This is a genomic window from Nocardia sp. NPDC005978, from assembly GCF_040614455.1.
GTDB lineage: Bacteria > Actinomycetota > Actinomycetes > Mycobacteriales > Mycobacteriaceae > Nocardia.
Map to the genome: position 1 here is coordinate 1 of NZ_JBEXUS010000030.1, position 57,671 is coordinate 57,671.

Below are 57,671 nucleotides of genomic sequence, written 5' to 3' on the forward strand. Positions count from 1 at the left end.
AACCCCCCCACCCTCATCCCCCACCCCCCCCTCTCCCCTTTTTCCCGGGGGGGCTATTCCCCCCGGGGGGCGGCGTGGTCTGGGCCCCCCCCACCCCACGGCCGTTCCGTGCGCGCTCTATGTCTGATGTGTGCGCAACGCGTACCGGCGTTCGGCGTAGACGAGATCGTCGCGCCACAACCGATTCGCCGTGTGGTTCATCATCGGCCGCAGCAACGGCAGTGCCCGTCGCGCGTACTGGAATCCGGGTCGCTCGGAGGTCGCGATGGTCGTTTCCACGACGGCCGTGCGAGCCCGCCCGTCCGGCCCGGAACCCAGTGGGGTGGCGTGGGTTTCGACCACGCTCCCCTGCCCCTCCCCCGCGACGATGCGCATCACGATCGTGCGCGGATCCGGGCAGGTGAACTCCGCCTGCACCGGCACCCCGAGCCGGCGCGTCACCCGGAAAGTCACCGCCAGGACGAACCGATGATTCTCCTCGGTGATCCCGTCGCGGGGTGGCGTCGAGGTGACCTCCAGTCGCGCAAAGGAATAGGGGTGGAACCAGGACCCGTGCCACGGGTCGAGCCGGTTGGCGATGATGTCGCGGGGCTCGCACACCCCGATCAGCCGGGTCACCGCGTGCACCCGGGTGTCGGCGGGGCGCTCGCCCAGGATCGGCGCGTCCGTCGGCTCTTCCCCGCCGACGGAATCCATACGCACCCAAGCCAATACGCCGTCATCGTGAGCCGGGTAGGGACACCATCGCGACGCGTCCTCGCCGGGCCCGACCCGCAGTCCGTGCCACCGGCAGATCAGGGCGTCGTTCTCGACCTCGGCGGTGGCCAGCGCGGCCCCCAGATGCGGGCACGCACCGGGTCCGGCGTGCAGGGCGCCCGCGTCGTCGCGCCACAGCACCACCTCTTTGCCGCCGACCTTCGCCCCGAACGGGCGATCGCGGCCGATCGCGGAGGCCGCGGCGACGGCGTACCAGTTCCCGGACGGGCGCTGCTGGGACCAGCGCAGCGCCGCGGTGATCACCCCGGGATCCGCGTCCTCGTAGGTGGGCTGCTGCCGCGCCCACTTCTCGGGTGCGAACCGTTGCAGCGGCGACCTGTCGGGCCAGTTGACGAGTGCGCTGCGAATGCTCATCGGGCTTGCCTTTCGCGGGTCGCGAGGGTTCGCAGGAACGTCGAACGTCCCTGCGCGGGAACCGAATGCAGGGTGTGCCCGGCCGCGCCCCACTCGCGCAACAGCGCGTTGGCCGCCATCCAGCCGGTGGTCGCGGCCCGTTCCATCAGGGCGACCGGCAGATCGGCGCGAATGCCGTCGCCGGCCAGCATCAGGCGCGGGTGCGGAGTTTGTACCCCGGGGCGGGGTGCGAAATCGCCCGGGGAGAAGCGCGGGCAATCCTGCCGCCACAGCATGGACTCCCCCACGATGGTCGCCGCGGCTGTCTCCGGATACATCGCGTGCAGCCGCGCCAGCAGCCGGTCGCGGATCGCGGCGCGTTCCCGCGGTTCCGGGACCGTCTCGGCCACGGCATAGGCGTGCAGTTCCACGACGCTGCCCCCGGTGGCCGCCGCCCACTGCGCGGCCTGCTTCTCGTAGCGGTCGACCACGCTGATGTTGTCGAGTGGGTCCAGCCCGCCGGTGCCCAGGAAACAGGTGCGGTCCGCACGCACCGGCCGGTCCAGCCAGAGCCGCTGCACCGCGAACGCGGGGGCGACGGCGGTGCCCGCCACCCGCGCGCGCCAATCGGCGTCGCCCAGCTCCGGCGACGATTCGACGAGGCGGCGCAGGCCGGTGTTGTCGGTCGCCAGCACGAGGGCGTCGACGCTCGAGGTCGCACCCGAGTCGTCGGTCAGCCGGAAGCCCGCACCCTCGCACTCGACGCGCTCGACGCCAACACCCCGGGTGAATCGGACCGTGCCCGGCCGCTGCGCACTGGCCGGCCCGATGAGGTACCGCTCGAGCGGCGTCCACAGGCTGACGTCGAAGTTGTCCCGCGCGACGTCGAACACCAGCCCCTCGCTCGAGCCGAGGAAGTAGATGTGGAACATCGCCGCCAGCTCGGCGGCGGACATGCGCCGGGGTTCGATGAAGAAGCTGCGCGAGAACACCTCGAACGCCAGATGCCGGGCAGATTCGGGAAAGTTGATCTCGCGCAGGAACGTGTCGGCGTCGAGGTGATCGATCCATTCGTAGATGCCCGGCACCGAGACCGCGGCCAGCGGTGCGGCCGCGCGCGGGTCCATCCGGATCAGATCACGCACCCGGAAGGTCGGGCTGCGCAGCGCGAACGCCAGTGCGTTCCACGGTGGTGTGCGCGGCAGGCCGCGGAAGGTGTCGCGGCGGCCGTGGGCGTCGACCAGCGGGTAGTCGTCGAGCCTGCGCAGGCGATCGAGGCCGGGATCGCTGCGCCCCAGCAGTTTTCGCAGGTTGTAGTACTGGGCGAAGAACGCGTGGAAGCCGCGGTTCATGGCGACCTCGGTGCCGTCGGGCAGGCGCTCGTTCCACGCGCCGACCCGCCCGCCCAGATACCGCTCGCGTTCGATGACCTCGACGGTGCACCCGCGTTCGGCCAGCCCGGTCGCGGCGGCCAGCCCGGCGATCCCGGCGCCGACGACGGCCACCCGGGGCGCGGGTCCGAGTTCGGTGAGGTCGCGGTGGCCCGGGGCGGCCGGGTAGCGGACGCGACGGCGATCGCGCCCGAGTCCATCGTGCGGCACGGTCATCGCTGCTCGCCGATCCCGCGCTGTCGCGCGCGTTCCCAGCCGAGCAGGCACGAGGTGACCAGGGCGAATCCGAACAAGTAGTCCTCCACCGGGATGTCCCACGGGAATCGAAGTCCGAGAATGTGATCCGGGTTGTACACCACGATCGGGGTCGGTCCCGCGGTGAGCAGGCCGTCGACCAGGATCTGAAAGCTGAAGACGATCACCATGGTGATCCAGTACGCCGGGCGCCGGAACAGACCGGTGTGCAGCAGCTTCGACTCGATCAGGCATACGACCACGACGGCGATGATCGCCGGAAGCGTATATCCCACTCCGGTGAGGTTCATCGCCGCGTCGCCTTGTCGGCGCTGCCGAGCCGGCGACGCGCTACCCCGAGCAGGTGTTCGACCGCGACGAAGGTGAGCAGACCGCACACCGGCACCACCACGAAGAACAGCAGTTCCTCGAGCGGCATCGATCCGGGCAGCCGCACCCCCAGGGTGAATCGGGAGTTGAAACTCCACACCCCCGCGGCGATGGCGATCAGATCCCAGACCACGAACAGCGCCGCGGCGGGCCACAGTGCCGCGAGCAGCAGCCGCGGCCGCCGGTAGACGCCGGGACCGAGGAACTCCAGCGGGGCGGTGATGACCAGGCAGCCCAGCAGGATCAGCAGGTAGTGCCAGTGCTCCACGACCTCACCTCCGCTCCCCCGGCTCGCCCGTCTCGATCGACGGCGCCCGGACGCCCGGCGCCGCGTGGGGGCCGTCCACGCGGCGCGCACGCCACGCGCGTACGAAACCCGCTGTCCCGACCCGTAACCGGCGACCGGTGCCGACCCGCGCGCGGCGGCCGAACACTTCGAAGTCCGCGGCCTCGATGCGATCGAGGATCTCCCCGTACAGCACCGCGGCGGTGTCGACGCAGGGCCGTGAGCGCGGGGCGAGCAGTTCGGTGCCGTGCCGGGCGTGCGCGTAGATGCCGCGGGTGATGGCGAGCTGTTCGGCGAGCGCGGCCCGGACCTTCGGGTCCACCCGGCCCCGGCTCCGGCACCACAGCAGCAGTTCGCGGTCCACGCCGTGCGCGGCGAGTTCGTCGGCGGGCAGGTAGACGCGATCGCGGGCGAGGTCCTCGTCGACATCGCGCAGGAAGTTGGTGAGCTGGAACGCTTTTCCGAGTGCGGCCGCGTACGGTGCGGCCGCCTCGACGGACTCCACGGTTCCCAGTATCGGCAGCAGCTGCATGCCGATGACCTCCGCGGAGCCGTAGACGTAGGTGTCCAGGGCGGCGCGATCCGGGTAGTCGGTAATCGTGAGGTCCATGCGCATCGAGGTCAGGAACGCGTCGAACAGGTCGCCGGGAATCCGGTAGGCCCGCGCGGTGTGCAGGACGGCGGCCAGCACCGGATCACCCCCGGCGTCGGCCGAGCCGAACTGCCCGGCGAGGGTGTCCAGGCGGCTCGCCCGGTCGGCCGCGGTCAGCGCCGGGTCGAATTCATCCAGAATGTCGTCGGCCCGCCGGGCGAAGCCGTACAGGGCGTGCACGGCGGGGCGCTGGTCCGGCGCGAGCAGCCGGGTCGCGAGGAAGAAGGTCTTGCCGTGGGCGGCGTTGAGTTCGCGGCAGCGCGAATACGACTCGCGCAGGCCGGGTTCGGTGATCCCCGCGGCGTCGAGCTCGGCGCGCGTCATTTGCGCAGCCCGACGCCGGCGTCACCCGTGGTGACGGTGCTGCGCTCGCGCTGACCTGTGACCCGGTCGGCGGCCAGCCGCCCGGAGATCAGGACCGGCGGGATTCCCACCCCGGGTACCGTCGACCCGCCCGCGAGCACGACATTCTCGATACCGCGAATCATGTTGGCGGGCCGGAACGGACCGGTCTGGGAGAAGGTGTGCGCCAGCGCGAACGGGCTGCCCGCCAGCATGTCCCGCCGGGCCCAGTCGGCGGGGGTGACCACGTCGAGCACCTCGACCTCGCGCAGGTCGGTGTCGAGTCTCGCGCGGGCCAGGTCGAGGATCTCCGTCGCGTACTCGTCGCGCTCGCGCTCCCAATCGATGTGTCCCCGAGTGAGATTGGGCACCGGGGCCAGCACGTAGAGCAGATCGCGACCGGCGGGAGCCAGGCTCGGATCGCCCGCGGTCGGCCGGGTGACGAGCAGCGAGGGATCGGACATCACCCTGCCCTGCTCGATGATCTCGGCGAACGCGCTGTGCCACGCGTCGCCGAACAGCAGGCTGTGATGGGGAATTCGCGGGTTCCGCTCGCACGCCACGTGCAGCACCAGCGCGGACGGGGCGGGGCGCACGGCGAGGGGGCGGCGCGAGCGATGAGCGAGCAGTTCGTAGGAGCGGTGGCGTTCGGTCGTCAGAACGACCGCGTCGCAGGCGATTCGCTCGCCCTGATCGGTGTGCACGGCGACCACGCGCCCGGCCGTGCGCTCGAGTTCGGTCACGCTGGATCTGAATCGGAACCTCACCCCGGCGGCTTCGGCCGCGGCCGCGAGCGCGTCGGGCACCGCCCGCATGCCGCCCCGCGGGAAGTAGACCCCGGACATGGTGTCCATGTAGGCGATCACCGCATAGGCGGCCAGCGCCCGATCGGGTGCGACCCCGGCGTAGAGCGACTGAAAGGTGAACACGCGCCGCAGGATCGGGTCGGTGATGAACTCGGCGACCTTGCGATCCCAGCGCCGGAATCCGCCCAGGGCCGTCAGTCCCGCCAGCGCCGGCAGCGACATCGACAGTGGTGAATCGAAGTTCGCGGCCACGAATCGATCGAATTCGGTCGCGTACAGCCGGGTCAGCCAGTCCCGCAGTGCGCGGTAACCCGCGGCCTGGCCGGCGCCGGCGAAGTCGGTGATGGCGGCGGCCATCCGTTCCTCGTCACTGTGCACGTCCAGGGTGCGCCCGTCGGCGAAGCGCGCCCGGTAGGCGGGGTCGACCGGCGTGAGAGTCAGGCGATCGGCCATGCTCTCCCCCACCGCGGCGAAGAGTTCCTCGATCAGCCCGGGCATCGTCAGCACGGTCGGGCCGGTGTCGATGCGGTAGCCGTTCAGGTCCAGCCTGCCCATGCGCCCGCCCGGCGCCGGTTCCCGTTCGACCACGGTCACCGTGCGGCCGCGCCCGGCCAGATGGATCGCGGTGGACAGGCCCGCCAGGCCCGCTCCCACCACCACGACATGGTCGCTGCGTCCGGTGACCGTGCGCATCGCGTCCCCTCTCCTCACAACTGCCGTGCGCTGCATTGCAGCGCCATCTGTTCCAGTGCCACATGCTGATCCGGGCCGAGCGCGCAGTCCCGCAGTGCGCGCCCGGCGTCGCGGACGCGCTCGGCGATCATGTCCTCGATCTGTTCGGGCGCACCCGAGGCCGCGATCAAGGTCCGGCAGCGGGCGATGGCGGCGGCGTCGAGTTCGGGGCGGTCCACCAGATCCGCGAGTTCGCGGTGGGCGCTACCCCGGGCCAGCTCGAGCGCCGCGACCACGACGCTGGTGGCCTTGTGCTGGCCCAGGTCACTGTCCTGCGGTTTGCCGGTGACCGAGTCGGCGCCGAAGATCCCGAGCAGGTCGTCACGCAGCTGGAAGGCCTCGCCGATCCGGGTTCCGTAGTCGCCGAGGCAGGTGAGCATCGATTCGCTCGCGCCGGCGAGGGCCGCGCCCAGTTCCAGCGGGCGGCGCACCGTGTAGTTGCCGGACTTGGCGCGCGCTATGCCGAGCACGGTGTCCAGGCTCGGGCGTTCGCGCACGTCGTTGGCCAGATCCGCGAACTGTCCCACTGCCAGTTCGATGCGCATGGCGTCGTAGCGCGGCCACAGTCGCGCGAGCGCGTCGGTTCCGACGCCGCTCTCGCGCAACATCTGCTCGGACCAGACCAGGCACATGTCCCCGAGCAGTGTCGCGGCAGAGGTTCCGAAACCCGGTACCGCACCGGCTCGCCCGCCGAATCGGGCGTTGAGCCGGACGTGCGCCGCGTCGGAGCCGCGGCGCAGCACGGCGTCGTCCATGACGTCGTCCTGCAGTAGTGCGAACGCGTGCAGCAGTTCCAGACTGGCCGCGGCGCGCACCGCGGCGGCGTCGGGCGCACCGGCGCAGAGCCAGCCGAGGTACATGAATCCCGAACGCAGGCATTTTCCGCCGATGGCGTACTGGGCGAGCACCTCGTCCACCCCGACGTCCGGCAGTTCTTTCACGCGGGCCTGGCGCAGGAAGTCGGCGAGTTCGGCGAGCACCCGGGTCCGGGTGTCGCTGTGCCAGTTCTCGAAGCCGGCGGCCAGGTCCGGCGCTGCCGGATCGAGCGGGGTCCGCGCGGGGTCGAAGGATACGGCGCTCATCGGGGCAGGCCGTTCCGGGCGGGCGCGGCGGCCGCGGGCGAACCGCGGTGCAGTTCGGCCAGTTCGTTCGAAATCACTTCCAGCGGTGCTGTTTTGCTCATATCGCTCCCTAGTCGTGCTGCCGCGGAACGAAAGTCGGGTGTGCCCAGGATCCGGTCGACCGCGGCTGCGATCGCGGCGGGCGTGGGGCGGGCGGTGCGCAGATCGATTCCAGTGCCGGTGTACGCGACCCGTGCGGCGACCTCCGGTTTGTCGGCGGTCTCCCCCGCCACGATCACGGGCACGCCGCGGCGAAGCGCCTGCTGCACACCGCCGTAACCACCGTTGGTGATCATCACGTCCACCCGGGGCAGCAGGTGGCCGTAGGGCACGAAATCGGCGATGCGGGCGTTGGCCGGGATCGGCAGGTCCGGCAGCGGTGATCCCGCCGTGCTCGCCACGACGAGGAAGTCGGTGCGATCCCGCAGCGCCGTCAGCGTCGGCGCGATCAACTGGCCGAGGTCGCCGTTGTTCCAGGTCCCCTGGGTCACGTGAACGACCGTGCGCGCGGTGGCCAGCTCGCCCCACCACTCCGGCGGGCCGGAGCCAGCGGCGGGCGGTGCCGGGATCGGGCCGGTGAACACCACCGATTCGGGCAGGTCGCCGCGCGGATACTCGAACGCGGGGACGGTGAACTGCAGCAGCCGGTCCGCCAGCAGGGGCCAGTCCAGCAGGTAGCCGGGTGCTGGTCCCAGCCCGAGCGCGGCGAAGGCGGTATCGAGCCGGCGCTGGTTGCCGCGGAACAGGATCCGGTGCACGAATCGGTTCATCGCCGTGTAGTCGCGGCCCGGGCGGGGCTGCCAGCCCATGCCGAACGGCGGCGTATCGGCGCTCGAGAGCATCAGCGGGACCACGCCGCAGGCGACCACCGCCGGGCGCGGCCGCGGCGCGAGCAGCAGCGGGACGACGCCCGTGAACATCACGTCGGCGAGCACCGCGTCGACGGTCGTCCGTGCCAGCTCGGCGCTCAACGCCCGGAACTGTCCGGCGATCGGGTCGAGCATTGCCGTGCGCAGTTCCGCTCTGCCGGTGCGCCATTTGCTTATCAGACCCCGGGTGGGACCTCGCGCCGCGTCCGGCGCGGGCACCGCCGTGCTCTCCGGCAGTTCGGCACAGGAGATCCCCTGTGCCGCAACTGATTCCGCGAACCGCGAACCGGTCAGGAACCGCACCTCGTGTCCGCGGCGGGCCAGGTCCGCGGCCACGGTCAGCATGGGCGCGACGTGTCCCGGGATCGGGCTCGCCGCCACGAGATATCGAGCCATGCCGAGACTCCTCCGCCGGTCAATTCATGCTGTGGCGGTGACCGTCGTCCGGACGGACCACGCCGAGGCAAACGATTGATTCCCGGGACGGGATGACCCCGCCCCCGGCTCGTTCCAGTACGTCGCCGACGATGCTACCGCAGTCGATGCAATTTCGATGCGCACCACTTCCGTCGCAGGTCATCGCATTTCGCGTGGGAAACAGGCGTGCTACTCCGCCGGAGTCCTCCTCGGCGATGCGACTCGAACCACGTTCCGCGGCACCGTGAATGCGGGCCGGCCCATGGGCTCCGAGCCGGCGCGATCAGGACAGTTCGGCGTGCCTCGCCCGGAAAGCCGCGCTCTTGGCGCGGTTGCCGCAGACGGCCATATCGCACCACCGGCGGGCAGCGCCGCGAGAAGTGTCGAGGTACAGGCGGGTGCAACCTTCGCGGCCGCACTCCTTGATCCGGCCCCGCTCGGGATCGCCGAACAGTTCGACGGCCGAGCGCGCGACGGCGGCCAGCGCCCGGGCCGCGTCGCCGGTGCGCTGCACGGTGCCGTCCGGGCGCAACGCGGTGTCCGGAATCGGCCCGCGGGCAACGGTATTGATCCGCCGGCGGTCGGCGTCGACGAGCGCCTCTCCCGACATGACGGCCCGCGCCAGGCGGTAGGCCGCTTCACGCAGCTCCACGGCCGCGCGCACGGTGGCGTCGTCGCACTCCGGCGCGCTGTCCAGCAGGCCGGACGCCCGGATCCAGTCTGCCAGTGCCGCAGGTGTTCTCACCATGTCGCGCCGTTCGTCACGGCGGCCGATCAAGGTGCCGATGAAGTTCAGCGCCAGATTGCCGCTGACGAAGAAGTGCGGATCGTCGAATGAGGACACCTTCACATAGTAACCCCCTTGACAGGTTAGTGAGCGCGGTGCCACGGTAGTAACCGTTCAAGGTGGTTAGCGCGGGAGAGGGGATCCGATGAACAACCGGCTGCTGGAGGTCGCGGGACCGCCCGCGTTGATCTTCATGTGGAGCAGTGCCTTCATCGCGGGTGTCATCGGCGTCGGTGCGGCCCCGCCGATGCTGGTGCTGTTCGGCCGCTTCGCCATCGCCGGCGTCCTGCTGATCGCGCTGGCCCTGGTCACGGGCGCGACCTGGCCGCGGGGGCGCGTGCTCGCGCACACGATGGTCGCCGGTCTGCTGATGCAGATGGTCCAGTTCGGCGGCTTCTACAGCGCGATGGGCGAACACGTCACCGCCGCGGTCATCTCCCTGGTGCAGGGTTTGAGCCCGGTGCTGATCGCGGTCTTCGCGGGCGTGCTCGGCGAGCGGGTGAGCGGGGTGCAGTGGCTGGGCTTCGGAATCGGCGGTCTCGGAGTCGGTTTGGCGGTCCTGGACCAGTCGTCGTTCTCACCGACCGGACTGCTGCTGTGCGTGGTGGGACTGCTCGGCCTCGGCCTGGGCACCGTCTATCAGAAGCACTTCACCCCGAAGATCGACCCCCGGGCAGGGACCGCCGTGCACATGGCCGTGGCCGCGCCGTTCGCGGGCCTGATGGTGCTGGCGGGCGGCGACTTTCACGTCTCGGATCCGGGCCGCTTCACCGGATCGCTGATCTGGATGGTGCTGGTGAACTCGATGGGCGCGTTCCTGCTGCTCAACACCATGCTCCAGCGCTGGGACGCCACCCGGGTCAGCCGGATGTTCTTCGTCATCCCGGCGGTGACGGCGGTGATGGCCTGGCTGGTGATCGATCAGCCGCTGCACCCGCTGACGATCGCCGGTCTCGCGATCGGATTGGCCGGAACGGTGTTGGCCGCGCCGAGGAATCCCGCGCCGCCAGGTGCACCGCGCACGCCGGCAGGGTCTCCCGTGATCGATCTTCATCGTCGCGGCGTTCGCCCCGCGTACTGACTTCGTTGAACCTTCTCCACAGTCCGCTTACCGCGTCAGTGGAGTCATCGAAAAAGTCGCCATGGCAGCGCCAGGTCAGCGACGTCGCACCTGAATTCCCGGGTTGACAGGGTGCAAGGCGCTCTTGTCGAGGTAGACGACGCCGCCAACCAAATCTCGACACCCCAAGCGTCAACGTTCTCGGGTTGCCAACTTTCGGGGCAGCTACCGGCACCTGCGCTCGTCGGAAAGCAGCAGCGCGGCCGAGACTGCGGACTGGCGTCAGCGGTCGGTAGGCGAGCGAATCATGCCGATCACTGCGCTGTTGCGGCCTCCCCACGCCGGGCGGCTACCGTGATCGTGCGGCAGGTAGCAGTCTCCTCAGCAGGATGGGCTCATGACAATCACATTGCCGGTCTCTCAACCCCGATCGTATGCGAGGCGAAGCATCTTGATGTCCAGCTTGGTCATCGCCTGAACTGCCAAGCCGACGGCCAGGGTCTTGGCGGGATCCTCGGCGCTCATGAGGAGGGGCAGGATGGTAGGCGCCACCTGCCAACTCACTCCAAAGCGGTCGGTCAACCATCCGCCAGGACCAGCGGTGCCGCCCTCGGTCAGCGCATCCCAGACGAGATCGATCTCTTCTTGAGTTTCAACCAGCAAACACAACGACACACTGTCGGTCGAAGGGTGGCCAGGGCCGCCATTCACGAACGTGACTGCATGGCCCGCAAGCTCGAGGCTGGTAGTGAACGCGGCTCCGTACGGATAATGGGCAACGTCGACGACTCGCGATCCAGGAATGACCGCGGCGTAGAATTTCGCGGCCTCTTCGGCTGTGTTGTCGAACCAAACGTAGGTGTTGACCGTAGCCATGCTGGGCTCCTGGTTGCCGGGACATCATCGGCTACGGCACGTGACCGCATCTACGTGAGAGACGAAGCTGTGCACGTGTACTCGACATCTCATCGTCGGGTTCAAGACCTGGACTCCGTCGAGATCACCCGCAGCAGTACGGATGCACTACAGTGAAACACGTTGCCGCCCAATTGATTCGAGCGCGTCTATGGCACGACGTCCGCGTCACCTTGTCACACCCGACGCGGCATGTCGAAATAGGGAGTGGCGGGTGGGCTACCGGACAGCCCACCCGCCACTGTGCATATCAGATGCTTACCTACAAAGCGTGAGGCGAGCTTTCAGGCCGGCTCCGCACTTTGATGTGCCTTCCGGTACGCCGACACGACGTCAGCCTGGATCCTGCCGCGGTTGGATACCTCGTATCCGTTCTGACGCGCCCAGGCCCGCATCGCCGAACTCTGCTCTCGTGCACCAGTATCGCGCGACTTGGCACTCTTCACTCCCTTAACCCTACCTACTCGACGTGCCTTGACCGTCCAGCTCTCGAACGCTGCACGCAACTTGCCGGCGTTTGTCGCGGAAAGGTCGATCTCATACTGCATGCCGTCAAGCGCGAAGGACAGCGTCTCCTCCGCCTTGGAGGTTCCGTCAAAGTCGTCGATAACGGTCACTACAACCCTGCGGGCCATGAACAGTCCTCTCGGTGCCCCACCACGGTGAGGGCGAACAGTCTTCCAACTGGAACAGCGGTCAATCATGGCAGGACTCGACCGGCTCGCCTCCCCCAAGGCCGGGTCGACACGAAACACCACGCTATACAACGACTGTGGTTCGGCGACTCATGTCGACAGCAGCCGATCCTTGATCAACGGGACCTGGAGATCTGCAGCGCCACCCAGTATGCGCATCGACAACGGCCGACAAGCACCTGCAAGTCGTGCGCACGTCCTGGCTTGATCCTCGGGCTCCATCGCAAGTAGTCCACTTCCTTGCTACGCAGTGACGGACGGGCCATGCTCATCTGCGGCGCCGGACAGGTAGATGCTCAATGCCTCAGCCACGTGGGGTGTGCCGAGCCAAGTGCCGAATCCGACCAGCGCGGGGTTGGCGGCACGGCATTTCACCAGGTCGGCCGTAGGCCAATCGGCATTGTCGAACATGCGTGCAAGCGCAGCTGCCCGTTGCGGGTTCGATGCCCTGACCTCGTCCAACGAGATCTGCTGATATCGGACTGCCTTGCCGGTCGCCGCCGCGATATAGCCCGCGATCTGAGGCGTAGTCAGTTCGTCACCTGCGATTTCCATCTCACGACCCACCCAGCCCTCGGGATCTGTGAACGCGCACGCGGCGAACGACCCGATGTCGGCCACCGCAATGAGCTGCTCGACCACGTTCGGAGGGGTTGTAGAGACGAGCACACCGTCGGGGCGCAGTCCGCGGAAGGCACCGAGGTAATTTTCCATGAACCCGACCGGGCGCAGGATTGTGGCGGGTACTTGGGTGCCACGTAGGTACTGCTCGAGTTCGGTTTGGGATGTAGCAGTGGGCTCGTGTCGGGCCGGTCGGCGCTCAGAGCCGAGGAATAGACGATGTGTCCGACGCCGGCCCGCACGGCGGCGTCGATGATCGCTCGCCCGCGGCGCAGCTCGTCGTTGGGACCGGTACCCGGAGTAGCCTGCGAGGACACGAAACCTGGCTGGTAGAGGTACAGACCGGTGGCCCCGTGCAACGCCCGACCGACAGCATCCTTGTCGTCGAACGAACCCGGGACGACGTCCGCGCCCTTGTCGGCCAAACGCAAAGCGGCAGCCTTTCGTGGGTCTCGCACCACCGCCCGCACTGGACACCCGGACGCGAGCAGAGCGGACACTGTCGCACTGCCTTGCCGGCCTGACGCTGCAAACACCGTGATCATTTCGGACATGACGACTCCTGAGCGTGGTGAGCCTTATTGTCCGGGTTGAAGAACCCGGATCCGTCAGACGATACGGAATCCAGAACCCGTTTACAGAGGAAGGTCCGATGCCGACTACGAAGGGGCCGCGAGCCGACGCGCTCCGCAACCGCCAGCGCGTGCTCGCCATTGCCGAACAGCTCTTCGCTGAAGAAGGCAAGAGCGCAGGCTTGCTCGACATTGCCGCTCGAGCAGGTGTCGGCGCCGGAACTGTCTACCGGCACTTCCCTACAAAAGAATCCCTCTACGCGGCTGTGATCTCCGCCCGGTTGGCCCAGCTACTCGACCTCGTGCCCGCTTTGCCCGACGATCCGCCAGGCACCCGCATCGTCGAGTTCTGGCGTTTGGCAGTGCGGCAGATACGCCAGAACGTCGCCCTGTGCGAACTCGTCACCGCTGTCGACCAGCACGTCGACATCGATGCTGCCGTCAGGCAGCGCTATCTCGCGACGCTCGATGAACTCGTCGACCGTGCACGCGACGCCGGTCGACTTCGCGAAGACCTGACCACGCCGGATGTCATCTCGATGCTTGCCGCCGCCGCGACTGCGGAAGCACGAAGTCACGATGCGCCGCCGGGACGCCTGGCCGACCTGATAGCCGACTCCATCTTCATGTGACTACCCCACACGCCGGTGGATTCTTCAATAACCAATTCGCCGTACGGACGCGACGGTGTGGGATCTGGCGAACTTGCACGCCGACCGGACGGCTCATGTGCGCCAAGGCTTTCAAGTACTGGCCGAGGTTCTTCTCACCGTGGGTAATTCGATCAGCGAAGCGGGTGCGTGCTCGGGCATAACATTCGCCGCATACGCGACCGGTCACACCGGACGTGACCGAGTAGAGGAGGATGCCCCATGCTTGACCGATACTGTGCAGGAAGATTCATACTTCGAGCGATCTTGCCGCTCGCGTTCGCGGTGTCGCCCCTGGCGGTGGACGTTCCTGTCGCGGCAGCGGAAGATTTCCAGATCGACACGGCTATTGAGACTACGGTCGCGCCGGTGGTTGGCAATCCGGGTGCCATGTATCGGATCCCCCCGGCACCGCTGACAAGGCCATTGCTACCGCCGTGGATAGGGCGTCCTCAAACCGATCCGCCCCATCTCTGGCACGGCTTTCCTTCACCTCAGCCGAGATGCACCGGGTCCGTTGGCAGTTGCTGACCGCGATGCGTCGCCGCTCGCAGCGCGGCGTCGTCGGTTCGGCGTTCGCCCGAAACCGCCAGTTCACGCATTTGCACTGGCGCCCGTTGTCGACCGACCGGCCCGGAGCTTGAATCCTTCGCCGGCCCAGCCAGCATGGCAAGTGAGGCGCGGTCGTTTACGCGTGTCGGCTCAAGCGACGTCGAGCTTCCGAGAGAGCTTGGCCGACTGCCCGATTCCGGATCTCTGTTGCCGAAGCGTACGACGTTCCCGTTCGGACAACCCTCCCCAAATCCCATACGGCTCGCCAACCGTCAGAGCGTATGACCGGCAAAGTTCCAGCACCTGACACGCTCGACAGATTTGCTTGGCACGCCGCACCCGAGACGAACGGGCACTTCCGCGCTCCCCGTCCGGATGAAAGAACACCGACGAATCCATACCCCGGCAGGAGCCCGATTCCTGCCATCGCTTACCTGTGAAACCCTCCCGTTCACACGCGGTTGTGCTCGACACGGTTACTCCTAGGGCGATGATCAAGCTGGGCAGCGTCGCGCCATGAGTGGTGGTGCACAGGCGCCCGGCGCTTCTATTTGAAGCTCAGAGACTCGATCTGATTGTCCAAGAATCTGAACGTCGGAGTGTCCAGCGTTGCGACCTTCTCCCCTGGCCTGACCAATTGCTTGACAAAAAGTCCGGAGGATTCACAGTTCGCGCCAACATAGACCCAGAGCTCGCGAGAGGTGTTGTTCCACCACGATGTGGCTCTGTTGCCAAACCCAGTGCTGAACTTCTGGCACTTACCCGCAGGACTCGAGGTAGGAAAAAGGAACGATGTCCCCCCATAGTTGGCGTCCTCGAACAGACAAAAATACCCGGAGGGACACGTCGAACTCTTGCCTACGGATGGGCCACGATCGACTCCGAGCGACGGTACCTCCTCGGGATTCTCCTGAGGCTCAGCAAAGGCGGGCGCCAACGAGGCGCTCGATACTGCAACCACAATTGCCAACTGCCGCAGCAGCATCCATGCCAAGGTGCGCATTGCGTGCCTTTCGAGCGACTGGGAGACCATAATGGCTTCGGGTTTTTCGGCCCTGCCAGCTCGAAATGTATCGGGCAGGCGCCCGCCGAACGTTCCCATGGTTGGTGGCACCTTCAACATCGCACGCAGTACGTCCGAGGAGAGGAGGCCGCGGCGGATCGGGTACCGACTACAACATTGATCGTGGACATCCAGCGAGGGGCGGATGTACTGCAGGTCAACCCCGATCGTATGCATCACGAAGTGCCCTGATATCAAGTTTTCTCATTCTCTGCGACGCGATACCGGCCGCCAGTGTCCTTGACGGTTCACCGCACATCAGAGTAGCCAAAATGGATGGAGCCACTTGCCAATGCACTCCGAAACGGTCGGTCAGCCAACCACAAGACGCAGTCTGCCCACCCTCGCTGAGCGCGTCTCACACAAGATCAATTTCCTCTTGACTGTCAACCATCAATTGGAATGACACACCATTGGTACAGCAATCGCTTGGTCGTCCACTGACAAGAGTGACGGCACGACCCGCTAGTTCGAGATTCGCAACCAACGCCTCCCCGCCAGGTTTGCGCACGATGTCGATTATCCGCGAGCCCGGGACGACCGCCGTGTAGAACTTCGCGGCTTCGTCAATGGCGTTACCGAGACAGATGTATGTGTTGAGTGTAGCCATGACGGCTCCTGAGCAAAGGTGATTGCGGTGGTCTACTTGCCGGTCGGAACTGTGGCAATTCAGACGCTGATAGCGGTGATCTCCTCGATCATGGTGGGCCAGACCTCGCGCGGAAACGCACCGTGCCCAACATCCGGCAGCATGACGAGCCTCGAGTCCGGAACCGCATCGGCGGTGGCCCTACCACCCGACGGGCGGATCATGACATCCGCGGACCCGTGCATCACCAGGGTCGGCACGCGCAGCTTCCGAAGGGCCGCAGTGCGATTTGGCGCCGCCAGCATCGCGGCTTGCTGCCGCAATTTGCCGGCCGGGTCGTACGCACGCGCGTAACTGCGGGCGCCGACCTCGTGGAGCCAGTCTGCGTCGAGTGGGTAGACCGACGGTGAGGTACCGATCATCTTGTACATCTCCACGAGTTGACGACCCGCCTCCTCGGGCGAATGCACCTGCTGCTGCAGCAATCCCGCGACTTTCACGCTCGTGCGGACGGAGGCGCGCCCGATGCGTGCCGATGGCGAGGACATGATCGAAGTCAACGAGCGCACTCGCCGCGGGCGTTCGATCGCCATCGTCTGCGCGATCATTCCGCCCATGGACCCGCCGACGACGTTCAGGTTGTCCCACCCCATCGCATCGCACACCGCGAACGCATCCGCGGCCATGTCCGTCAAGGAATAGCGCGCAGCGCGCTTGGGGCGCAGGATCATATCCACGACCTTCGGCTCACCCAGTTCACTGAGGTGCGTAGAGAGCCCGGCATCCCGGTTGTCCATTCGCACGACCTGGAACCCGGACCGCGCCAACGCCCAACAGAAGTCGTCGTGCCAGGTGAGCATCTGCGCCCCCACCCCCATGAGAAGCAGTAACGGCCGTCCGTGGTCCGGTCCGATGACCTCGTAGGCAAGCGACAGCTTTCCGTGAGACGCCCTACGCATTGCCGGGGGTGTATCCATTGCTATGTCCTTACGAGAACAGTTCACATGTGAACCGTTCTTATTAGAACATACATGTTAGGCTCGCGCATGCCCAGTTCCAGCGACTTCTACAGCGAGTTCGGCTTCTATATCCATCAGGTCGTCGCTCTCATCGACAAACGAGGCGACGCTATGTTTCGCCGCGAGCTGGGGATCAGCCTCAGTCAGTTCACCTTGCTGCGGCTCTTCGACATGGGCACCGAGGTACCTTCGCAACAACTACTGGCCGAGCGACTCGGCCTGGCGAAGAGTGCGGTCAGCAGGCAAATCGATATCGCTCGGCGCGCCGGCTGGATCCAGGTCACGGTTTCTCCGCGGTCCCGCCGACAGAACACACTCGCACTCACTCCCGAAGGACGTGAATTGCTTACCAGGGCAAAGACTCTCATCGAGCGGTCCGAGTCCGTCGGCTTCGGCGCCATTCCCACCGCCGACGTGGAAGCCACCCTCCGAACCCTCAGGGCGCTGTACACGGAAATGATCAAGTCCGACCGATGAGAATCCTGGCGATCTCGCTCACCCCGGCTCGTGTTCTTCGTCGATTCTGCCGTCGGTGAGGATGGCAATCAGGCGGTGCGGAGACTCCTCGTCCACCTGACTTCGCGCGATGCCCAACCACTTGCCGCCACGATTCCAAGCCGGGAACGAGCCGAAAAAGCCCGCGTCCACCAGCGCATCAACGACAGTCGGCAGAGGGCCGCCCACGCTGAGGACAGGGACAAACACCGCCATGTCGACAGTGATGGGCGGCCCCCACTGTCGAGCCAACGCTGCCACCAGTGCGTTGTAGTCAGCCTCGATCACGCCGATCTCGTGATCGCAGTAGCCATCGAACTCCTGCTCGTCCTCCCACTCGTGCTTCCTGAAGTCCCCCGACACCCGAAGAGCCCTGATCGTGAAGCGCTCGTTCGCACCGTGCGCGAAGACGCCATCGGACGGTTCAGCGAAGGGACGACCAAGCAGTTCCTCGATGTTGGCCAAATGTTCAGCGGTTAGCAAACTGTCAGGTGTGGGTACCGCTCGCACGTGCGTGTAGCGATCGCAATTCTCGCCGGATGGCGCGACTCCGGTGGAATCGCTCGCGGTCATGATCTGCGACGCGAGGCCCATGACCGCCTCCGTCGACAGCCTGCCCAGTAGGACCTCTATCCGGGAACGGCCCTCGCTATTTACGGCCATCGGGTACCTCGTCTTCGTCGACGCCCTTGCCTCGAGGACACAGGGTCGCTGGATCGGCAGGTGACAAGTGTCCTACCCATGCAGGGGAGTCGCTTCGAGGCAGATCCCAAGGGTGGGAACAGCCGGCCACGCGAACGCAGAGCGTGTCGACCGACGTTGCGGCCCAATGCAATTCACGCGCGATGCGACGGACCGATCATGTGATAGTTGTCAGTAGCCGAGTGCGTTTGCCTGGAATGGGAACGCCATATCGTTTGAAATGCGAATTCCCCCACTTCACACGTCCGAATGGAGCTTTGCGATGGACTTCTTGCCGCTGACGATCGAAGAACTGCTGAAACTGTTCTGGCACAAGGCGAGTGGATGCGAAGCACTTGCATGCGTCGAGGTAGCCCACATCCCTGATGGCCGAGTCGCCGTCCGAGACTCCAAGAATCTTGGCGGCGCACCCCTGGTCTTCACACCGGGCGAGTGGGATGCGTTCCTTGCCGGCGCTGCCAACGGAGAGTTCAACCGTCCCTGACAGCCGGGTGGGTCAATAGGCCAGCGCATCGTCGCAGACTGCTTCCGACGCCGCCACCTACTTCCTGAATGAGACGAACACAGGCTGTCTCGTTCAGGACCTGCTCGCTCGCTTCGTACGAGTACGCAACAGCTGTCCCAGTCCAGCATCCTCCCACTCCTGACTCGAAGCAGAGCGCTGTATCCGTCGGTTACTTGCTCCAGGCGCACCGAGGGCTGACGGGGGTCGACGTTTGTGGGTGCCCGCCAGCGCGAGCCCCGCTAAAGCCGGGCAGCGCCTGGCCGGCGTGGTGGTGACCGATCACTTTCCCGCCATCGTGCCGTCGTATAGGTATGCCCCGTTGCCGGCTCACCCGGCCGCGCGGCGCCCAAACAATCGAAAGATCGATTGCAACCGGCCGTCTACCAGCAGGAGGAAAAATGCCATCGACCGAGGACCACCAGCCGAACACCGCGGTCAGCGAGGGCACCCAGGAGATCGCTGCGCGCTACGGGCGTCTGTCGGCGGCCTTCGTCGCCAAGATCGAGGGCGTGGCGCCGAACGGCTGGGGCGATCCCACGCCGTGCGACGAGTGGAACGTGCGTGACCTGGTGGGCCACGTGACGGAGATGTGCGCGGTCCATCTCAGCATGGTCGGTAGGCGGCTGGGCCCCGGCCCGACCGTCGACCAGGACCCGTTGGCGGCGTTCAAGCACGCAAGCGACAGGATCGCCGGCGACCTCGCCGACCCGGTGCGGTCGCAGGCCATCTTCGACGGCCGGTTCGGCCGCTGGACGTTCGCCGAGGCGATCGACCGGGCCGTCTGCAACGAACTCGCCATCCACGGCTGGGACCTGGCCCGCGCCACAGGACAGGACGAGTCGATCGACCCGAGCGAGATACCGAAGTTGTGGGCGTCGCTGAAGATGGTCGGCGACGAGGCGATTCGCAACCCGCGGGTGTCGGGTCCGGAGATCCCCGTTGGCCCCGACGCTGACGAGCAGACCAAGCTGCTGTCCTACATGGGTCGCAAGGTGTAGCAATAAATCAAGCGACCCCGGCTAGCCGGACTTCGCAAGGGATCCGGGCTACCAGTATCTCTCCAGTTCAGCGGAATTCCGGCGCGTATTCCACCGAGCCTCGACGAGCCGCTCGCCAGACGCGCGATCAGCCGATTGGCCGCGCATGTGTCGGCACAGCGAAGGCAGCCAAGGTCTGTAGCGCGGATAGGCTACGCACCTGATGAAGACGGAGGCAGAGCGGGTAAGTACCCGGTAGCCATCGCCCCGCACATGCTGTCAGCGCGATCAGTGGCAGGGCGCGCCTGGTCGAAATGACAACGGCAGCAACGGACTGCGGGACGTCCTTGGTCACCGCGAACAGCAGAGCAGCGCGATGCTGCCGAACACTTTCCAAGCACTGAGTGCTGCGCCCGTCGATCAGGATGACCAGACCACGATTGCTGGTACGTCGCCGAGCCGGTCGATCCGTGTGTGGATGGCTGGTCAATTGGGAAGAGGCAGGCAACCGCGATTGCTGTTACACCGACACGACTGCTGGTCCAGGAATTACCCCCGCCACGACATCCATGTGATTGCTAAACCTGACAGCACAATCGCTGGCGCACTGCTCAATACGTCCCATCTCGTCATCGCTTGCGAACCGGGCGAGCAACGCCATTTCCGCCCACCCGGCGATGTCGGCCGCTGCCATCGCCATACCGAACAAGACAGTGTCCGAACGAGTCCGTCAGGCACCCGCCGAGCATGGACGGTGAGATGAGTTTTCTAGCTCAAATCCGTCTTATACATGTGTTGCCGCGACGGATCGGCACGCGGAGACGAGAGGATCGAGAGCGATGACTTCAGTCGAAGTTGCTCCCAAATCTGGGGCGCGGGAGTGGATCGCGCTTGCGGTACTGTGCCTACCCACCATGCTGGCCGCGGTGGATATGAACATCATGTTCCTGGCGCTGCCGAGCGTGAGTGCGGACCTAGGCGTCAACGGAACCCAGCAGCTGTGGATCATGGATATCTACGGCTTCCTGATCACCGGTTTCCTGGTCACCATGGGCACGCTGGGTGACCGAATCGGTCGGCGGAAGGTCTTGCTCGTCGGCGCGGCAGCCTTCCTGGCCTCATCCCTACTGGCGGCCTACTCCACCTCCACCGGGATGCTCATCGGTGCCCGCGCCCTGATGGGTATCGCCGGCGCGGCCGTCACACCTTCGGTGTTGGCCTTGATCCGCACGATATTCAAGGATCCCAAGCAGCTCGGCGCCGCGATGGGCATCTGGGGCACCTCGTTGGTGGCCGGCATCGCACTCGGCCCGGTCGTCGGCGGCCTGCTGCTCGGCTCGTTCTGGTGGGGATCGATTTTCCTGATCGGTGCGCCGATCATGGCACTGTTGTTGATCCTCGGGCCGTTCCTTGTGCCCGAGTCACGCAACCCCGCCGCGGGCCGGCTCGACCTCGTCAGCGTGGCAGTTTCGCTGGCCGCCCTGCTGCCCCTGATCTACGGCCTCAAGGAGATCGGCCGGAGCGGTTGGGCGATCCCGCCGATCGCTTCCGTCCTGGCCGGTATCGTCTTCCTAGCGCTCTTCCTGCGCCGCCAGCGGCAACTCGAACACCCACTGCTCGATCTCAGTCTCTTCTCCATCAGGGAGCTGTCGACCTCGGCCCTGCTCGCATTAATCGCTCCGCTTATCTCCGGGGGCGTCATGCTGATGGTCATCCTCTACATGCAGCTGGTCAAGGGCTTGTCGCCGCTATCCGTCGGCACCTGGATGCTTGCACCGTCCATCGCCCTGATCGTCTCAGGCGGCGTCGCCTCTGGCCTGGTCCGCAAGGTCCGGCCAGCTTACGTGCTCGCCGTCGGCGCGGTGGTCGCCGCGATCGGCATGGGCATCATCTCGCAGGTGAGCACCACCTCGGGGATGGGGCTGCTGATGGCCGGACTCATCGTCACGTCGACCGGAGGTGGTGTAATCGGTATCTTGAGCGCCACTTTGATCATGACCTCCGCGCCGGAGGAGAAGGCCGGCTCGGCCGGCTCGCTCTCCGCAAGTCTGGGTGAGTTCGGCACCGCGCTGGGCGTCGCGCTGTTGGGACTCATCGGCACCGTCGTCTACCGGCTGAGCATCGACGTGCCGAGCGGTGTCACCGGAAGCTCGGCCGAGGCGGCTCGCGAGAGCATCGCCGGCGCTGCGGTGACCGCCGCCGAGACCCCCGCGCCGAGCGGCCCGGCGCTGCTCAGCGCCGCACAAGAGGCTTTTATCAATGGGGTGAACATCGTCGCCACGGTCTCGGCCGTATTCTTCATCGGGCTCGCGGTTCTCGCCATCACTGGACTCAAACAGGTCCCGCCGCAGGGCGAAGAGCCGAATGCCGCCGGACAGCCGGCCCCGTTGGTGTCGGCCGATGTGAGCGACTGATCCTAAGCGGGATCAGAAGCCCTCTTCGCGGATCGCGTGTCCGACCCACCATTCGGGGCCCTGTAAGAAGGCCCCAGGTTGCTCAACTCGAGGCGTGTCATCGTGAGCGCACGCAATCCTTGATCTCCGAAGGCGCGCTGGCCAGGGCAGAGTTTGTTCACATATCCGCTGGTCACCGCGTGATGGACATCTGAAAGGCGGGCTCAGCGTGGTAACATCGATCGTTCTCATCGACGGTTTGTCTTCCGAAAGCAGGGCGCGATCCGTGAGCCGTGTCGAGCCTGGAAACTACGAGTCCGTCGACGAACAGCGCTTCGTGGCGATGGTCGACGGCCACCGCCACGAGTTGCAGGTCCACTGCTACCGCATGCTCGGGTCTTACGAGGACGCCGAGGACCTGGTGCAGGAGACTTTCCTGCGAGCATGGCGCAAGCGGGACACCTTCCAGGGCCGGTCCACCTTCCGTGCCTGGCTCTACCGCATCGCCACCAACGCCTGCCTCGACTTCCTGGCCCGCAATCCGCGCCAGCCGCGGGGGTCACGGGTGGCGGCCACATCGGGGACGTCGTCGCAGTCGCCGGACGCGATCCCGTGGCTGCAGCCCTACCCGGACCGGATGCTCGAGCGGGCGGCACCGAGCGAGGCCGAGCCGGACGCCGCGGTCGTGGCGAAAGAGACCATCGAGCTCGCATTCCTTGTCGCCATCCAATATCTGCCGCCGAAGCAGCGAGCCGTGCTGATCCTGCGCGACGTGCTCGGGTGGCCGGCAAGCGAGACGTCCGACTTGCTCGAGGTGAGCGTGGCCTCGGTCAACAGCGCGTTGCAACGAGCCCGGGTCACGCTCAAGGAGCACCTGCCCCCTTCGCGTATCGAGTGGGCGCCCGCCGAGGACCCGACCGAGGCCGAGCGCGCCCTGCTGCACCGTTACATGTCCGCCCTGGAGCGCGCCGACGCGGCCGCGATGGTCGTTCTCCTGCACGAGGACGTGCGGGTCACCATGCCGATGCTCGTATCCTGCGTACCGGGGGATCCCGATCCGCTCTGGAACGGCAGAGACTCGTTCATCGCCGGTCTGGTGCAGGCGTTCGACCCCGCGTCGCCCGCCTATTTCGGGCAGTGGCGCAGCGTGTCGACGCGCGCGAACCGGCAGCCTGCGCTGGCCCACTACATCCGGCCGCCCGGCGGTAGAGCGTTTGAGGCCAAAGTCCTTGATTTGCTGCAGATCGCGGACGGCAGGATCGTGGAGATCACGTCGTTCCCGGCCGAGTTGTTCCCCGCGTTCGGCCTGCCACCGACGCTCTGAACAGGCATTTTCCCGACCGTTCGTTGCGGGCGATTGTGTCCTGAGACATCAACGCATCGATGAGTTCGACTATGTCCTCACCTACATGGTTGAGGCGCTGGCCGATCTCTCCGCCCGGGACTATCTCTCCGGCACATCCGACACCGTAATTCACATCCCCTGTCGAATCGAACCGACGGTGTTCGTAGTGAAGGTGAGAGGGCACTACCGGGTGCCCGAAGAGAAGGGGACCGTGGCTATGAAGCTGACGACCATGACGCAGATCACCGTCGATGGCGTGATGCAGGGGAACGGCGGGACCTCCGATGAAGACCGCACAAACGGCTTCGTGCGTGGCGGGTGGGCGATGGGCGCTGGAGACGGCGACACCATGGACTACATCACCCGGACCTATCAACGAGCCGAGGGGTTTCTCTATGGGCGACGAACCTACGAGATGTTCGCGAGCTCATGGGGAACGGTCGACGCGATGCGCACGCACCCCATCGGCATCGCGCTGAACAAGGCACCGAAATATCTCGTCACCTCGACGCTCACCACACCCCCATGGCAGGACACGACCGTCCTTTCCGGCGACCTGGTCGCCGCGATCAACGAGCTCAAGGCCAAACCGGGCGGTGAACTCCAGGTACACGGCAGCCGCACCCTCATCAGATGGCTGCTCGAACACGATCTGGTCGACGAAATGACCTTGCTGGTTGTGCCGGTCGTTCTCGGCCAGGGCGCTCGTCTCTTCCCTGACGACGGCCTCGACACCGCTCTGGAGTCGGTGCACTCGCGAACGGACTCCAAAGGGGTTTCCATCCAGGTCTACCGGCCGGTTGGACGCCCGCAGTTCGCCACCGCCTGACAACCGGTGTGGAAGATGTTCCACCGCTTGTGCGCAGTGCCCGAGAATCTGACACCGATCCCGCACATGATTCGGCCTTCCACTCGGCAACCGAACCACTTGGGAAACAACACGATCAGACGATGATGCCCGACTCAGGAGAAGGCCGACCTGTCGGCGGCACCTGACAGGAACGAAAGTTGCCATGGGAACCATAACGCTGTGGATGCAGACGTCACTCGACGGCTACTCCGAAGGGTACGACGACGTCTACTGGCCGATCGTGGACGAAGAACTCTGCGCGCCGTTCGTAAGCCAGCTGACCGACGCCGACATGTTCCTCTACGGGCGGAAGACGTACGAGATCATGGCTTCATTCTGGCCGACAGCTGATAGGGACCCCGGCATCTCCCCGTTCTACACCGACTTCGCGCGATGCTGGAAACGCACACCCAAGCTCGTATTCTCACGAACGTTGCACAGCCCAGGCTGGGACACACGAGTAGTGACCCACGATTTGATCGACGAAGTCGCCGCGCTAAAGGCGACACCCAACCGCAAGATGATGCTGTTCGGAGGAGCCACAACCATTGCACCATTCATCGAGCACGGCCTGATCGATGAATACCGGTTGTTTGTACACCCTGTGCTGCTGGGCCGAGGCAGGAAACTGTTCCCCAGCGGATTCGACTCCTCGGCCCTGCAGCTAATGGACGTGACAACCTTCGACAGCGCGGTTGTTCAGATGCACTACAAAACACATCGTAAGGAAGCGAGCCCCTTCACCGGGCTGGACCGTCGCGAGAACCACAGACGGGCCAACCAATGCAGCACACTCCCGCTGCCCCGACCCACACCACCTGATCACACCGCAGATTGGTCAGCCGTCATCTGACAGGAGATGCACACGATGCACTATTTGGTTTCCGTGATCCGCGAAGCTACCGAAGCCGACAAGCCCGCCGATCAGAATGCGATCGACGACGCCGAGCAGGCCGCGGTTGACGATTTCAATGCCGACCTAAAAACCAACGGGCACTGGGTGTTCGCCGGCGGTCTCGGGACACCCGAGTCGGCCACTGTGATCGATAACCGAGGCACTCAGGCGCTGTTCACCGACGGGCCGTTCCTCGAATCCAAGGAGTACCTGATCGGGTTCTGGGTCATCGAAGCTCGCGACCTCGATGTAGCCCTGAAGCTCGCCTGCGCAGGATCCAAAGCCTGTAACCGGAAGGTCGAGGTACGGCCGTTTCTGTGAGCAGTCGTCATGCCGATGCGGCCATCATCCGTGCCCACCGCGAAGAGTGGGCCCGGGTGATAGCCGCCCTGATCCAGCGTTTCGGCGACTTCGACATCGCCGAGGAGGCAGCAGCGGAGGCCTTCGCGACAGCCGTGCAACGGTGGCCTACCGACGGCATCCCCCCCAACCCAGGTGCCTGGCTCACTCTTACCGCTGGTCGCGAAGCAATCGATCGCATCCGACGAGAGAGCAAGCGTGAGAGCAAACAGAAGGAGTCTCGGCATTTGTTCGACAAGGAACCGCCCGAGGCATCTGGCGCTATCGAAGACGAACGGCTTCGGCTGATCTTCACCTGCTGCCACCCGGCACTGGCCATGCAGGCACGCGTCGCCCTCACCTTGCGTATGGTTGCGGGACTGACAGTTCCGGAGATCGCACGGGCCTTTCTTGTGCAGGAAAGCACCATGGGGCAGCGGATCACCCGGGCGAAAGCGAAAATCAAAGCCGCGCGGATCCCTTACCGAGTCCCGGCGGCCTCGGATCTGCCCGCGCGCGTGTCAGGTGTTCTGGCTGTCCTTTTTCTGGTCTTCAACGAGGGCTATCTCGCGACCGGGCCCGACACCGACCCCATCCGTCAGGATCTGACCATCGAAGCTATTCGCCTCACGCGCCTGATCCGCACTCTCCTGCCCGATGACGGCGAGGTTGCCGGATTGCTGGCTCTGATGCTGCTTACCGAAGCCCGGCGTGGCGCCCGTATCTCAACCACCGGCGAACTCGTCACCATCGATGAGCAAAATCGGGCTGCCTGGGACCCCGCGCTCATTCACGAGGGTCACCAACTCGTACGCGAGCGCCTCGCGGCCGCAATCACCGGAGCCGGCCCGGGCAGGTATCAGGTTCTCGCGGCTATCAACGCCGTGCATACTTCGGCCCGGGAGGCACGCGATACCGATTGGTCGCAGGTGGTAGCGCTTTACGATCAGCTCATCATCCTCGATCCGTCGCCCATCGTCGCCCTCAACAGAGCCATCGCGGTCGCCGAACTCGACGGACCCGAAGTCGCTTTGGCGACCATCGACCGACTGGGCGATAGGTTGGCCGGCTATCGCATCTACCACGCCGCCCGGGCCGAACTGCTTCGACGTCTGGGGCGCACTCTGCAGGCACGCACGGCCTACGACACCGCTATCGCCATGACAGGAAACTCTGCCGAGACGGCCCACTTGACGCGTCGCCGTGCCCAACTGGGATAGCCGATCGGACCAGACGAAGTCACGATTCAACATTCGGCGTCGAGGTGCTCACCCGAGATGTCGAAAAGAGCCACGCGTGTTCGTAGCCATCTCGAAGACCGGCACGGGGTCGGCGGCAGACCTGGGAGGCTCCCGATGTCCGACACAGCTACCGCGTCTTCGAGAACACTCGTCGGCACCGGCCTGATCGCAGTGGCCGTCGCTGCGGCGGCCACCACTCTTGTCGCCGCGGTCGGCCGTTCCGCGGGTATCACTCTCGTGGTCGGCGAAGCACCGATCCCCCTATCCGGTTTCGCGTTATTGACCGGGATTTCCTCCACGGCTGGACTGCTGCTTTCCGCGGTGCTGAACAGAACGACAGCACACCCCCGTGGCCTGTTCGTGCGCATCACAGTCGGGCTGACTGGGCTGTCGCTGATACCCGACCTCGTAGTGCAAGCATCGGGACCCACGAAAGTGCTCCTGATGCTCACCCACATTGTCGCTGCGACGATCGTCATCCCCATGATTGCCGGTCGACTCCCCGCCTGATGCCGCGGTGGATCTGGGCCGTCCACTCGCCATCGTGAGCCACGCGACTTCCCAACGCCCGACGGCATACACCTTTTCCCGCACCAGTCACTTCAAGAAGATTGCATCGTGCGAGCGGGCGCCGCCTACCCCCGAGTGCGGGCTCGGCTCGACAGTGCGTTGTGAGCACGGGCGAGGCGATCGACCGCGATTTTCAACGTCTGGACTTCGCAGGTGGCGAAGCACAGGCGCATGCTTCGAGCGTGGTTGGTGGCGACCGCGAATGCCGAGCCCGGAACGTACGCGACACCTGCGTCGAGAGCATATGGAAGCAAGGCCCGGGTGTTGGTGCCGTCGGTGAACGAGGCCCACATGAACATGCCACCCGTCGCTTCGCGTGCGAGAACCCGATCACCGAAGCGTTTCCGCACGGCGCCGGCCAAAGCCTCAGCACGCAGACCGTAGATCCTCCGCACCGCATTCAAGTGGGCGGCAAGCCATTCGGTGTCTGCGAGCAGTTCTGCGGCAATCTGGTGGGTGAGCGCCGACCCGCACAGGTCAACCCCCTGCTTGAACAGCTCCACCGCACGACATACTTTCCCCGGTGCGACCATCCAGCCAACCCGCAGCGCGGGAGCGAGGATCTTGGAAGTGCTGGACAAACGAATCACGTTGGCCGAGTATGTAGCAGCTGGAGCAGGAGTGGGGTCCTCGAACGCGAGCTCGCCGTACGGATCGTCCTCGATGACCCAGAAGCCGTACTGATCAGCAAGACCGGCAAGATCGCGACGGCGAGCAGGACTCATGGTGACGCCGCCGGGGTTATGGAAGTTGGTGACCGTGTGCACGATCGCCGGGCGCTGTCCCTGCCCCAGCAGCTCACGCAGCACAGATATCCTCATACCCTCCCCATCGAGTGGCACAGCCACCACCCGAGCACCTGCTGCGCGAAAAACCTGCAGCGCACCGACGTACGCGGGATCCTCGACGATGACCAGCGCGCCCGGATCCACCAAAACGTCCGTCAGCAACGACAGCGCTTGCTGCGAACCGTGTGTCACAACGATTTCGCCCACCGGAACCGAGCGGCCGACGCGCTCGGATTCGCGTGCCGCGAGCACCTCACGTAACGCGGTCCATCCTGGAGTCTCGGTGTACTGCAGTACTTGTCGTCGTGACAGCGCCGCGTCCGCGGCGGCGGCAATCCGATCCAGGGGCATCAACTCGGCGTCCGGCAGTCCGCCGGCCAGACTGATGACATCAGAACGAGCCGTCAGCTCGAGCAGGTCCCGAATAGCCGAACTCTGCAGCCTGTCCACGCGCGGGGACAGCGGAGGAGTCGCCGCGGACATATGAGCACCTCAGGTAGACACCGACATAAGACAGGCCCCTTCGTGGACCGCAGCGTTCGCATACGGGCCGGCCCTCACCGGGCAGAGACCATTGCTTCACGCCGAATGTATCGAGCAAACCGCACCCACCACTTCCCTGCCATGGAGATACCTGCGCTCGAGTCTGCCGACTTCGAGGCCGATCACGCACTGATTCGCGAGAGACTCCCACCCATGCGAAGTCGCCGCCGCGGTCGAGCAAATACCATGATCCTCATCGGAATTGGGTTCAGTGCCGGCTCAGAAAGGGATCGGTTGGCCTCTTCGATCTCGACGCTACTCACAGATGTTGTTCAGTATTTGACGCACCTCCTGTCTCACAAGACGGCAGGGAAGCTCGAGGACGAGCATCGAAGTGCTGCCCACCTCGTGAGAGATGACCTGCGCGAAACCGAGCGAGCAGATCAGCTCCACGGCGACGACATCAGGCGACACGAAACGGTGTTCACCGGTCCGAGTGGAGCCGGCCATGCGCCACCCTCATCCCAGACGCATCCGATCCATCCCTCGAATCCACCCGTGCATCCCGCAAACGACCACTTGGCCGGGAAAGGCGATGAGGTGGCGCTCGCGATCGTCGCCGGGACGGCCGAGCTAGGATTGCGTACCCCCGGACAACGCGCACTCGAAGCAAGCCTGGTGATCGACAGGCCGCTTCTGGAAGTAGCGGTGATCGCGCGACAGCCCAGCCCCGAATTGCTGTTCTCCAAAGAAGAATGGGCAGGTTACCTCGCTGCACGGACATTCACCCGGAAACATACCGACACAGACCTGACAGTGCCCTTCATGACCGAAGTACACCAAAATATCTCTCGGTTCTCCAAACCTGGTCTGGGTGGAGAATTCGTGAATCAGACAGACATGCGCAGTTGCGCGCAATGGACTGCACTGACCAAACAGCAGGTGGATGTGCTGCAAGCCAACCCCTACGTAAACTACCTTCCACCGGGATCGGTGAACACAAATTTTCCCCATGCGATAATAGAATATCGCACTATCTCACCGGAAAACGCACGCACGGAACTTCAGTCATTGTGCGAATGGTACAACTCAGCAAAAGGCGAGCCGGGTGCTGATCCATATAGACTGGCAGCCGAGCTTCAGCAGCGCTTCACGTCGATTCATCCGTGGAATGACTACAACGGCCGCTGCTCTCGACTGCTGATGAATTGGTCGCTGGAGCGGCACGGTATGCCCCCGAGCGCACCGAACGACTTCAACAACGACTTGTTCTCGACCCCCGAACAATGGACCGAGGAGGTTAGGGCCGGCAGCGAGCTATTTCGCGAACGCTCAGACCGACTCGCGAGGCTGGGAGACGCTGCTGACCCGGTCACGGTATTCGACCTGAAAGAGGAGCATTACCTCTACACTGAGCTCGGATGGCCTTCCGCGCCCTTCACACCCGGCGCAGGACACAACATCTCAGAACTTCGCCTCGATATGGATTTTCTACGTGGCGGCCCCGCATAGCCTGACCCTCCGTGATGAAACTCCCGCGAGTCCAGTGCTGGATCCCGCTACCGGAGTTCGTCCTCGGGTAAGCGTGGACTGGCCACACTCTGCGGCATGGGAACGCTTGCCGTAGTACGGGACCTATGGTGGGACCATTCGGAGGAGCCGGCCAGCCCGGTTAGCAGGTGGATGTCAGCCCGCCACGACTGGGAAGAAGTCGGCCGAGGTCGTTCCGACTTTTGAGTACAGTTGTGAACGAAACACGTTCGCTATCATTAGGTTTCAAATTTCTATTCGATCTTCGCAAATGGCAGGCGCGTACCAGAGTTGTAGATGCTCGCCCTCCCCACGGACCCCGCGCTCTTGTCGGAGGTGGTGCGAGTCAGAGCGCAGACCATGCCACTTGCGAAAAAGCAACTCGGTCTCGGCATCGAGAGATGCCGAGAGCGAGTTGCTTCGACGAAGCTCCTCTGTACATAGTCTCTTATGACTCAATCGGGAAGGATGATTCTTGCCGGTATCGGGCGGAAAGGCATCCGGGAGTTGACGAACTGTTCCGTTGTTACCCACTCGGTGTAGCCGAAGGGGTTATAGATCTCGAGTTGGCCCGGCCGTTGTCCGATGATGATCACCTGGTGTCCTTCGCGGCCGGAAGGCAGGTCCAGGCCGAGTGGGATCGGCTGGCCGGCCGCGACAGCGGCTTGTATGCGGGGCAGGACGGCTTCGCGAGCCTCCTGGCTCGAGAGTGTGTGCATCTCGTAACGGGTCCCGGTGATGGGTGTGATCAGGTCGTTCACCATGTTCTGGTTGCCTTTGGGCCAGGGTGTCCGGTCGGGGTCGAAGTTGTCGTTGAAAGCATGCACAAGGCGATCACGGAACGCGCCGGGACTGTCATCGCCGACGACAGGGCCATCGACGGCGGCGGGCCCGGTTCCGGTGGTGATGCCAAGCATCAGTACCGGGTCGGCGTCTAGGCGGGCGACAAGAACCGACGCAGTGGTGCAGTTTTCGTCGTTCTGTTCATAGACGGCTTTGACGGCCGGGTCATCGAGGGAGTAGCCGATGGGTACCGTTATCCCTGTGCCTTCTGCCTGATAGTTGACGAGGTCTTGGACGTGTAGATGACGTTCGAGCCACTGCAGATCGTCGCCGTGAGGGTGGATTTGTTGGTCGAAGGCTGTGATGTCGGGCAGGGAGTACCCGGCGGCGAGCGCTTCCCACAGGTAGGCCGCCTCCTGCGGTGATTTGGCGTTGGCCAGGAGTTTCCCGAAGGCGGATCGGTCGGATGGGGTGAGCACGGCAGCCCGTTGTGAGGCACGCGCCAGTCCGATAGGAGTCAGGATGTCCTCGGAGGGATCTGACGACTGCTGGTCACTTCCCGTGTAGGCGAGTGTTTCGGCGGTCAACGGGTCAATCCCTGCTCCGACTTTGGAGGCACGCGCGGCCTGAGCTGCGGCTCCGATGGTGGATACGGTTGTTGTCGCGGCGGCTTCGAAGTCTCGCGTCGCGTCGATTCGCGCCTGACAACCGGTGATGGCCGCGATGCGAGCGGCGTTGTGGGACAGCGTGTTCAGCTTTTCCCGTACGTCCCGCATTGCTGTTGTCGCGGCGGTGTCCTCGGCCTGTGTGGTGGTCACTGTGTCAGCCCAATGCTGTAGCGCGCCGCTGGCGGAGGCCAACGCGTCGGCAGCATGCGAAGTGCCGCTGGACAGGGCGAGAACGGACTCTGACAACGTCTGACCCGCTTGGCCATGCCATGCGTTGGGCAATTCGAATGTTGCGGTTCGTTCGAAGTTGTCCTGTGCTCGCTTGCACAGAGCGGAGGCGCTCGAGTAAACGTCCGCTTCAGCTTCTATTCCGGGTGCGACTCCGGGCAGCGGGGGAATTTGCAGGGCGATATCGATCCCTTGCCGCAGGTGTTTCACGGAGTCGGCCTCCCCCAGTGCGGCCAGCACAGTTTCCAGAGCTCGTAATCGGGTGCTTTTTCCGGGGATGGCGATTTCTCGTGGAGCATCGGCGAAGTGGTCGTAGAGCGCGGTCGCGAGCATGCTCGACGCGCCGGCTCCGAGAGCCTGGGCGATCTTGGCAGCCAGGGGGGCCGCGGAGGCGATGTTCAGGTTGGACATCATGCCGGTTGCGCCGGCGACCGCGCGGACGTGACCGCCGAACCAGCCACCCGCGGCGCCGATCGCGGCGTCTGCCAGCAGTTCTCGTCCTGATCGGCCGTTGGCGAGTCCGGTGAGGACACCGCCGACAGCGCCGCCGAGGAATACCGCACCCGGTATCGGAGCCAGGGAGATGGCCCCGCCGATCAGCCCGGCTCCTACGTGCTGCCATACCGGGCCGCTCATCGGCTGTGTTCAGATTTCGGCGCTTGCCCAGTCCAGGGGACCCGCGACAACCGGTACCGGGTAGTCGCGCGCCGTGACCTCATCACGGTGGCAACGGATTCGAATAATCGCGCCAACGCTTCGTCCCGGGCTACATTCGGACCCGGGACCAGCCGCGCGGTCCAGTCCCGTATCAGCTGTGATGCTGCAGTAGCTGGTAAGAGTTCGGGCAGTCGCAGTGTCTCATCGAGGCCTAGGGCGCGGACGCATCCTGCGAGGACCGCCACGGGGTGGGGACCTACCCCGGCTGCTTCCAATCGCAGGGCCGCCGAAACGATGACATCTCCGGGCACGAACTGAGATGTCCGGTCGGGGTTCGTGGTATTGGCGAACGCTGCGTGGATGTCGAGCCGGAGCAACTGCTCGTCTGTGCGGGGTGTTTCATTCATCTCAACGAAGTGGAGCGAAATCGGACGGTGGTGCGCTGTCGTCTGGATTGGGGGTCGTCGCCGGCTCCGCGACGGTGGACGGTTGGATCGTGGCCGCTATCGCGGTAGCACTGTTTCGGTCAGCTTCCTTGAAGCCGACCGTGGCTCGAGAGACGAGAGAGATTACGGTGTCGGTAGCCGAGATGGTTAAGTGGGATTCGCGTCGCCACACATCACGAAAAGTCGTGCAGGCCGCGGTGACATTGCTGTCCCCGAGGACGGAGCTGTCCGGTGTGCCGTGCTTCAGCTTCTCGAGGACCTTGGCGAGATCCTCGAGCGCGCCGCTGAGCCTGGAGTTCGCGGAGCTGACACTGTCGGAGTCGAAATACAGTTCGGGGTTGCCCGACTCCCTGGTACTCATGCCGAAATCTAGCACCGGGTACCGCGCTTCTCGGTGACGGGAACATCGATCGGGCTCGGATCTTCGGAATTGCGCGAATCGACGACGGAGCTGTCTGCGCACATCAAACACATCGCAATGAGCATCACGGCGCCCACCGTTGGGAATAGCGCAGACTGAATCCGCCCTCATCGGCAGGGCTGGAGATCGGGACTCCCCACCCGTACTGGCCCATTCGAAGCCCGGGGACGCGTGCCTCCCGCGGCCGCGTCCCCGGGTGACTGGCAGTGACCAAAACGACAACCTGGCCCGGATATATTGGCGCACAACACATCTGGGGGCAGCGGTGTTCTACCGTAGCGGAACGGGGTCCGCGGCAACTTTCAGTGGCCGCCCAAGTCCACCAGCTTGCCGGCGGAGGAAGTCCGCTATGCGGGAGCCTGCGGGGTATAGATCACCCAGGGCCGAGCTGGGTAGGCTTCCCACGACCGGTGAATCGCCGGCGACGCGGAGACAATGACGTCACTGGAGAGCTGGAAGGTCGCCGGCGATGGCATTGCAGATTCCGAGTGAGGTAGTCCTTTTTCTCAACGTGTGCGGAGTCCCGTATCCGGATGTGAACGAGGACGATATCCGCGAACTCGCTACTCACGTGCGAATATTCGCAGCGAACGTGGTGGAGACGCACTCGGCCGCTGGAGGCGCCGTGAAGGATATGAGTGCGGTCTACTCGGGGTACTCCTATCAGCAATTGCTGCGTGCGTGGGGTGCGATGAGCTCCCAGCATATGGGCGACCTGGAACGCATGTGCGAGGCGGTCGCGGTTGCGCTCGATGCCGCAGCGGTTGTGGTCGTGACGGTCAAGGCGGCTGTCCTGGCCGAACTTGCGGCGCTGGCGGCGAGCTACGTGTCAGCCTTGGGAGCCACAGTGGCCACGTCGGGCTTGTCCGCGACCTTGATTCCTGCGATCACGGAAGCGGGCCGCAGGCTGTGCCTGGCCATGGAACAAACTCTGGTTGCGTACATCCTGGCTGAGGTGATCAACCGCGCCATCGAACCGCTCGAAGCTCGAGTCGCCCAGTTACTCGACCCGCTCGTCTACCGTGCCGCGTGCGACGCCCTGGACATGCCGGCCGATCCGACGGCACTGTTCATCGAGCCCGACGAGGTACGCCGATACGCCGACATGCTCGACCGCTACGCTGACGACATAGCTGGGCACGCGAGCACACTCGCGGCAGGGGTCGCACCGTTGGACTTCAGCACCCGCCCGGACTCGTCGGAGTCGATACCGGTCTCCACTCCACCGCATTCGGTACTCGAGCCGAAGCCGAGTTACCACCATCCGCTCGACGACGATCCGCTTACCGGGCTCAGGAAGTTGAGAACTCCGAACGAAGAGCTCCTCTCGGAAACGCGGCCTTCCGGTTCGAACCAAATCAGCCGAGATACAAAAGATTTCGTCGACTCGCCCGCAGCTCCCGAGCAGCGCACGTCGCCCATGTCGCCTCGACCAGCGGTTGTCGAGACCTCACCGCCAATCGACACACCCACACCCACACCCACGGCCACGGCCACGGAAGCGATCGGCGTGGAGCGTCTACCTGGCACCAGTCTGACGATGGAAAACGCAATGCACCACAGCGATGTCGTACGCGATTCGTTGAGCCCGACAGCAGCCGAGGTCGGCCGGTCACTTGCGGGGCCAAATTCCCCTCCCCCAATGGTATTGACGGAATCCCAGGTCTCGACACCTACCGCACAACCCACGCCATGGCGTCATCCTGAGACACAAGGTCCGCGGGGGGCGCGATTCAGCCCGATTCCCTCCCCTGCTCCGAGAAGACGTGGCATCAGCGGTCGTGCGGGACGCTCCGCGCCAGTATCGTCGCCTTGGTCGGATGGCGACCGAAGGCTGACTGCTATCCCTGATAGGGCACGTGGTCGTGGCCCCGGGCCGGGTGATACGCAGAAACCTGCGAAAGAAGGCCTCGCGTCCAACCAGAGGCATCAGGTCCGTGCTCGCACCGATGGAAACCCCCCACCGCTTGCGAGCATCGATCCCCCGTCAACTCCTTCGTGAGTAGATCATCGTGGACATCGATGGGATCGAGCGTTGATACCTATTGAATCGATTCTTCAAGGTAGCCACCTATTACCACCCTCCACCCGGCCGAGCCTTCGAATTTCTTCAAAACGTTCCACAGTACCTTCTACTGCCGAATCATGAAGCCCCAGATCTCGCAACGCAACCCTGATATCGTCCGCCCGTACCAGATCGACGCGATGTCGGATTTCGGGCGCAAGCGGCACTCCGCGAAGTTCTGTGACGAACCGGGACTGCACTCCATCCGGTGATGGTAGGTGCGGAAAGCACATCCCGTTATCTATTGCAACTATCGAACCCGAGCTGGTTATTCGATAATTTCGTATTTCCTTGCGATCCTGGTTGGCGAAAATGTAGTCCAGTACGGCCATCTGCTGCATTTGAATTGCATCAAAAGACTCATTGAAGCTGGGCGGTCGAGATGCTACAAAACGTTGGTTAGAGCCTGGCCCGAACGGGCCATTTACCAAGCCCGTCGCAGGAACTCTACCAAAACCGAACAGTCGGTCTATGCGAAAGGCGGCTACTTCCCGCTGCGCCATACCGCCGGGCCCCGAGGGAAACTGCGGTGAGGCATCAGGTAGGAGGTGTTCACCAACGGCCGGTTTGTAGATGCTCGTCCCGGCGCTGCTTACGACGACGAATGAGGAGTTGACTCCGGGTCGATCCGTCTGCGCGATAAGCCGAAAATCTTGTTCTTCCATGGACCGTTCTTCGCCGGTGCGCTGAAATGATGCTCGAACGGTCGATCCGATTGTCCGGTCCGACTCGGCCAACAGTGCGATCGAGTTGCGCGTTGTCCGCGATAGATCGCCGGTGTGCAACGCGATCGAGCGACAGAGGTCATCACAGCTCCGATGAACGCGGGTCATCGCGTCGAGCAGGTCACGCGCGATTCCGCCGGTGAGCATGGAGATGTCCTCGAGAGACTTGCCAACCAGCGCCCAAGGGCTGATTGTCGCTGAGCACCACTGTCTTCAGTATGCTGAGTATACATTATCGATTGACCCGTATCGGGCTGCCGCATAGTTGCACGCAGCGGATATGTTTGCGACGGGATCGTAAATATCCCAGGAGGTCCCATTCACGTGGTACGCCGAAAATGTGGGATCAATGACTTGCAGCAAGCCCTTCGAGGGTATACCTTTCGCAGCATTGCTGTCCCACAGATTTATTGCGTTCGGATTCCCGCTCGACTCGCGCATGATATTGCGATGAATCCCCTCGTATGAACCTGGTATTTCATGGAGGCGCAGAACCTCTAGAGCTTCGAGTATCCAGCCGTTCAAATCGTCCGAGTAACGTCGTAGAGACTGCTCGATCTGTCGCAAGTTGTCCTGCTGACGTACCGGAATTTGCGCAGTTTGCTGAGCTTCTGCGCTGATTTTAGCGCTTGGCGTCTTAGCCCCAGAAAGTCGATGTTCGTCCACATTTGAGTCACAGCCGCCGGCTATGGCTGACAACGCAACGACCGCTATGCCCGCAGTATTTAAAATCCATCTTTTAACAGGACTACCAGAGACTAATGCACCGCCTGTAGATATGACATTAGAAATCCACATAATTTGCCTCCGCATCGCCGTTGCCCACAACGGCCCGCGTTAGAACGGATAGTTGATACAAACTATATTTGCGGATTCGGGTCAACTCGCAGACGCGAATCCCGGATGCGAGGTGCGGTTTACACTACTCCCGATTCACAGTTTCCCATGAGTGGGAATGTGCTGAATGTCATCACCCGTTGATAACGCTGTTTTGCACTTCATGTCGCTACGAATGCTTCGACGGCAAGCCACGCCTAGCCGCAGCGCTTGGTCGGACAGCCGAGTTGGCGCCCGCTAGGGCGACCGCCGGCGTTGCATTCACCTGGCGGCGTTGTGCGCGCCCCCGCCATCAAGGCGCAAGACCTCGATCGCGTCGAGAACGTGGTGGTTTCCCGGCTGCTCGCGCTTGATGAACGAGTCGGACACTCAGGCGTCATCCACGATCGTATGCGTCGCGCAGGACCTTGATGTCGATCTTCGTCATCGTCCGCATCACCAGATCGGCGGCCAGGGACTTGACTGCGTCCTCACTTGCCGTCAGTGAAGACAGGATCGAAGGAACGACCTGCCAGGACAATCCGAAGCGGTCGGTCAACCACCCGCAGGGTCTGCCACGTCCGCCCTCGGTCAGCGCATCCCACAACCGGTCGATCTCTTCCTGCGTGTCGACTGCTATCCGAAAGGAGACGGTGTCGGTCACCGGATGGCCAGGACCGCTGTTCGTCAAGGTGACCGTCTGGCCGGCCAGGTTCAGCGTCGCGGTGAGCACATGGCCGTCGGCAGCGCGTACGTATTCTCTGACCTGAGAATTTGGGATGACGGCGGCGTAGAACTTCGCGGCGTATTCCACGTCGTTGTCGAACCAGACGTAGGTGGTGAGCGTGGCCACGGCGACTCCTGGTGTACGTGCGAAATGTCATCTGGGTACAACTAGGTCGGAACCCGCGGCGCGTCCTCGACCTATCGGAGGTCTTCAGTTGGAGATTCGCCTCCGCGAGGGAGGCTCACGGACTTCATCATGCCGAGGAGTCGGGATCGGCTGCCCTTTGGTAGGCCTCGATGGCGGTCTGAGCGATTCTGCCGCGGGCCGACACGCGTACACCGTTCGCTCGGGCCCAACGACGTATCGCTTCGGATTCGTGTCGGCTTCGCCGGGTTACCGCGGACGAGGAGGTACGGGAGGGCCGTCGGCGTGGGCCGACTGTTCGGGTGGCGTGTGCGACCCAGTCCCGCAGTAGGTTACGCAGTCTCTCGGCATTATCGGTGCTGAGATCGATCTGGTAGGTGATTCCGTCGAGTCCGAACTCCACTGTTTCGTTCGCAAGCCTGCTCGGATCGAGGTCGTCGATCAACGTTACGACAAGCTTCTTCACCACAGTTCCTCCAACGATCGTAAACATTCAGATCATACCTGAGGATGCGTGAATACCCTTGCTGCACAATCTATTTCACTCGATCTGCTGTTCAGCAAGTGCGCCGAGAATTGACCGATCGCAGCTTGATCGAGTCCAGTTTCCTCCACCGAGGCAATGCTAGGTACGATCGAGAGAGCGGTAGCGCTCCGTTTACAGAGCGGGAGCGGTTGGCGCCCATGGCTTGACCACCATGTACCAGGGCAGGAACGCGTACGTGATCGTTGTGAGCACTAGCGACGACAGAGCCAGCGTCGTAACAAACGCAACGATCCACCGCTCGAGCCGGCTGTCGATCGAGCTGGGTCCCGTTGCCGTCAAACCTTCTCGATCGGCGGGGGACCAGGTCCATCGGAGCGCCAGCCGGCCGGCAGTGTAGAAGCCGATTCCGAGAAAACCAGCGAAGACCGCGTTCGACCATGGTACGCCGAGATACGTCCACGGCGGAACTTCGTGGTAATGCCATAGCTTCAACACTCTGGACGCAAATATCTCGAAAGGCATCTGGGGAATGGCGAACAGCCCAAATATCAACGGCCACTGGAGACGACCGAATCTCTCGTCCAGAACACTTCTGTGCTCCAGAAGTTGAATCATCGGCAGACCGAAGAAGAAGCAGTACACGAGCGGCAAAGCGACGGGCTGCCGCTCGCCACGAGCGGTCCAAGCTGGAATGAAGTAATCAGAGTAACTGACTGCTCCGTACCAGTTTCTGTTCCAGATCCAGTCGAAGAGGCAAACCAGGACAGCACCTGCGAACACCCCCCAATACACCGGATTTCTTCGCCGCCGAAGCACTAGGATCCCCACGACAAACAAGCCTGCGGACAGTAGTTCCCACCCACGTACCACGACGAGCGAAGCGCCGAGTGTTCCTGCCGCTTGGATCACGTCACCGCCCCCGCGTCGGTGCGTATATGGCAGTTGTCGCGATTGCGAAGATCGTTGCGATATGTGACCTCACGATGCAAGCCTGACACATGCAGCAATACCGTTCTCACGACTGGGAATACGGCGACCCGCGGTCCACTGGCACGGCCGCGAACGCATCACGCGCCGTCGCCGTTCGGCGGGCCGCTCGCGATCTCCCTGACCTCGACATACTCCCCCATCGGCTGACCTTCGGGTCCAGGGGCCGCCGAGATTCGGGCGGCGATCTCCAACGCACGTTCCGCGGTGTCCACGTCAACGACCCAGTAGCCCGCCAGGAACTCTTTGGACTCGACGAAGGGACCGTCTGTGACTACCGGCGCCGAGCGACCGTCGGAGCAGACCACCCGAGCCGCCTCCGGTCCGGTGAGCCCTTGGGCTTCTATCAACTCTCCCGACTTGGCCAACTCCTGCCCCAACGCGCGCTGAAAGTCTATGTGTGCCGAAATATCTTCCGAGGCCCATTCTTCGATCGGACTGTCACAAAATGCCGCAGGCGCATATGTGGTCAACAGCATGTACCGCATGGCGCGGCCCTCTCATCCCGAGATCCGACGTGTCAACGTATTGGACCACGAATTGCCCTGATGTGCCAGTAATCCAACCCCGCCACCCAGAGACCACCGACGCAGTTCGTGCACATAGGCTTTCGGACGAAACCTCAGCGGTTTCGGAGCCAGCGATTATTCCCACCCATGGGAATAATCGCAGCTTTGGCTGCAAGACAAGCCGTTACGGTCGGTTGCGCGCCGAGACGAGCGCGGCAAAGGTCGCTGCTGTGCCGGTGCGTCGTGCGCACGCCACTCGCGATTCCGGAGCTCCCTATGAGTACCATTGCCCACTACCGCTCCGACGCGACAAGGGTTACACGCGATGCGCTGAGAGGACGACTGGCCAGATACCTCCCGGATCCGACCTATCGCCAATTCTATTCCTGGGCACTGTCGGCAAAGAATCCGAGGGGCGCGGTGTTCGACCGCATCATCGGCATGACGCAGCTGGGAAACCTCACCGCGGCAATGTTCGTCGGCCTCGAGGGGGCTCATGACTGGGACGCACTGGTTCGCCTCGCGACGCCCGTCAATCTCTACCAGATCTTCGAAGTAGTCTCCGACAATCTGGGTATCGGACAGGCCGCGCCCGAATCCGAAGGAACCTCGTGCCTACGAAAGTTGTTGCGCGAGTTCAACACGATCGCCATGGCAGACCTTCGAAAGCCGACGAGCGTGCCTGCCGCTGTGCTCCTCGCAGATGTTCGCACCCTGTGTGATCAGATCTCGGCTTTCGATCAGAGTTTGGCCCCGTCCGCACATGCGCGTGTGGTCGGAGACTTCTGCACCGCGACAGGGCGGCACAGCGCCCGGCGCGCACTCGAGCGCTCGGTCTGGTCAGGGTTGGTAGCCAACCTCGAGGCGAGCCGAGACGTACTGACCGCTATCGCGGGTACCCGCGGTGAGCAGCTGGTTCGAGAGAGGACTTTGTGTCGGTACGAGGCCGTCGAGCAGATCAACGACGGTATCTCGGCTACTCGTCCGGAACGCACCCGGCTCGGCGCGAACGCCATCCTCGTGACGCCGACCCTGGGCTACTTTGGCGCCGTGTTCGGGGAGATGGGCGACCTCGATCGCGAATATGTCGAGGCGATCGAAGATGGTTCGCTGGTGGACGCTTTCGACTCGGCCGCCCTGCTGGTCCGGCTCCAGAACGATATCGGGACTCCCCTGCTGCTGATGTCCCCCGACCGGCGGCTCGCGTTGTTCGCGAAGCTTCGTGCTCGTCACGCGGATGAGTGCCCGGACGTGGCAGCGCTGGTGCGTGCCGCGGCCGACGACCCGGCCTTCAATCGATTCCGGAAGGACCTGCTCAACGGTGAGTTCAACCTGTGCCTGCACGATCTCGAGCGGCGCGGCGGGCTGGACGACGGGCTCTGCGCGCTACTCGATGACCTGGACTACTACGGCGACCTGTACGCGATGCAGCACAGGAGGCTCGAACACCAGCTGACAATGCTCGCCCGGCGGCTCAGAGATCGCCGGATCATCGAATTGACCAGACGCTTCGTCGTCTTTCACGAGGAGCTGTACCGGCACCGCTACGATTCGTTGGCAGGCGACTATGCGATCTGAAATGCTCGCTGCCACAGTGCCCGACGCGCCTTGGCGCCTGCCCGTCGTGGGTCACCTGCCCGCTCTGTTGCACGATCGGCTCGCCTTTGTGACCGCTGCGTCGCGGGTGGGGCCGGTGGCGGCGGTGTCGTTGGCCGGCACGGACGCGTTTCTCATCAATGATCCAGCGTTGGTACGCAGGGTGCTGGTCGATGACGTCGCTTCCTTCGGCAAGGGAATTCAGTATGAGAAGCTGCGCATTCTTCTGGGTGAGTCCGTGTCCACCAGTTGTGGTGTCGCCCACCGCGATCGCAGGCGAGCCATGCAGCCGGCGTTCCAGCGGGGCATGTTCGACAGCTACGCGGCGCTGATTCGGCGGGAGACTGACCGTTTGGTTGACCGGTGGCGGGTCGGTCAGGAGGTGCTGATCGATGACGAGATGCGCAAACTGTCGTTGTCGATCGTGACCGGGGCAATGTGCTCGGCCGAGCTTGATCCGGCGGCGATTGCCGTCATTCAACGCGACCTACCGACCGTGATGCGTGGGGTGGCGTGGCGCGCATTGGTCTCCTCGCCCGCGCTCGAGCGACTGCCGATTCCCGCAAACCGTCGCTTTCGTGCGGCGAACGCACGGCTGCGTCAGATCGTGATGACCATGGTTCAGAGTCGGCCTCCTGTGCGGGACGACCGGCGCGACTTGCTGGGTGTTCTTCGAACTGCGGGCGCGGACAGTTCCGGAAGTCGACCGAGCGATGATCAACTCCGTGACGAACTGGTCAATGTCCTGTTCGCCGGCACAGAGACGACAGCCAACGCGCTGGGATGGCTCTGGCATGCCCTGGCCACACACCCCGAAGTCGGAGATCGGCTACGAACCGAATCCGGTTCGAGCGGTCTCGAATACGCCTATCGTGTGGCGCGCGAGACACTACGCCTGTACCCACCACCGTGGTTGATTTCGCGTCGGACGGTACGGCCGGTGCGCGTCGGCGCCTACGCGTTCCCCGCAGACGTGCACATACTGTTCAGTCCATATGCTATCCACCGCCATCCGGACAACTTCCCTGCGGCTGTGTCTTTCGACCCGGACCGATGGCTGCCCGGCCGCATGGTCGACGGCAGCAGACACTCGTTCCTGGCGTTCGGGGCGGGGCCCCACAATTGCATCGGAGAAGGCTTCGCGCTACTGGAAATAGCCATCGTGGCTACCCGGATCGCATCACGGTATCGGCTAACGCCACGTGGCAAAGCGCGAGGGAGTGCCCTGGCGACTCTGACGCCTTTGCGGCTCCGCATGGTCGTGGAAGAGGTTTAGGACAAGACGGCATGCGGGAATCGGCGGTCACAGGCTCACGCTGCGCGAGTCCGTGCCTCGCATGTCGGCATGGCCGACCGGTCAGGGACTTCCCAGTAGTGGCGGTCGTTACCCGATTCCTGAATGTTGTTCGGGTCTAGCCTCTGTGAAGAAATACTCGGGGATGCGGTTCGCAACCTCCCTGAAAACTTGCGACGGAGGTACGCGTGACGGTCTCGGCTATCGATCGCTACCGAATCGGAAGAAATCCGCAACCGCCCGTCCTTGCCGCTGAGCAGTTGGACTCGTTCATTGCTGGAATGCGCACGGAGTCACCCTATGTCCTGGGTTTTCCCGGAAATCTCGACTTCAGCTACAGCAGGTTCGGCGGTTTGCTGGACATACTCACGAACAATGTCGGCGACCCGGGCAGTGACGAGAAATCCGGAATCAGTTCCAAGGCAATGGAGCGCGCGGTCGTCGAAGCCACCGCTGAGCTCGCAAACGCACAGGCAGAAGCGACTTTTGGCTACGTTGCGAGCGGTGGGAGCGAGGCGAACCAATTCGGGCTCGATCGCGGCTGTACCTACTTGCCTGACGCCAGGGTGTTCTGCAGCTCCGCGACGCATTACTCGGTCGTCAAGAATGTCAGGTTGATGCGCCGGGAGCTGGCGATTCTTCCCGCCGACCAGCTGGGACGCATGGACGTCGCTGCTCTGGAGCGCGAATGTCGAAAAGACCGCGGTCGGGGCGCGGTGGTGGTGGCGAATGCCGGCACGACCATGACGGGTGCGATCGACGACGTCGCGGCGGTTGTCGAAGCCGCCGGATCCGCGGGACGGGTGTACGTGCATCTGGATGCCGCCTTGAGCGGATTGATCCTGCCGTTCACCGAACAAGCGTCCTCATGGGGCTTCGCCCATCCCGCTGTCGGCAGTCTCGGCATGAGCATGCACAAGCTATTGGGAATGCCCGTGCCGTGCGCGGTAGCGTTGTGCCGCACGGAGTTCGTTCAGGCTCCCCCGGTCAGCGAGTACATCGGAATCACCGATTCCACACTGAGCTGTTCACGTAGCGGGCTGGCGGCATCGCTGATCTGGTATGCGATGGCGGTCCGAGGAGCAATTGGGTTGGAGCGCACAGCGCACAGCGCGTTGAAGCGTGCCCAGTACATTTCGGATCGATTGGTCGACCTCGGACTACGAACGCTGGTCAACCCGAACTCGATCATCGTCGTATTCGATCGACCGGCTGAATGGATCTGCCGCAAGTACCATCTCGCGACCGAAGCGGAAGTGGCGCACATCGTCGCGCTACCGCACATCACCTCGGAGGTCATCGACGAGTTGTGCGACGATCTCGCGAAGTCCCGCGCGCGTCTGCGCGGCACGGGTGCCGACCCGTACAGGGTCGATCATCACACTGCGGTGTGACCGTATCGCCAGGTCCGGGCGATACGGTCATTCGCCGCACCGCGGTTGAGCGTTCCGCTCGTCCGGCAACACGCACGAGCGCTATTGCCGATTTCACTAGTGGGAGTAGTCCATTGATCGAATTGTCCACGACCTCGGCCGGCCAGGTATCCGACCTGCTGGCGGCGGGCGCGGTGTCCTCGGTCGAGCTCGTGCAACAGGTGCTCGCTCGGATGGAGCAGGTGAATCCGCTGGTGAACGCCGTGGCCAATACGCGTGCCGAGCAAGCTCTGCGGGAAGCGGCGGCGTCGGATGAGATGCGTGCACGCGGCCGGACAGCGGGACCCCTGCATGGTGTTCCAGTTACGGTCAAAGAGTGCTTCCATGCCGCCGGACTGCCCAGCAGTTGGGGCAATCCCGCCTTCGCCAACGCTGTGGTCGACGCGGACTCGGCCGTGGTAGCACGACTGCGGGCTGCGGGGGCGATTCTGGTCGGCAACACCAACCTCGCTTTCATGCTGGGCGACTTCGGTCAATGCGCGAACGAGGTGTACGGGGTGACTGCGAATCCGTGGGATCGAACACGCTCCCCCGGTGGGTCTTCGGGGGGCTCCGCCGCCGCGGTGACTGCCGGGCTGAGTTTTCTGGAGTACGGCTCCGACGTCGCCGGCTCGATTCGGATCCCAGCGGCGTTCTGTGGGGTGTATGGACTCAGGCCAACCGTTGGGACCACGCCTCTGTCGGGCTTCGGCCTGCCGGGGCCCACCGGACCGATCAGTGAGTTGAGCTATCCGATTTCTGTAGGTCCGATGGCGCGCTCGGCGAGTGACCTTCGACTCGCGTTGCGAGTGACGGCGGGTCCCGAAGGTTCAGCCGCTCATGCCTACCGGTGGAGTCTGGCCCCATCTCGTCGTGAGCGCCTCGCGGATTTTCGGGTGGGCGTCGTACTGGATGATCCCGGCTGTTCGGTCAATGATGATCTCGCTGAGCCGTTGTCGGTCCTGGTCGAGCGGCTCGGGACGGCAGGAGCGACCATTGTGCACGGTTGGCCGCCCGGGATCGACCCGGCTGCGGTCTATCGCGCGTTCGGCGGTCACCTCGAAGCATTTCTGGCGTTCCAGACGGGTACCGGCTCCCTGGGGGATCTCGTGCAGCACGAGCAGGTCCGTATGGCCGCCCGCGCCGCCTGGGACCGCCATTTCGCGGATATCGACGTCCTGGTGTGCCCGGTGAACTTCACGGCGGCGATACCGCTCGACGATCGTCCGATGGAGGAACGAACGATCGGTAGTCGCTCGTACTTCGAGCAGACTTTCTGGATCTCGCAGCCCTCTCTCGCGGGTCTGCCAACCGTGGTCGCTCCGGTCGGGCACACTGCGGCGGGTTTGCCTGCCGCAGTGCAGATCATCGGTCCCATGCATGAGGACGACACGGCCATCACCTTCGCGGAGTTGCTGGCCGAACTCACCGGTGCTTATCAGCCTCCGCCGCTGTAGGCGGCGGAGCGCCCACGTACAGATTGCATCTCACCGTGCGCTGGTGGCCTCGAGCGCACGGCATGGGGACAGGGACGGAGGTAGCCTGCCGTATGGATACTGCGGGTGCGGTTCTGACGACGTTGCGGGCGCACGCCAGCGCTGACGAACAGGTCAAGATCCGCCGTCATTTTCCGCACGATGACCCCGTCATCGGCGTTCGTATGAAGACGACCTTCGACACGGCGAAGAGTAGCGTTTCTATGCCACTCAACGAGGTCGATGCTCTCCTGATTCGTCCCGAATACGAGGCACGCCTGTGTGGTGTGTGCATCCTCGACTTCAAGGCACGTTCTGCCCGGATTACCGAAAACACCCGCCACGAACTGTATACGAAATACCTACAACGACATGACGGGATCAACTCCTGGGACATGGTGGATCGCGCCGCGCCGCGTGTGATCGGACGATTTCTGTTGGACAAACCGCGAGATCCGCTGTTCACGCTGGCGAGGTCTTCGAATCCCTACGAGCGGCGGACCGCTATCACCGCACCGCTCTACTGGGCTCGGTACGGGACCGCGGACCAAGTCGGTGACCTGTTCGCGCTCGCGGAGGTCCTGCTGTCGGACACGGACCCGCTCGTTTCCAAGCCGGTCGGCATAACACTCAAGTATGCCGGCCTCCTCGACCCACCGGCTTTGACCAAATTCATGACCACTCACGGCGCTTGGATGCAGCGCGCCACGCTGCGCTATGCGACGGAGAAGCCGACGGCCCGATAGTAGTCACTCCCCACGGATGGCTTGGTCATCGACGACTCGGTAACCAGTCAGACCAGCAGGACCGTCACGCCCGCGACAGCAAGCAATGCTCCCAATAGTTGTGGGGTCCGGACCGTTTCGTGAAAGTAGCGTATTGCCAGCATCATAGTGATCGCCGGGTAGCACGCGGACGCGGACGTTACTACCGCACCGGCGGCCGAGTCGTATGAAAGCCCGAGGACGATGGCGGCGTCCGCGACAACCTGTAGCAGGCCCGCAGCAATAACGGACGGTGTGAGCAGCGCCGCGGCCCCACCGGTCGCTGGGCGACCGCTCTCGATGCGAACGTAGAAGGCGATTGCGCCGAGTATCAGTGTCACCGTGCAGACTTCGACCAGAACCACTGCCTCCCACCCGCTGGTCTCCACTGCACTGTCGAGTAACGCATAGCCTCCTCCCCACAACACCGCGGTCGTCAAGGCAAGAACTGGGCCCGCACCGAATCTGAGCCCGGAGGTGGACGAACGCTGGATCTCCGCGGCGATAACCACGCCTGACAGGATGAGTCCGACCGCCGAGACGTGGGTCAGCGTGAGGTGTGCATCGAGCGTCGTGACGCCGATGAGAACGATGACCAGCGGGTACATCGCCCCGAGAGGGCTCACCAGTGCCACCGGTCCGATATCGAAAGCCCTGTACAGACAAACGCCCCCGACGGCGATCGCGGTGCTGCCACCGAAAACCTGCACCATCGCGGCGGTATCGAGTTCGGGAACCGTGCCGACCGCGAACAAGTACCAGGTCGATACCGCTGCCAGGCACACGACATGGACATACAGTGCGGCAGTGACCGGACCGAGGCGTTTGGTGGCCGTGGCGCCGAAGAAGTCGCCCAAGCCATATCCGCACGCGGCGGCCACACCCAGAAAAGCCGCTATCTGCATTGTGACTGTTGCCTTTTCGCGCGAGTCTCCAGAGTCTTGCGGTCGATCTTGCCGGTCGCACCGATGGGTAGCGACGGCAGAATCTCGAGCCTCGCGGGTGTCATAAGTACCGGAAGTCGCGTGTGAAGGTAGGCCGCCACGGCGCTCGCATCGAGAAGTTGACCGTGGTCGGGAACGAGATACGCAACCAGGGTGCCGTCGGCGCCTGCGGAATGTGCGCGGACCACGACGGCTTCGCCGACCATGGGACAACGCAGCAGTATTTCTTCGATCTCGTTGAGCTCGATGCGCAGTCCGTTCACTTTGATCTGGTTGTCTCTACGCCCTTTCCACACCAGGACCCCGTCCGCGCGTCGTACAGCGAGGTCTCCGGTCTTGTAGACCCGTGGGCCGCGTTCGCCGTCGTGGTGTAGCCGGCAGAATTGTCGCGCGGTCTGCTCGGGGAGTCGGTGATAGCCACGTGCCAGGCCCGGGCCCGCGATGCAGAGTTCGCCTACCTGGTTCGGTGCCGCCGGTGCTCCTGCCTCGTCCACGACATATATCTCGGCGCCGGCGACGGCGGTTCCGATCGGGATGACGGGTTCGTTGCTCAGGTCGTCCTGCCAGGCGGTGAAATAGCAGGCCGTCGTGATTGTGGATTCCGTGGTGCCGTAGGCGGCTACCCACTGTGCGTTGTCCGCGCCGACGACGGCCTTCCAGCGAAGAAAGGTGGCGCTCAGTATCTTGTCGCTTCCCACGACGAGCAGTCGAACGGACCGTGGAAGCGGCTGGTGGTGCTCGTGCAGGTGGTCAACCCAGCGATGCCACAGCGGCGCGGGCAGGTTGAGCACGGTATAGCCGCGGGCGGTGATCTCGTGGCCGAGTTCGTGGACGTCGTCGAGATTGCGGGACACGATCAACGTGCATCCCGAGATCAGCGCGGGGAAGATTTCTTCCGCGACCACGTCGAAAACCAGCGAGGCCATGAGCGGAATTCGGTCACCGGGTTTCAACGCGAATTGTCTGCTGAACCATTGGGCGTGGTTACGCAAGGCGGAGTTCGTGATAAGTACGCCTTTAGGCCGGCCGGTGCTCCCGGAGGTGAACGCGATGTATGCGAGCACGTCAGGGCCGACGGTGCTCGTCCTGGCCGAGGGGTACCGGGGTTGGTGCAAGATTTGTTGCAGCGCAACGCATTCGATGTCATCGAGCACCTCGGGAGCGTTCGTTTCGGTCAGGACGAGCAGAGGGTTCGCATCCTGCGTCATGTGCCGGAGCCGCACTGGAGGTTGTTGGGCGTCCAAGAGCAGGTAGGCGCCGCCGGCGCGCAGTATTGCCAGGACACCGACCACGCTCGCCAGGGACCGTTCCATGTAGCACCCGACGATGACCTCGGGTCCGACGCCGCGGTGAACCAAGTAGTCCGCCAGGTGTTCCACTGCGGACAGGAGCTCGCCGTATGTACATGTGTGCTCGCCCTCGACGACGGCGACCAAATCCGGGGAAGCCGACGCCTGGAGTACGAAGAGTTCGGCTACATTACAGGACTCGCGGTATGTGGGTGAGGTCCTCGTCGCCGCGTCAACCGCAGGCATAGATTTGTTCCTGACTCCCCCGAGCTGATTCGGACGCCTGTGAATCGGCGACACCGCCATTGCGAACTGCGGGTTTCGCGTGGGGGATTGGGCAGGTGACGCCAGCGTTGGTCGCGGGAGTGATGGCCGGTAACCTCGTCCACCGGCCATCACACCTAACTGGCGTTCGGCGTGCGTTGTCGCTCGAGTTCGCGACGCAGTGCCTCGACGTCACGTTGTAGCGACTGCACACACACCAGGAGCACGCCGACGGCATCGACACCGTATATGACCTTCTCGTCGTCTCCGAGCCCGAAAGCGGCCATCCAGTCCTGCGCCATGGGGCCTAGATGGTTCACCTGCTGAGATTCCCACTCGTATCGCCATGTGCTGATGGGCAAGTCGACCACCTTGGCGAGAATGTCGTAACCGTTGACCGCGTCGGCGACCGCGACTTGTGCGACAGCGTCGGCGCAGCGCGGCCGCCGGAATCCCCGGAACTGTCTCAACGGTCCCATCGCACAGAGACGATGTCGCGCTTCACAGTTCGGTCACTGAGCAGAGCGGCGGCCGCGTTACCGCAATTCAGTACGGTCAACGCGACCCCGGTCGCGAGGACCGTAGCGAAGCCGAAGGCAACCCTTTTCATCAATTTCTCCTTGTTCGAATTTTGATGATGAGTGCCAATTGTCGCCCCGACGACGACGCGGACTCTTCCCCACGGTGGCGATAGTCGTGCACGTGGCCCTGGGCGGACCCTGCGCTCTTAGTTCACTGTGGCGGCCCGCGTTGCCGAGCCCGCGGCTTCCACCTGTGGGTGCAGTGTTCCCAGCAGTGACACGGCGGGCGTCAGCTGTATCACTACCATCGCCGTGTGCTTCGTACCGGAGTTGAACCGTTGCGCTCCAATGCTTTATCGACGTCGACAATCCCTCGACCACTTGTACGCTGTCCTGCCCTGCGCAGGAATGGTGGGTGATCGAGTGAGGTTGCATTCTGCCGAATTCGCTGCCGGCGTGCATCGCCACTTTGCCGAGATGCAGCGAGCCCACGGCGCGGCGATTCGGGTCGAGGTCGCCGCAGCGGTGCCGGCGACATTGGTGATCGGGTATCGCGAGGCGTTGCGCGTGCTGAGCGACTCCGAGCATTTCCCCGCAGATTCTCGCGTATGGAAGAGCTTGCTACCGAACGATTGCCCAGCCCTGCCGATGATGGTTTGGGGAACGGCCGCGGCGAATATGGAGGAATCTGCTCGGGCACGTGCGGCGTACTCCGCCGGCATCGAGAGCATCGATCTTTACGCGGTGCGCGCAGCCGTCGAATCGGCAGCGATCCCACTGATCAACAGCTTCTGCGAGACGGGGGGTGCGGACCTTCTCGCGCAGTACGCCCGGCCGTTGACAACGCGAGTTTTGCATCAGCTGATGGGTTTTCCGATGGAATCACGGGACCGCTTACCGATCGTGCCCGCGTCCGCCTCCTCTGCGAACCTGAACGGTGAAACGTTCGAGCACACGCTCGCCACGCTCGTCTTGTCCAAGCGCCGCAGTCCGGGCGCGGATCTGACGTCCAACCTCGTAACGCATCCTGCCGGATTCGAGGACGCGGAGATCGTCGAACAGCTCATGAAGTTGTACATGATGGGGGCGGAACCGACCTGCAATCTGATAGTGAACACGCTTCTTCTGATGTCGACAGACGGACATTTTCATGACGAGTTGCTCAGCGGAACACTGTCGGTCCGTGATGCCATCGACAAAGTACTGTTCACAGATCCCCCGCTGATGAACGGCTGTCCTCGTTTTCCGCGCCAACCACAGATTGTCGGCGATGTATGGGTCCCAGCGCACCAACCGGTATTGGTCAGTCCGACCGCCTGCAACAACGACCCCGCCGTCGGCGGGGACCGTACCGGCAATCGATCTCATCTTGCCTGGGGCGCGGGTGAGCACGCCTGCCCGGCTCGCACTGTTGCCACGCTCATCGTGCAGGAAGCGCTGGATCAGCTGCTCGACGCACTTCCTGAGATAGAGCTGGCGATCCCGGCCGGGGAACTGGTGTGGCAGGCGAGCCCCATTCACCGCGCTCCCGTCGCGATCCCGGTGACCTTTCCGCCATCTCGTCCATTGCCGGATCCCTCAGGAGCCGAACCCCGGTGACCAACCCGCAGACGAACAGCACAGTCGAAACCGGAATCGCGTACGCACCCGTCGAGGCTCTGGGGCCCCGAATCGCGCTGTACACACCCGAGTTCGCCGCGGACCCGCATCGGGTGTACGCGCGAATGCGGGGCAGGTACGGCTCACTGGTGCCGGTCGAGCTCGCACCGGGGGTCCCGGCAACCCTCGTTATCAAGTACCACACCGCCGTGCGCATTCTGAGCGACCCCGCACGTTTTCCAGCCGACCCGCGAACCTGGCAGGCACAGATGCCCGAAGGGCTGGCGATCATGCCGATGGTCGAGTGGCGCCCCAACGCGCTTCGCTCGGACGGCGCGAACCATGACCGGTACCGGACCGCGACAGTCAACGCGCTCGCCGGTCTGAACGTGCACACGATCCGTGCCGCGGTCGAACCGATCGCGATTCCACTGATCAATAGCTTCTGCACCAGGGGTCGAGCGGACGTTATCGCCGAGTACATTCTGCCGCTGGTCTTTTCGACCATCAATTCGATGCTCGGGTGCCCCGCGCACATCGGTGAGCGGGTAGCAGCCGCGAGTGCGGCGATGTTCGAAGGAGTGGACACCGCCACGGTCAACACGATGCTCAACCAAGCGTTGCTGGAGTTGTCTCGGCTCAAGCGCTCGAGACCCGCCGACGACATCACGACGCGTCTGATCGAAGATCCGGCCCGCCTGAGCGATCAGGAGATGATCCATCAGCTCGTGACCCACTACTCCGCAGGCGTGGAGATACCTCAAAACCTGATTGCCAACACCCTGCTGCTGATGTTGAGCGACAGTCGATTCGCCATCGATGGTGACGGCTTCGCGCCCACGACCGGTGCCGCGATAGACGAGGTGTTGGCAGTGGACCCACCATTGGCGAACTACTGCTTGTCATACCCACGTCAGCCGGTCTTGGTCGACAAGGCGTGGGTGCCGGCTCACCAACCCGTGATCATCAGTATGGCCGCTTGTAACAACGATCCCGAAACGAACAACGGCCAGTTCTCGCGCAACGGGTGGAACCTGGCGTGGAGTGCGGGACCGCATTCGTGTCCCATGCAGGCACGCACTGTCTCGGTGCTCATCGCGCAAGAAGCCATCGACCAGCTCTTCGATGCTCTGCCGGAGATGCGGTTGGCGGTGCCTCTCGACGAGCTGGTCTGGCGTCCGGGACCTTTTCATCGCGCGTTGGCCACGCTGCCCGTGATATTTCGCCCGTCTCCGGCTCTGAACCCGAGATAGGTGACGAACCCACTCGCTGGTCGGTGGGCGGATGTGCCTGCCCACCGACCAAGCGAATGTCGCTGCGGCGGAAGTTCCCAACGCTGGGAGGTGATGGCCATCGACAGCTGCATACGGTGTAACGGCCGAGTGATGTCCCGCTCACGGGACGGCCACCCACTGGCTCAGCGCCGACACCGATTGAGGGGGCACCGAGTTGATCGACTCCGAGTGGGGCGCGGTGCTGGCGCATGTGCCCTGGTTGCGGGATGCCGAACCCTTCGACCGCGGGGGATGGCGCGGAATCAGCGTGCAGATCCGTGACAGTCTCAACGACCACAAAGTTTCGTTCGTGGCGGACGGTCCCGAGGTGACACTGACAATCAGCTCACCCCCGGATCAAACCGCGCGCGAGCGACTTCATTCGATCTTGCAGGCGCAGCCGGACGGCATCTGGCGTGAATCGGTGGCGCAACTCGGTTCCGGGGACGATGCCCGACAGCAATGGCCGCCACCCGCATGGGAATGGACCGAGCCCACCCCCGGCCAGGCACGAACGCCGTTGCGGAAAATACCTCGTGAATGGCACAGCACATGCCGCCGGGGCGACGCCCGTGACAGCGTCGTCGCGCTACGCGATTCGCTGTGCGCGGTGATGCGCGACGGGCTCGGCATGGACGTTGACCGGCTTCGTTTCAGCCTGTGGAACACGACCGGTCCACTCCCCGATCGGCTGTGGGGCGACTTCTGTACTGCGTTGCCGGACAGGCCCACCGCCCGGTGCGCCACTCAACTGTGCTCGGGTTGGCAAGATTTCGCAGACCGGTTGACATGGACACTGATGACGTTCCCGACGGGTGGAGTTCTGGTTCTGCGCTCACCGCCCGAGATGGTGAATTCGGGGCTGGTGCAGCTGACGAAAGGCGATGTCTCGACCTCGCACGCGGTGCTGTACAGCTACCACGACACATCGTCACAGGTGTGGTCACATATGACCGACATCGGTTGGTGGTATGCGCCTCGCTTTGCGCCCGATGTGCGAGGCTCGAACTGGATCGATCCAACCGAGTACACACACCTCGCGCCTGCTCATCATGATGTCGCGGAACGGACGGTTGCGACATTCCGGGACGTGCTGGGCGTAGGCCACCCACGGCAGTTGAGCTGCTTTACATTCATCGAGCCGCCGGGTGATTGTTCTTACGTCGCTGCTGAACTCGGACTACCGGTGCGCGCGGAGTGGTAGCAACACCGGCACCGTGACAGCGCGATCACACCGACCCGAGTATGAACCATCGAGTCCGGCCTCCGGCATTCGAGTGCACGAGCGCACCGAACCACCCGTGCCCGCGTCGGCGGTCCGGACGGCGGACGCGTAACTTCGCGCGAAGCCTCCAGTGGCGGGAAATCTGTAGCGGTGCACGAGAATTCGACGAGTGGTGTCGATTCAGTACTACTTTTCTCTTGGGTTGACCGACCAAGAGGCCGTGCATCGGGTCCAGGATACGGTGCGGTTCCTTCTCGGCTGTAGGGTTGCACCGTCGGAGTGCGAACTCGACACAGGCCGACGGGTCGAGGCCGGACGTGCGGTGAACGAGCTCGAATTGACGGTGCTGATGGCTTCGGCGATCGCGAACATGAACACTGCCACCGGGATTCCCCAACAGCGCGTCACTCCCATGCTCGGGCTCGACTGGGCAAGCGCTTGGGCATGGTCGCGGCCGCTGCAATGCCCGCACTGCGATAGCGGTAACGACGACTTCGACATGTTCGAATGGTTGTACAGCGGGGTCGAGGTGTCAGCGGACTGCCCCACATGTGGATTCACCGGGCTCATCGGCGACTGGAATCTCGAACACTCGATGCTCGCGATGACGAATTGCGGTGTGGCCCTGCGTGGTTGGCCGATTCTGCCAGAGGATGCCGCAGAGGTCCACGTACAGGCATTGCGGTTGATCGGCGACCGTTCACGCTATCTGCGGGGTGGTTTGTGAGCCCGGTCCATGCCGCGACTGCCCTGACGGTTCGATTCCCCGGCAAGAATCATCGCCGGCACGGCGACATTGAATTCGTATTCCCAGCAACGAGAGGTTTCGACGCGGGTGATAGATGGTTGTGGCCGCCTACACTCGCCCGATGATGGCGCGAACCCCGTGGCAAGGTGATCAGCCGGGCGACAAGGCCACAGCGGATTCGACGAGCGTGGAGCGACGGTCCTTCAGCGCGATGTCCTCGACTGCGTTGATGCTCACGCTTCGGGTCGGCGGGGCGTGCGCGCTGACCGGGATGAGCGGATTGGCAGCGTTGCTGCTGCTGTTCCAGCCGTGGTTGGTAGCCTCCGGGCCGAACGGGACGGCCGAAGCGAACGCCTTCGGCCGAATTGACGCTACGACCGCGTACTTGACGGTGTTTTCACAGCAACGAGCTGGGATGGCGCCCATCGCCGGTGTCTGGGGATTGCTGGCGGCCGCGGCGATCGTTGTCAGTTGTCTCGTCGCCGTGGCCGGAATCAGTTTACGAAGCGAACTGGCCGCGCGCATTTCAGCGCTGTGCGCCGGGCTCGCCGCGGTGTTGGTCATGATCACAATGGTCTACATCAACAGCAAAGGGCCCGAGCTGAGAGCCATGACCACACGCTCATACGACATGGGCGGACATCTGGGTTCGGTAATCGCGTGGGCGATGGGCAAGGGACGCCTACCGTTTCCAGGGGTGGCCGGCCCCTCATCGTATGGGAGCGCTCGACTGACTACCTACGCTCTGGCAGCGGGTGCCCTGGCAATTCTCTCGGCCATGTCGGCGATTTCGCACTGGTGCCTAATGCATCCGCATTTCCGTGTTGCCACGCGGCGACGGTTCCTGGATGCGCGCCGCCGGCGGATGTGAGTGCGGCACGGATCAGAGAGGCTGCGCTCGACAGTGCTCGAAGGCCGAGCGATAGGTCGCACCAGGGCAGGCCTACAGCAGTACGCCGAGGATAGAACTTCCCATGCTCAGTGCCAGACCGAGAAGCGGAAGTATCGTGCGCAGATCAGGGGCCGAGGAACCACTGGGAAGCATGAGTATCCTTACGTGTGCGGCGAACTCGCGAACGGGGCGGCCAGGACCGGTCGAGGTTGGTTCCGGTCCTGGCCGTATCTCCCACTGCTGCCCGCCCGCGTCCGGCACCATGCGCGTGTCAAGCGTAGGAGGGCACGTTCAGTGTGGAGTATTCCCGGGAGAGGGGATTCAACTCGGCCCAGACGCCTCTGAAGTGGGCTGTTCGTCGATTCGGGTAGCTGGACTCGGGGGGATGAACCGGTTGATGTCTTCGCGGTTGGCTATCGATAGTTTGCGGCGAATCGCGAGAACTTGAGCGTCGATCGTACGGAGTGACTTTCCGCGATGTGCCGCGATCGCACTGTTGGTCCAGCCCTCGGCGATGAGTAGCGCCACCTCGGTCTCGGTCCGCGACAGCAGGTTCCACCGCCTGAGTGCGATTTGCCGGTGCTGCGGACTCACAGGGTCCGGAAGTTCGACGAAACCCAGAACGTAGCGTTGTAATTCGTCGTTTTCCGGCTTGAACGCTGCACCCTGTGCGGCTGCGCCGGCGAAAGTGTGTGGACCGAGGGTCGCGGTCGCGATGTCGATGGCTTGGCGTATTTCACTGGCGACCAACGCGGTGCGCTCCGGCGCGATTCCCATGAGCCGGTGCAGCCGGGCCAGTCCTGAGTGGATGCGCGCGATACGGAGGGCTGTCGACGTCGCGGCTACCGACCGGGGGTGGTCGGCAATACTGTAGGTCAGCGCCATCATGTAGTAGTGGATCAGCCAACTCGCCGTCCACCGATCATTCGCGGCGACGATGTCAGGCAGTGTGTCGAGGGCATACTCGGCTGCTCTCGCCGGGTCACCGTGTCGTGATTGGGCAAGGATCCATGCAAGCTTCGCCCACCAGTGCGCCCAGATCGCGCCGGCGCGGAGTGTCCGGTCGAGGTGATGTCGAGCGATGGTCAGTGCGGCATGGGGCTCACCGACCACGCACGTGGACAGTACTTCGAACAATTCGCTGCGCGCCGCACCGGCCGAATCCCCGATGGCGGCGAACTTTGTGCGTGCGCGTGTGAAGGCGGGGATCGCTCGGGCATCCAGCTTCATGGTCATTAGTTCGAGGGCGAAAGTGAACTCGACCGGGGCGGGCAGCCCCACATCGATGTCGGCGCTCGCGCGCCAATCGTGGTGAGCAACGGTGAGCGTTGGGCACGCGGCAACACACTGGTCGAGCAAACGGGCGGTATACGCGCTGCGCCCCTGCCACACCGCCACCCATGCGACGGAGGCGGTCGCATCGATTCGCAGGGCAAGCGGCAGCCCGCCCCCGGCGGCGGCGACTCCCAGGGCCGCTTCGGTGAGCGCGGTGATCGTGCGATTGGCGCCGGTGACGAACGGTATTCGCAATGACATAAGGGCGGCAAGGGATTCGAGTGTGACAAGCGCGTCGGCGGGGTCGTCGATACCTGTCTCGAGGCTCATCAGGATGTTGTTCCATGAGCTGCGCATCCACTCGAGCCACCGCTGTTCGTCGCGGCCGAACCACGTCGCGTGGCCGACGATGATCCTGTCGCGATAGTAGCGGCGGTGGCGAGCACGAAGTGCCCGCACGGTGACCAGAGCCGGCTGTCGCTGTTCGAGGCGCTCGCGAGCGTAGAGCCGAATGCTCTCGAGCATGTAGTACCTGTTGATGGGACCGCTGGTGTCGACGGAGACGAGTGAACGGTCCACGAGCCGTTGGAGGAGCTCGACGATGCTGTCGGCGGGCAGGGTCGATCCGGCGCATACAGCGACCACGGCGTCGAGTTCAACCCCTTTGTCGTGGTTGTAGCCGTCGACGGCTTCGCTGCCGGCAGCGAATACCGACAGGTTCTCCAACAGCCGTTTCTCGAGTGGACCGCACAGCTCGTAAGACCACGCGATCGCGTCGGCGATGTTGTTGTGCCGGTCGGCGGGATCGGCGCGCGCGCCGGCAGACCACCCCAATCGCCGATCGGAATCGTCGCCGGTGAGTTCACGCAGGACGTGGGACAGAGTGCGGTACCGCAGTCGCGCCGCGGCCAGCCGAATGAACAACGGGTTTCGGTCGACTCGGCGGCACACTTGGTCGACGAGTGACAGCTGGGTCTGAGTGGGCTCGAGATGGAAACCTGTCAGCTGTGCGCGATGGCAGAACAGCGATCGAGCGTGCTGGTGCGGAAGAGGTTCGACAACGATCGTGCGCTCACCTCGACAGCCGATGGACTGGCGACTGGTTGCCAGTACGGTCACGTTCGGCAGTCGGCGGCGCAGCTCGGAGATGAACGTGTGTGCCGCGTCGATGAGATGCTCGCAATTGTCGAGCACGAGCACGCGGTCGTCTCCGGGGTCATTGGCCAATGCGCTGGATATCGCGTCCCATGGGGAGCGTCCCGAAAGGCCGGCGAGAGCTACGATTCGTGCGACCTCCTCCGCCACGACGTCGGCGTCCGCACCGCGTGGGAGCCTCGCAAGGTTCACCCAGGCGGACGAAAGCGGGGTGGGGCGGCGACGGATCGCTTCGCCGGCCAGCCTTGTCTTGCCGATACCCCCCGGCCCCACGAGCGTCAGCAGCCGGATCTTC

General features: G+C 64.0%; 51 protein-coding genes and 4 pseudogenes (1 of these 55 running past the window's edge). 24 read left to right on the forward strand and 31 right to left on the reverse strand.

Annotated features, from left to right (window positions below):
• Window positions 1–117 precede the first annotated feature (117 nt).
• From ABZ319_RS16075 to ABZ319_RS16115, 9 genes are all read right to left on the reverse strand, one after another.
• A complete protein-coding gene (locus tag ABZ319_RS16075; RefSeq protein WP_354987171.1) occupies window positions 118–1,131 on the reverse strand; it encodes a DUF5914 domain-containing protein in 1,014 nt (337 codons plus the stop codon).
• Window positions 1,128–2,717, reverse strand: coding sequence for an FAD-dependent oxidoreductase (locus ABZ319_RS16080; RefSeq protein WP_354987172.1), 1,590 nt, complete (start codon window positions 2,715–2,717; stop codon window positions 1,128–1,130). Before ABZ319_RS16080 ends, ABZ319_RS16075 begins: the two co-directional genes overlap by 4 nt.
• Window positions 2,714–3,046 carry a lycopene cyclase domain-containing protein gene (locus ABZ319_RS16085; RefSeq protein WP_354987173.1) on the reverse strand — a complete coding sequence of 111 codons (333 nt, stop codon included), beginning with the start codon at window positions 3,044–3,046 and terminating at the stop codon, window positions 2,714–2,716. The genes ABZ319_RS16080 and ABZ319_RS16085 overlap by 4 nt, the downstream gene beginning before the upstream one ends.
• Window positions 3,043–3,393, reverse strand: a complete 351-nt coding sequence (locus ABZ319_RS16090; RefSeq protein WP_354987174.1) for a lycopene cyclase domain-containing protein — start codon at window positions 3,391–3,393, stop codon at window positions 3,043–3,045. The genes ABZ319_RS16085 and ABZ319_RS16090 overlap by 4 nt, the downstream gene beginning before the upstream one ends.
• Window positions 3,394–3,397: 4 nt before the next feature.
• On the reverse strand, window positions 3,398–4,387 hold the full coding sequence (locus ABZ319_RS16095) for a phytoene/squalene synthase family protein (RefSeq protein WP_354987175.1): 990 nt from the start codon (window positions 4,385–4,387) through the stop codon (window positions 3,398–3,400).
• Window positions 4,384–5,904, reverse strand: a complete 1,521-nt coding sequence (gene crtI / locus ABZ319_RS16100; protein WP_354987176.1) for a phytoene desaturase family protein — start codon at window positions 5,902–5,904, stop codon at window positions 4,384–4,386. The genes ABZ319_RS16095 and crtI overlap by 4 nt, the downstream gene beginning before the upstream one ends.
• Before the next feature lie 14 nt (window positions 5,905–5,918).
• Window positions 5,919–7,025, reverse strand: a complete 1,107-nt coding sequence (locus ABZ319_RS16105; RefSeq protein WP_354987177.1) for a polyprenyl synthetase family protein — start codon at window positions 7,023–7,025, stop codon at window positions 5,919–5,921.
• The gene (locus ABZ319_RS16110; protein WP_354987178.1) at window positions 7,022–8,329 is read right to left on the reverse strand and encodes a nucleotide disphospho-sugar-binding domain-containing protein; all 1,308 of its coding nucleotides are present in this window, start codon (window positions 8,327–8,329) and stop codon (window positions 7,022–7,024) included. The genes ABZ319_RS16105 and ABZ319_RS16110 overlap by 4 nt, the downstream gene beginning before the upstream one ends.
• Window positions 8,330–8,633: 304 nt before the next feature.
• Window positions 8,634–9,194 (reverse strand): ABATE domain-containing protein, encoded by a 561-nt coding sequence (locus ABZ319_RS16115; RefSeq protein ID WP_354987179.1) that lies wholly within the window; start codon window positions 9,192–9,194, stop codon window positions 8,634–8,636.
• Between the two features lie 88 nt (window positions 9,195–9,282).
• Here ABZ319_RS16115 and ABZ319_RS16120 point away from each other — a divergent pair, with 88 nt between their 5' ends.
• Entirely contained in the window at window positions 9,283–10,218 is a 936-nt protein-coding gene (locus tag ABZ319_RS16120; protein ID WP_354987180.1) for a DMT family transporter, read from the forward strand.
• A gap of 399 nt (window positions 10,219–10,617) precedes the next feature.
• On the opposite strand, the gene ABZ319_RS16125 is transcribed toward ABZ319_RS16120, so the two are convergent.
• The 4 genes and pseudogenes from ABZ319_RS16125 to ABZ319_RS16140 all read right to left on the reverse strand — a co-directional run.
• A complete protein-coding gene (locus ABZ319_RS16125) occupies window positions 10,618–11,073 on the reverse strand; it encodes a VOC family protein (RefSeq protein WP_354987181.1) in 456 nt (151 codons plus the stop codon).
• Window positions 11,074–11,396: 323 nt separating this feature from the next.
• Window positions 11,397–11,747, reverse strand: a complete 351-nt coding sequence (locus ABZ319_RS16130; protein ID WP_354987182.1) for an Lsr2 family protein — start codon at window positions 11,745–11,747, stop codon at window positions 11,397–11,399.
• Between the two features lie 303 nt (window positions 11,748–12,050).
• Window positions 12,051–12,581: pseudogene (locus tag ABZ319_RS16135) on the reverse strand (NmrA family NAD(P)-binding protein); the annotation flags it as partial.
• Window positions 12,572–12,982 (reverse strand): annotated as a pseudogene (locus tag ABZ319_RS16140) (NmrA family NAD(P)-binding protein); the annotation flags it as partial. The pseudogenes ABZ319_RS16135 and ABZ319_RS16140, both read right to left, overlap by 10 nt.
• Window positions 12,983–13,080: 98 nt before the next feature.
• Between ABZ319_RS16140 and ABZ319_RS16145 the strand changes: the two are divergent.
• Window positions 13,081–13,632 (forward strand): helix-turn-helix domain-containing protein, encoded by a 552-nt coding sequence (locus ABZ319_RS16145; RefSeq protein WP_354987183.1) that lies wholly within the window; start codon window positions 13,081–13,083, stop codon window positions 13,630–13,632.
• Window positions 13,633–14,352: 720 nt separating this feature from the next.
• Here ABZ319_RS16145 and ABZ319_RS16150 read toward each other — a convergent pair.
• The 4 genes and pseudogenes from ABZ319_RS16150 to ABZ319_RS16165 form a co-directional block, all read right to left on the reverse strand.
• Window positions 14,353–14,676, reverse strand: a complete 324-nt coding sequence (locus ABZ319_RS16150) for a WhiB family transcriptional regulator (protein WP_354987184.1) — start codon at window positions 14,674–14,676, stop codon at window positions 14,353–14,355.
• 73 nt (window positions 14,677–14,749) lie between these two features.
• Window positions 14,750–15,304, reverse strand: coding sequence for a peptidase inhibitor family I36 protein (locus tag ABZ319_RS16155; protein WP_354987185.1), 555 nt, complete (start codon window positions 15,302–15,304; stop codon window positions 14,750–14,752).
• Between the two features lie 118 nt (window positions 15,305–15,422).
• Window positions 15,423–15,875: pseudogene (locus ABZ319_RS16160) on the reverse strand (VOC family protein).
• Window positions 15,876–15,934: 59 nt separating this feature from the next.
• Complete coding sequence (locus tag ABZ319_RS16165; protein WP_354987186.1) at window positions 15,935–16,831, reverse strand: alpha/beta hydrolase; 897 nt, start codon at window positions 16,829–16,831, stop codon at window positions 15,935–15,937.
• 69 nt (window positions 16,832–16,900) lie between these two features.
• Between ABZ319_RS16165 and ABZ319_RS16170 the strand changes: the two genes are divergently transcribed.
• Window positions 16,901–17,350, forward strand: a complete 450-nt coding sequence (locus tag ABZ319_RS16170) for a MarR family winged helix-turn-helix transcriptional regulator (RefSeq protein ID WP_354987187.1) — start codon at window positions 16,901–16,903, stop codon at window positions 17,348–17,350.
• A gap of 18 nt (window positions 17,351–17,368) precedes the next feature.
• Here the strand turns inward: ABZ319_RS16170 and ABZ319_RS16175 are convergent, their stop codons facing one another.
• Window positions 17,369–17,962: a hypothetical protein gene (locus ABZ319_RS16175; protein WP_354987188.1), complete on the reverse strand. Its 594-nt coding sequence runs from the start codon at window positions 17,960–17,962 to the stop codon at window positions 17,369–17,371.
• A gap of 370 nt (window positions 17,963–18,332) precedes the next feature.
• On the opposite strand from ABZ319_RS16175, the gene ABZ319_RS16180 reads away from it, so the two are divergent.
• The 9 genes from ABZ319_RS16180 (at window position 18,333) to ABZ319_RS16220 (ending at window position 27,125) form a co-directional block, all read left to right on the forward strand.
• Window positions 18,333–18,554: a DUF397 domain-containing protein gene (locus ABZ319_RS16180; RefSeq protein WP_354987189.1), complete on the forward strand. Its 222-nt coding sequence runs from the start codon at window positions 18,333–18,335 to the stop codon at window positions 18,552–18,554.
• A 419-nt stretch (window positions 18,555–18,973) separates the two neighbouring features.
• On the forward strand, window positions 18,974–19,573 hold the full coding sequence (locus ABZ319_RS16185; protein ID WP_354987190.1) for a TIGR03086 family metal-binding protein: 600 nt from the start codon (window positions 18,974–18,976) through the stop codon (window positions 19,571–19,573).
• An 818-nt stretch (window positions 19,574–20,391) separates the two neighbouring features.
• Window positions 20,392–21,966, forward strand: coding sequence for an MFS transporter (locus ABZ319_RS16190; protein WP_354987191.1), 1,575 nt, complete (start codon window positions 20,392–20,394; stop codon window positions 21,964–21,966).
• Between the two features lie 208 nt (window positions 21,967–22,174).
• Window positions 22,175–23,269, forward strand: a complete 1,095-nt coding sequence (locus tag ABZ319_RS16195) for a sigma-70 family RNA polymerase sigma factor (RefSeq protein WP_354987192.1) — start codon at window positions 22,175–22,177, stop codon at window positions 23,267–23,269.
• An 85-nt stretch (window positions 23,270–23,354) separates the two neighbouring features.
• The gene (locus tag ABZ319_RS16200; protein ID WP_354987193.1) at window positions 23,355–24,119 is read left to right on the forward strand and encodes a dihydrofolate reductase family protein; all 765 of its coding nucleotides are present in this window, start codon (window positions 23,355–23,357) and stop codon (window positions 24,117–24,119) included.
• Between the two features lie 184 nt (window positions 24,120–24,303).
• Window positions 24,304–24,993, forward strand: a complete 690-nt coding sequence (locus tag ABZ319_RS16205; RefSeq protein WP_354987194.1) for a dihydrofolate reductase family protein — start codon at window positions 24,304–24,306, stop codon at window positions 24,991–24,993.
• A gap of 15 nt (window positions 24,994–25,008) precedes the next feature.
• Window positions 25,009–25,356: a YciI family protein gene (locus ABZ319_RS16210; protein WP_354987195.1), complete on the forward strand. Its 348-nt coding sequence runs from the start codon at window positions 25,009–25,011 to the stop codon at window positions 25,354–25,356.
• A complete protein-coding gene (locus ABZ319_RS16215) occupies window positions 25,353–26,594 on the forward strand; it encodes a sigma-70 family RNA polymerase sigma factor (protein ID WP_354987196.1) in 1,242 nt (413 codons plus the stop codon). Before ABZ319_RS16210 ends, ABZ319_RS16215 begins: the two co-directional genes overlap by 4 nt.
• A 135-nt stretch (window positions 26,595–26,729) precedes the next feature.
• Complete coding sequence (locus tag ABZ319_RS16220) at window positions 26,730–27,125, forward strand: DUF6069 family protein (RefSeq protein WP_354987197.1); 396 nt, start codon at window positions 26,730–26,732, stop codon at window positions 27,123–27,125.
• Window positions 27,126–27,250: 125 nt separating this feature from the next.
• Here ABZ319_RS16220 and ABZ319_RS16225 read toward each other — a convergent pair whose 3' ends face one another.
• Window positions 27,251–28,456, reverse strand: coding sequence for a PLP-dependent aminotransferase family protein (locus tag ABZ319_RS16225; protein WP_354987198.1), 1,206 nt, complete (start codon window positions 28,454–28,456; stop codon window positions 27,251–27,253).
• A gap of 246 nt (window positions 28,457–28,702) precedes the next feature.
• Here ABZ319_RS16225 and ABZ319_RS16230 point away from each other — a divergent pair, with 246 nt between their 5' ends.
• On the forward strand, window positions 28,703–29,968 hold the full coding sequence (locus tag ABZ319_RS16230; protein WP_354987199.1) for a Fic family protein: 1,266 nt from the start codon (window positions 28,703–28,705) through the stop codon (window positions 29,966–29,968).
• A 473-nt stretch (window positions 29,969–30,441) separates the two neighbouring features.
• Here the strand turns inward: ABZ319_RS16230 and ABZ319_RS16235 are convergent, their stop codons facing one another.
• Both ABZ319_RS16235 and ABZ319_RS16240 read right to left on the reverse strand, forming a co-directional pair.
• Complete coding sequence (locus tag ABZ319_RS16235; protein ID WP_354987200.1) at window positions 30,442–32,301, reverse strand: hypothetical protein; 1,860 nt, start codon at window positions 32,299–32,301, stop codon at window positions 30,442–30,444.
• A gap of 429 nt (window positions 32,302–32,730) precedes the next feature.
• The gene (locus tag ABZ319_RS16240; protein ID WP_354987201.1) at window positions 32,731–33,129 is read right to left on the reverse strand and encodes a hypothetical protein; all 399 of its coding nucleotides are present in this window, start codon (window positions 33,127–33,129) and stop codon (window positions 32,731–32,733) included.
• 529 nt (window positions 33,130–33,658) lie between these two features.
• Between ABZ319_RS16240 and ABZ319_RS16245 the strand changes: the two genes are divergently transcribed.
• The gene (locus ABZ319_RS16245; protein WP_354987202.1) at window positions 33,659–35,191 is read left to right on the forward strand and encodes a hypothetical protein; all 1,533 of its coding nucleotides are present in this window, start codon (window positions 33,659–33,661) and stop codon (window positions 35,189–35,191) included.
• Window positions 35,192–35,247: 56 nt separating this feature from the next.
• Here ABZ319_RS16245 and ABZ319_RS16250 read toward each other — a convergent pair whose 3' ends face one another.
• From ABZ319_RS16250 to ABZ319_RS16275, 6 genes and pseudogenes are all read right to left on the reverse strand, one after another.
• Entirely contained in the window at window positions 35,248–36,126 is an 879-nt protein-coding gene (locus ABZ319_RS16250) for a hypothetical protein (protein WP_354987203.1), read from the reverse strand.
• Between the two features lie 66 nt (window positions 36,127–36,192).
• Window positions 36,193–36,516, reverse strand: a pseudogene (locus ABZ319_RS16255) (transglycosylase SLT domain-containing protein); the annotation flags it as partial.
• A 676-nt stretch (window positions 36,517–37,192) separates the two neighbouring features.
• Window positions 37,193–37,648, reverse strand: a complete 456-nt coding sequence (locus tag ABZ319_RS16260) for a VOC family protein (RefSeq protein ID WP_354987204.1) — start codon at window positions 37,646–37,648, stop codon at window positions 37,193–37,195.
• Between the two features lie 127 nt (window positions 37,649–37,775).
• Window positions 37,776–38,135: an Lsr2 family protein gene (locus ABZ319_RS16265; RefSeq protein WP_354987205.1), complete on the reverse strand. Its 360-nt coding sequence runs from the start codon at window positions 38,133–38,135 to the stop codon at window positions 37,776–37,778.
• Between the two features lie 189 nt (window positions 38,136–38,324).
• A complete protein-coding gene (locus ABZ319_RS16270; protein WP_354987206.1) occupies window positions 38,325–39,062 on the reverse strand; it encodes a hypothetical protein in 738 nt (245 codons plus the stop codon).
• Window positions 39,063–39,220: 158 nt separating this feature from the next.
• Window positions 39,221–39,628 (reverse strand): YciI family protein, encoded by a 408-nt coding sequence (locus ABZ319_RS16275; protein ID WP_354987207.1) that lies wholly within the window; start codon window positions 39,626–39,628, stop codon window positions 39,221–39,223.
• Between the two features lie 297 nt (window positions 39,629–39,925).
• Between ABZ319_RS16275 and ABZ319_RS16280 the strand changes: the two genes are divergently transcribed.
• From ABZ319_RS16280 to ABZ319_RS16300, 5 genes are all read left to right on the forward strand, one after another.
• Window positions 39,926–41,227, forward strand: a complete 1,302-nt coding sequence (locus ABZ319_RS16280) for a hypothetical protein (RefSeq protein WP_354987208.1) — start codon at window positions 39,926–39,928, stop codon at window positions 41,225–41,227.
• A 1-nt stretch (window position 41,228) separates the two neighbouring features.
• Window positions 41,229–42,521 carry a cytochrome P450 gene (locus ABZ319_RS16285; protein WP_354987209.1) on the forward strand — a complete coding sequence of 431 codons (1,293 nt, stop codon included), beginning with the start codon at window positions 41,229–41,231 and terminating at the stop codon, window positions 42,519–42,521.
• Window positions 42,522–42,727: 206 nt separating this feature from the next.
• Entirely contained in the window at window positions 42,728–43,933 is a 1,206-nt protein-coding gene (locus ABZ319_RS16290) for an aminotransferase class I/II-fold pyridoxal phosphate-dependent enzyme (protein ID WP_354987210.1), read from the forward strand.
• Window positions 43,934–44,046: 113 nt separating this feature from the next.
• Entirely contained in the window at window positions 44,047–45,408 is a 1,362-nt protein-coding gene (locus ABZ319_RS16295; protein WP_354987211.1) for an amidase family protein, read from the forward strand.
• Between the two features lie 92 nt (window positions 45,409–45,500).
• Window positions 45,501–46,172, forward strand: coding sequence for a DNA alkylation repair protein (locus ABZ319_RS16300; RefSeq protein WP_354987212.1), 672 nt, complete (start codon window positions 45,501–45,503; stop codon window positions 46,170–46,172).
• Window positions 46,173–46,219: 47 nt separating this feature from the next.
• Here ABZ319_RS16300 and ABZ319_RS16305 read toward each other — a convergent pair whose 3' ends face one another.
• From ABZ319_RS16305 to ABZ319_RS16315, 3 genes are read right to left on the reverse strand one after another with little or no spacing between them, the layout of a single operon-like run.
• A complete protein-coding gene (locus ABZ319_RS16305) occupies window positions 46,220–47,095 on the reverse strand; it encodes an EamA family transporter (protein WP_354987213.1) in 876 nt (291 codons plus the stop codon).
• Window positions 47,086–48,819, reverse strand: coding sequence for an amino acid adenylation domain-containing protein (locus ABZ319_RS16310; RefSeq protein WP_354987214.1), 1,734 nt, complete (start codon window positions 48,817–48,819; stop codon window positions 47,086–47,088). The genes ABZ319_RS16305 and ABZ319_RS16310 overlap by 10 nt, the downstream gene beginning before the upstream one ends.
• Window positions 48,820–48,824: 5 nt before the next feature.
• Entirely contained in the window at window positions 48,825–49,166 is a 342-nt protein-coding gene (locus tag ABZ319_RS16315; protein WP_354987215.1) for a tail fiber domain-containing protein, read from the reverse strand.
• Between the two features lie 465 nt (window positions 49,167–49,631).
• Between ABZ319_RS16315 and ABZ319_RS16320 the strand changes: the two genes are divergently transcribed.
• The 5 genes from ABZ319_RS16320 to ABZ319_RS16340 all read left to right on the forward strand — a co-directional run bounded on the left by ABZ319_RS16320 (window position 49,632) and on the right by ABZ319_RS16340 (window position 54,925).
• Entirely contained in the window at window positions 49,632–50,807 is a 1,176-nt protein-coding gene (locus tag ABZ319_RS16320; RefSeq protein WP_354987216.1) for a cytochrome P450, read from the forward strand.
• Window positions 50,804–52,060 carry a cytochrome P450 gene (locus tag ABZ319_RS16325; protein WP_354987217.1) on the forward strand — a complete coding sequence of 419 codons (1,257 nt, stop codon included), beginning with the start codon at window positions 50,804–50,806 and terminating at the stop codon, window positions 52,058–52,060. The genes ABZ319_RS16320 and ABZ319_RS16325 overlap by 4 nt, the downstream gene beginning before the upstream one ends.
• A 196-nt stretch (window positions 52,061–52,256) precedes the next feature.
• Window positions 52,257–53,285 carry a hypothetical protein gene (locus tag ABZ319_RS16330; protein WP_354987218.1) on the forward strand — a complete coding sequence of 343 codons (1,029 nt, stop codon included), beginning with the start codon at window positions 52,257–52,259 and terminating at the stop codon, window positions 53,283–53,285.
• A gap of 190 nt (window positions 53,286–53,475) precedes the next feature.
• Entirely contained in the window at window positions 53,476–54,033 is a 558-nt protein-coding gene (locus ABZ319_RS16335; RefSeq protein WP_354987219.1) for a hypothetical protein, read from the forward strand.
• Window positions 54,034–54,175: 142 nt separating this feature from the next.
• A complete protein-coding gene (locus ABZ319_RS16340) occupies window positions 54,176–54,925 on the forward strand; it encodes a hypothetical protein (RefSeq protein WP_354987220.1) in 750 nt (249 codons plus the stop codon).
• A gap of 342 nt (window positions 54,926–55,267) precedes the next feature.
• On the opposite strand, the gene ABZ319_RS16345 is transcribed toward ABZ319_RS16340, so the two are convergent.
• Window positions 55,268–57,671, reverse strand: partial view of an AAA family ATPase gene (locus ABZ319_RS16345; protein ID WP_354987221.1) — the 3' portion only. 92 nt of this gene lie beyond the right edge of the window; only the last 2,404 of its 2,496 coding nucleotides appear in the window; its start codon lies off the right edge, out of view; its stop codon occupies window positions 55,268–55,270.

Bases quoted from the DNA above. Each gene is read 5' to 3' on its own strand.
- ABZ319_RS16075 (WP_354987171.1), bottom strand. From the start codon at position 1,131: ATGAGCATTCGCAGCGCACTCGTCAACTGGCCCGACAGGTCGCCGCTG.
- ABZ319_RS16245 (WP_354987202.1), top strand. From the start codon at position 33,659: ATGGCATTGCAGATTCCGAGTGAGGTAGTCCTTTTTCTCAACGTGTGC.
- ABZ319_RS16305 (WP_354987213.1), bottom strand. From the start codon at position 47,095: ATGCAGATAGCGGCTTTTCTGGGTGTGGCCGCCGCGTGCGGATATGGC.
- ABZ319_RS16085 (WP_354987173.1), bottom strand. From the start codon at position 3,046: ATGAACCTCACCGGAGTGGGATATACGCTTCCGGCGATCATCGCCGTC.
- ABZ319_RS16210 (WP_354987195.1), top strand. From the start codon at position 25,009: ATGCACTATTTGGTTTCCGTGATCCGCGAAGCTACCGAAGCCGACAAG.
- ABZ319_RS16225 (WP_354987198.1), bottom strand. From the start codon at position 28,456: ATGTCCGCGGCGACTCCTCCGCTGTCCCCGCGCGTGGACAGGCTGCAG.
- crtI (WP_354987176.1), bottom strand. From the start codon at position 5,904: ATGCGCACGGTCACCGGACGCAGCGACCATGTCGTGGTGGTGGGAGCG.
- ABZ319_RS16285 (WP_354987209.1), top strand. From the start codon at position 41,229: ATGCTCGCTGCCACAGTGCCCGACGCGCCTTGGCGCCTGCCCGTCGTG.
- ABZ319_RS16280 (WP_354987208.1), top strand. From the start codon at position 39,926: ATGAGTACCATTGCCCACTACCGCTCCGACGCGACAAGGGTTACACGC.
- ABZ319_RS16165 (WP_354987186.1), bottom strand. From the start codon at position 16,831: ATGGATACACCCCCGGCAATGCGTAGGGCGTCTCACGGAAAGCTGTCG.
- ABZ319_RS16095 (WP_354987175.1), bottom strand. From the start codon at position 4,387: ATGACGCGCGCCGAGCTCGACGCCGCGGGGATCACCGAACCCGGCCTG.
- ABZ319_RS16155 (WP_354987185.1), bottom strand. From the start codon at position 15,304: ATGGGAACGTTCGGCGGGCGCCTGCCCGATACATTTCGAGCTGGCAGG.
- ABZ319_RS16275 (WP_354987207.1), bottom strand. From the start codon at position 39,628: ATGCGGTACATGCTGTTGACCACATATGCGCCTGCGGCATTTTGTGAC.
- ABZ319_RS16105 (WP_354987177.1), bottom strand. From the start codon at position 7,025: ATGAGCGCCGTATCCTTCGACCCCGCGCGGACCCCGCTCGATCCGGCA.
- ABZ319_RS16175 (WP_354987188.1), bottom strand. From the start codon at position 17,962: ATGGGCCTCGCGTCGCAGATCATGACCGCGAGCGATTCCACCGGAGTC.
- ABZ319_RS16340 (WP_354987220.1), top strand. From the start codon at position 54,176: ATGATGGCGCGAACCCCGTGGCAAGGTGATCAGCCGGGCGACAAGGCC.
- ABZ319_RS16120 (WP_354987180.1), top strand. From the start codon at position 9,283: ATGAACAACCGGCTGCTGGAGGTCGCGGGACCGCCCGCGTTGATCTTC.
- ABZ319_RS16220 (WP_354987197.1), top strand. From the start codon at position 26,730: ATGTCCGACACAGCTACCGCGTCTTCGAGAACACTCGTCGGCACCGGC.
- ABZ319_RS16200 (WP_354987193.1), top strand. From the start codon at position 23,355: ATGGTTGAGGCGCTGGCCGATCTCTCCGCCCGGGACTATCTCTCCGGC.
- ABZ319_RS16315 (WP_354987215.1), bottom strand. From the start codon at position 49,166: ATGGGACCGTTGAGACAGTTCCGGGGATTCCGGCGGCCGCGCTGCGCC.
- ABZ319_RS16205 (WP_354987194.1), top strand. From the start codon at position 24,304: ATGGGAACCATAACGCTGTGGATGCAGACGTCACTCGACGGCTACTCC.
- ABZ319_RS16185 (WP_354987190.1), top strand. From the start codon at position 18,974: ATGCCATCGACCGAGGACCACCAGCCGAACACCGCGGTCAGCGAGGGC.
- ABZ319_RS16145 (WP_354987183.1), top strand. From the start codon at position 13,081: ATGCCGACTACGAAGGGGCCGCGAGCCGACGCGCTCCGCAACCGCCAG.
- ABZ319_RS16235 (WP_354987200.1), bottom strand. From the start codon at position 32,301: ATGAGCGGCCCGGTATGGCAGCACGTAGGAGCCGGGCTGATCGGCGGG.
- ABZ319_RS16110 (WP_354987178.1), bottom strand. From the start codon at position 8,329: ATGGCTCGATATCTCGTGGCGGCGAGCCCGATCCCGGGACACGTCGCG.
- ABZ319_RS16240 (WP_354987201.1), bottom strand. From the start codon at position 33,129: ATGAGTACCAGGGAGTCGGGCAACCCCGAACTGTATTTCGACTCCGAC.
- ABZ319_RS16170 (WP_354987187.1), top strand. From the start codon at position 16,901: ATGCCCAGTTCCAGCGACTTCTACAGCGAGTTCGGCTTCTATATCCAT.
- ABZ319_RS16300 (WP_354987212.1), top strand. From the start codon at position 45,501: ATGGATACTGCGGGTGCGGTTCTGACGACGTTGCGGGCGCACGCCAGC.
- ABZ319_RS16180 (WP_354987189.1), top strand. From the start codon at position 18,333: ATGGACTTCTTGCCGCTGACGATCGAAGAACTGCTGAAACTGTTCTGG.
- ABZ319_RS16230 (WP_354987199.1), top strand. From the start codon at position 28,703: ATGATCCTCATCGGAATTGGGTTCAGTGCCGGCTCAGAAAGGGATCGG.
- ABZ319_RS16190 (WP_354987191.1), top strand. From the start codon at position 20,392: ATGACTTCAGTCGAAGTTGCTCCCAAATCTGGGGCGCGGGAGTGGATC.
- ABZ319_RS16130 (WP_354987182.1), bottom strand. From the start codon at position 11,747: ATGGCCCGCAGGGTTGTAGTGACCGTTATCGACGACTTTGACGGAACC.
- ABZ319_RS16310 (WP_354987214.1), bottom strand. From the start codon at position 48,819: ATGGCCGGTGGACGAGGTTACCGGCCATCACTCCCGCGACCAACGCTG.
- ABZ319_RS16125 (WP_354987181.1), bottom strand. From the start codon at position 11,073: ATGGCTACGGTCAACACCTACGTTTGGTTCGACAACACAGCCGAAGAG.
- ABZ319_RS16080 (WP_354987172.1), bottom strand. From the start codon at position 2,717: ATGACCGTGCCGCACGATGGACTCGGGCGCGATCGCCGTCGCGTCCGC.
- ABZ319_RS16250 (WP_354987203.1), bottom strand. From the start codon at position 36,126: ATGCTCACCGGCGGAATCGCGCGTGACCTGCTCGACGCGATGACCCGC.